Here is a 56,907-nt window from a genome sequence, read left to right on the forward strand (position 1 = left end):
GGACCGGCGCCGGACGCCGTCACCGCCACCGCGCTGGGGGCGGCTCTCGGCTCCGCGCTGGTCGACGTGGACGGCGACGTGGTCCGCGTCCTCGTCCCCGGTGACCGCGCGCCCGCCGAGCAGCCCGGCTGGACCTGCGGGGTCAGCGCCCCCGCCGGCCCGGACGCCTGGACGGCGGCCGACACCCAGGCCGCCCGCGCACTGGCCCGCGCCCGAGCGACCCGCACCGCCCTGGTCCGGCACGGCGAGCGCCCCTCGCTCGCCGATCTCCTCCCGGCGGGCGACACCGAGGCCCACGCCCTCGCGCTTCTCGCTCCCGTCGCCGGGACGCCCGCGCTGACCGAGACCCTGCGCGCCTGGCTCTCCCTGCACGGCAGTTGGGACCGGACGGCGGTGGCCCTCTCCGTCCACCGCAACACCGTCCGCCAGCGCATCGCCCGCTGCTCGGCGTTGCTGGAGGCGGACCTCGACGATCCGGACGTACGGATGGAGTTGTGGTTCGCGCTCCGATCCGGGTGACGAACGGGCCGTCGGGGGTCCGGCGTCCGCCCCCGCCAACTCACCAGTCCCGGGGGGCGATCAGCTCCTCCACGTCCGCGGCGCCGAACCCGTACGCCGAGGCCACGAACCAGAAGTCCTCCGCTATCTCCTCGCGGGCGACCGTCTCGATGTCGCTGTCCGCCTCCCAGAAGGCGTCCTGGAGCGCGTTGAACTCCTCGGTCGCGGCGTGCGTGAGCACGTACAGCGCGGTGAGGTCCGCGGGCCGCTCCGCCTCGATCCGCTCGCACAGGCCGAGCAGGATCACCCGGCCGCGGTCGACGACATGGTCCGGGTAGTACCCGTCGGCGTACATCCCGCGCAGGAACGCGTGCTCCCCCACCTGACCATTGGTGACCGCCACTGCTTCCCCCGTCCGTCGGACATCTCCCGGGGTCCCTCGACCCGTGAGAGCGATCCTGCACCACGCCACTGACAGCGGGCCCTGCCCGGCCGCGGACCACCGGGCCCCGGCACCGCACCCCGCCGGCACACCCGAGTGACGCGCGTCCCAGCGACCGGGACAGCCGCGCCCCCGACCGGAACCCACCGGCACAATGGGGGTATGCCGATACCCGGGACTCCCAGCCGCGCCGAACTTGTCGACCACCTCGTGAAGACCCGCATCGCGGGCGATGTCGCCACCCCCCGCGAGAACAACCTCTCCCACTACCGCAAGCTGGCCAACGGCGAGCGCAACTGGTGGCTCGGCCTGGAGCTCGGCGACCGCTGGACCGACGAGCAGGACGTGCTCGCGGTGATGGCGGAGCGGGTCGGTGTCAACGACGACCCGGAGTTCCGGTACGGGCAGGACACCATCGATCCCGAGCTGACCGTGGACGGTCTGGACCGCCTCGCGGCCCGGCTGCGCAAGGCGGCCGAGGGGCGCCAGCGGGTGCTGTTCGCGACCGGCCACCCCGGCGGTCTGCTCGACGTGCACCGCGCCACGGCCGCGGCGCTGCGCGCCGCCGGCTGCGAGATCGTGGTGATCCCGGAAGGCCTCCAGACGGACGAGGGCTACGTCGTGCAGTTCGCGGACGTCGCCGTGCTGGAGCACGGGGCCACGCTGTGGCACACCCACTCCGGCGAGCCGATGCGCGCGATCCTCGACGGCCTGGCGCGCGAGGGCCGCCCGCTGCCCGACCTGGTCGTCGCCGACCACGGCTGGGCGGGCCGCGCGGGCCAGCAGGGCGTGGACTCCGTCGGCTACGCCGACTGCAACGACCCGGCCCTGTTCCTCGCCGAGGCGGAGGGCACCGTCCAGGTCGTGGTCCCGCTGGACGACCATGTCGTCAGCCCGCGCCACTACGACCCGATGACGGCGTATCTGCTGAAGGAAGCCGGCTTGGCGTGACGCCCGGCACGCCGTACGGCACCCGTGCGTGGCCCGGATCCCAGGGTGAGCGGTCCGCGTCCCGTCACGGCCAGGGGTTCAGGCCCTCCGCCCGGCGCTGGGCGTACCCCGGCGTCGGGTCGAGGTAGACCCGGATCACCGAGGGGAACACCGTCCGGAGCCGGTCCTCCGCCTGTTCGCAGGCCCACTCGATCTGGGCCGCCGTCGACACGTCCCGGAAGTCGACCTTGGCGGCCACGAGTGCCTCGCGCGGGCCCTGCACGAGCGTGGTCAGCTCCAGGACGGCCTCCACGTGCTCGACCGCCAGCAGCTCCGCCCGGATCCGCTCGCGCATCGCCTTGGGCAGTGGCCGTCCGATGAGCAGTTCCGCGTTGGACCGGCCGAGCACCCAGGCGACGTAGAGCAGCAGCACGCCGATGAGGAGCGAGGCGACGCCGTCCCAGACGCCCGAGCCGGTGAGCTGGCCGCCCAGCAGGCCGCCCGCGGCGAGCACCAGGCCGACCAGGGCCGCCGAGTCCTCCAGCACGACGGCCTTCACGGCGGTGTCCGGCGTGTGCCGCAGGTAGTGCTTGAACGTGGTGTCGACGCGGGCGGCCTCACCACGGGCCTGCCGCAGTCCCGTCCGCAGGGAGAAGCCCTCCAGCAGGAAGGCGACGCCGAGCACGATGTACGAGACGAGGGGATTGCCCAGCTCCTCCCCCGCGACCAGGGTGTGCACGCCGTCGTAGATCGAGAAGACGGCGCCGCCGACGAAGGTGGCGACGGCGGCGAGCAGCGCCCAGATGTAGCGCTCGGGGCCGTAGCCCAGCGGATGCTCCTCGTCGGCCGGTTTCTCACTGCGTTTCAGGGCCGTCAGCAGCAGGATCTCCGTGACGGTGTCGGCGACGGAGTGCGCGGCCTCCGACAGCATCGCGCTGGATCCGCTGATGATGCCGGCGACCGCCTTGGCGAGGGCGATCCCGAGATTGGCGACGGCGGCGACGATCACCGTGGTGACGCTCTCGCCCCCGCCGTCAGGACCGGCCGCTTCGTCCCGCGCTGCTTCAGTCATGCCCCAGTCTTACCGGCGGACGGCCTACCGGGGGACGCGGACCACGCCTTCCTGGATCACCGAGATGGCGAGGCGGCCGTCGCGGGTGTAGATGCGGGCCTGGCCGAGGCCCCGGCCGCCGGACGCGGACGGCGACTCCTGGTCGTACAGGAGCCATTCGTCGGCGCGGAACGGGCGGTGGAACCACATGGCGTGGTCCAGGGACGCCCCGACGACGTCCCCGGTGACCCAGCCGCCGCGCCCGTGGGCGAGGAGGACCGAGTCGAGGAGGGTCATGTCGGAGACGTAGGTGGCGAGGACGACGTGCAGCAGCGGCTGGTCGACGGCGCCGTCGAGCTTGCCGTTGGTGCGGAACCACACCTGGGAGCGCGGTTCCCGGGCCTCGCCGACGGTGCCGTACGGCGGCGGGTCGACATAGCGCAGGTCGACGGACTCGCGGGTCTCCAGGAGGCGCTCCAGGACGTCGGAGCCGGAGAAGCGGTCGGCGTACCGGGGCAGCAGCTCGGCGGCCGTGGGCAGCGTCTCGGGGTCGGGCGCCGGCGGCATCGCCGCCTGGTGCTCCAGGCCCTCCTCGTACGTCTGGAAGGACGCGGAGAGGTGGAAGATCGGCTGTCCGTGCTGGACGGCGACCACCCGGCGGGTGGTGAAGGACCGGCCGTCCCGGATGCGGTCCACGGTGTAGACGATGGGGGCTCCCGGATCGCCCGCCCGCAGGAAGTAGGCGTGCAGGGAGTGGGCGTGCCGGTCGTCGGGGACCGTGCGCCCGGCGGCGACCAGTGCCTGCGCCGCCACCTGCCCGCCGAAGACACGGGGGACGACGGCCGAACGGGACCGGCCGCGGAAGATGTCCTCCTCGATCCGCTCGAGGTCGAGCAGATCGAGGAGGGACTGAAGTGCCTCGCTCATGGGGCAGTTGTACCGTGCAGTCGTTTCGCGGTCCTTACAGGCCCATGTTCTTGGCGATGATCGTCTTCATGATCTCGCTGGTGCCGCCGTAGATGCGGTTGACGCGGTTGTCCGCGTACAGGCGGGCGATCGGGTACTCGTTCATGAAGCCGTAGCCGCCGTGCAGCTGGAGGCAGCGGTCGATGACGCGGTGCGCGACCTCGGTGCAGAACAGCTTGGCGCTGGCGGCCTCGGCGGGGGTCAGCTCGCCCGCGTCGAGGGCCTCCAGGGCGCGGTCGGCGACGGCCTCGGCCGCGTCCACCTCGGCCTGGCAGGCGGCCAGCTCGAACTTGGTGTTCTGGAAGGAGGCGACGGGCTTGCCGAAGACCGTGCGCTCCTGGACGTACTCCTTGGCGAACCGGACGGCGGCCTTGGCCTGCGCGTAGGCGCCGAAGGCGATGCCCCAGCGCTCGGAGGCGAGGTTGTGGCCGAGGTAGTGGAAGCCCTTGTTCTCCTCGCCCAGCAGGTCCTCGACGGGCACCTTCACGTCGACGAACGCCAGCTCGGCGGTGTCGGAGGTCTTCAGGCCGAGCTTGTCGAGCTTGCGGCCGATGGAGTAGCCCTCGGACTTGGTGTCCACGGCGAACAGCGAGATGCCGAAGCGGCGGTCGTCGGCCGTGGGCGCGGAGGTGCGCGCGCAGACGATCACGCGGTCGGCGTGCACACCGCCGGTGATGAAGGTCTTGGAGCCGTTGAGGACGTAGTGCGTGCCGTCCTCGGAGAGCTTGGCGGTGGTCTTCATGCCCGCGAGGTCGGAGCCGGTGCCCGGCTCGGTCATCGCGAGGGCCCACATCTCCTCGCCGGTGACGAACTTCGGCAGGAAGCGCTTCTTCTGCTCGTCGGTGGCGAGCATCTTGATGTAGGGCAGACCGAGCAGCACGTGCACGCCCGAGCCGCCGAACTGGACGCCGGCGCGCGCGGTCTCCTCGTACATCACGGCTTCGAACTTGTACGAGTCGATGCCGGCGCCGCCGAACTCCTCGTCGACACGGATGCCGAAGATGCCGAGCTCGGCGAGCTTGAGGTAGAAGTCGCGCGGCGCCTGGCCGGCGGCGAACCACTCGTCGTAGACCGGGACGACCTCGGCCTCGATGAAGGCGCGCAGGGTCTCCCGGAACGCCTCGTGGTCCTCGTTGAACACAGTACGGCGCACCGCCGCCACCTCCACCTGAATACCTGGGTCATGTCTAAGCGCTTGCTCAGATACCACGTTACCCGCCGGTCACGACAGACGTCCAGGGGCCACCACCCGAGACGCTCGTCACGCGCCGGGGGCCGCCGCGGCCGCCCCGAAGGCGCCCCGGGCCATCCGGTGCAGCAGCTCCGCCGTCACGGCACGCCCGGGCAGGGCGCCGGGGCGCCCGAGGTGCGGGGTGGAGTTCAGCAGACCGAAGACCGAGTGCACGGCCGACCGGGCGGCGGGCTCGGCCAGCTCCGGGTACACCTCGCGGACCACCTCCACCCACAGCTCGACGTACTGCCGCTGGAGCTGGCGCACGAGCTTGCGGTCACTGTCCCGCAGGCGGTCCAGCTCACGGTCGTGCAGGGTGATCAGGGGGCGGTCGTCGAGCGCGAAGTCGATGTGGCCCTCGATGAGCGAGTCGAGCAGCGCCCCGGCGCCCCCCTCCGCCTCGGCCACCCGGCGTTTGCCGCCCGTGAGGAGCTGGCCGCTGATCCCCACCAGCAGTTCGGCGAGCATCGCGTCCTTGCCCGGGAAATGCCGGTACAGCCCGGGGCCGCTGATGCCGACCGCCGCCCCTATCTCGTCCACACCCACGCCGTGGAAGCCGCGCTCGGCGAAGAGCCGGGCCGCCTCCTTGAGAATCTGCTCGCGGCGGGTGGGGGCGTCGGTTCTCGTGGCCATACAAGTGATTCTAGACAGGGAGGTTAGCGCTCGTTAACCTGAAGGAAATGCGTTAACGCTCATTAACTGGTCGACCACCTGGTGAGGGGACCGCAGGATGCACGAGGCACCGGAGCTGACGAGCGCGGCCGATCCCGCGTCGGAGGCCTGGCGGGCCAACGAGGCCGCGCACCGCGCGCTGGGCGAGGAGCTGCGCCACAAGCTGGCCGCGGCGCGGCTCGGCGGCGGCGAGAAGGCGCGCGCCCGGCACACCGCGCGCGGAAAGCTGCTGCCCCGCGACCGCGTGGACACCCTCCTCGACCCCGGCTCGCCCTTCCTGGAGCTGGCGCCGCTCGCCGCCGACGGGATGTACGACGGGGCGGCCCCGGCCGCCGGCGTCGTCGCGGGGATCGGCCGCGTCAGCGGCCGGGAGTGCGTGATCGTCGCCAACGACGCCACGGTCAAGGGCGGCACGTACTACCCGATGACGGTCAAGAAGCACCTGCGCGCCCAGGAGGTCGCGCTGGAGAACCGCCTGCCGTGCATCTACCTCGTGGACTCCGGGGGCGCCTTCCTGCCGATGCAGGACGATGTGTTCCCCGACCGCGACCACTTCGGGCGGATCTTCTACAACCAGGCCCGGATGTCCGGCGCGGGCATCCCGCAGATCGCCGCCGTCCTCGGCTCCTGCACGGCGGGCGGGGCGTACGTGCCGGCGATGAGCGACGAGGCGGTGATCGTCCGCGGTCAGGGCACGATCTTCCTCGGGGGGCCGCCGCTGGTGAAGGCCGCCACCGGCGAGGTCGTCACGGCCGAGGAGCTGGGCGGCGGCGAGGTCCACTCCCGTGTGTCGGGCGTCACCGACCACCTCGCGGAGGACGACGCGCACGCCCTGCGGATCGTCCGGAACATCGCGGCCACCCTCCCCGCGCGCGGGGAGCTGCCCTGGTCGGTGGAGCAGCCGGTCGAGCCCAAGGTGGACCCGTCCGGCCTGTACGGCGCGGTGCCGGTCGACTCCCGCACCCCGTACGACGTGCGCGAGGTCATCGCGCGCGTGGTGGACGGTTCCCGCTTCGCCGAGTTCAAGGCCGAGTTCGGGCAGACCCTGGTCACCGGGTTCGCCCGGATCCACGGCCACCCGGTCGGCATCGTCGCGAACAACGGCATCCTCTTCTCCGAGTCGGCCCAGAAGGGCGCGCACTTCATCGAGCTGTGCGACCAGCGCGGCATCCCGCTGGTGTTCCTCCAGAACATCTCGGGCTTCATGGTCGGCCGGCAGTACGAGGCCGGTGGCATCGCCAAGCACGGCGCCAAGATGGTGACGGCCGTCGCCTGCACACGCGTACCGAAGCTGACCGTCGTGATCGGCGGGTCGTACGGAGCGGGCAACTACTCGATGTGCGGCCGGGCGTACTCGCCGCGCTTCCTGTGGATGTGGCCCGGCGCGAAGATCTCCGTGATGGGCGGCGAGCAGGCCGCCTCGGTCCTCGCGACGGTCAAGCGCGACCAGTTGGAGGGACGCGGCGAGTCGTGGCCGGCCGCGGACGAGGAGGACTTCAAGGCGCCGATCCGCCGGCAGTACGAGCAGCAGGGGAACGCCTACTACGCCACGGCCCGCCTCTGGGACGACGGAGTGATCGACCCGATGGAGACCCGGCAGGTCCTGGGACTCGCCCTGACCGCCTGTGCCAACGCGCCCCTGGGTGACCCCCAGTTCGGCGTCTTCCGGATGTGAGGGGACCCATGTTCGACACGGTACTTGTGGCCAACCGGGGCGAGATCGCCGTACGGGTCATCCGCACGCTGCGCGCGCTCGGCGTGCGCTCGGTGGCCGTCTTCTCGGACGCCGACGCCGACGCGCGGCACGTCCGGGAGGCCGACACGGCCGTACGGATCGGGCCCGCGCCCGCGTCCGAGAGCTATCTGTCGGTGGAGCGGCTGCTGGAGGCGGCGGCCCGGACCGGCGCCCAGGCCGTCCACCCGGGGTACGGCTTCCTCGCCGAGAACGCCGCCTTCGCGCAGGCCTGCGCGGACGCCGGACTCGTGTTCATCGGGCCGTCCCCCGAGGCGATCTCGCTCATGGGCGACAAGATCCGCGCCAAGGAGACCGTGAAGAAGGCCGGGGTCCCGGTCGTCCCCGGCTCCTCCGGCAGCGGTCTGACCGACGACGAACTGATCGAGGCGGCCCGCGAGATCGGCGTGCCGGTGCTCCTGAAGCCGAGCGCGGGCGGTGGTGGCAAGGGCATGCGCCTGGTCCGTGACGCCGCCGTCCTCGCCGAGGAGATCGCCGCCGCCCGGCGCGAGGCACGCGCCTCCTTCGGCGACGACACCCTCCTCGTGGAGCGGTGGGTCGACCGCCCCCGGCACATCGAGATCCAGGTCCTCGCCGACGGACACGGCCATGTGGTGCACCTGGGCGAGCGGGAGTGCTCGCTGCAGCGCCGCCACCAGAAGATCATCGAGGAGGCGCCCAGCGTGTTCCTCGACCCCGCCACCCGGGCCGCGATGGGCGAGGCGGCCGTCCAGGCGGCCCGCTCCTGCGGCTACCGCGGCGCGGGCACGGTCGAGTTCATCGTCCCGGGCGGCGACGCCTCGTCGTACTACTTCATGGAGATGAACACCCGCCTCCAGGTGGAGCACCCGGTCACCGAGCTGGTCACCGGCCTCGACCTCGTCGAGTGGCAGCTGCGGGTCGCCGCCGGTGAGCCGCTTCCCTACGGACAGGACGACATCACCCTCACCGGGCACGCCGTGGAGGCGCGGATCTGCGCCGAGGACCCCGCGCGCGGCTTCCTCCCCTCCGGCGGCACGGTGCTCGCGCTGCGCGAGCCCCAGGGCGACGGGGTGCGCACCGACTCGGGCCTGTCGGAGGGCACCGAGGTGGGCAGCCTCTACGACCCGATGCTCTCGAAGGTCATCGCGTACGGCCCCGACCGGCCGACGGCGCTGCGCCGCCTGCGGGCCGCTCTCGCCGACACGGTCACCCTCGGCGTCCAGACCAACGCGGGCTTCCTGCGCCGACTGCTGGCCCACCCGGACGTGGTGGCCGGCGACCTCGACACCGGGCTGGTCGAGCGCGAGGCGGCCGGCCTGGTCCCGGACGGAGTGCCGGAGGAGGTGTACGAGGCGGCCGCCGCCGTGCGGCTCGACGGGCTGACGCCGGCGGGCGACGGCTGGACCGACCCGTTCTCCGTGCCGACCGGCTGGCGGCTGGGCGGCACGCCGAAGCCGGCCACGTTCTCGCTGCGGGTCCTCGACCCCGTCGTCCACACCCCGCGCGGCACCCACACGGTCGGTGCGGGACAGGTGGCGGTGACCCTCGACGGGGTGCGCCACACCTTCCACCGCGCCGGCGACTGGATCGGCCGTGACGGCGACGCCTGGCACGTCCGCGACCACGACCCGGTGGCCGCGTCGCTGACCGGCGCCGCGCACGCCGGGGCCGACTCGCTGACCGCCCCGATGCCGGGCACGGTGACCGTCGTGAAGGTCGCCGTCGGCGACGAGGTGACCGCCGGACAGAGCCTGCTGGTCGTCGAGGCGATGAAGATGGAGCACGTCATCTCCGCCCCGCACGCCGGCACGGTCAGCGAGCTGGACGTCACGCCGGGCACCACCGTCGCGATGGACCAGGTCCTCGCGGTCGTCACCCCGGCCGAGGAGACGGAGACAGCATGAGCACGTCCGAACGGGGCCTGCCGATGACCGTACCGGCCGAGGACCTGCCCGCCCGGGTGCGGATCTACGAGGTCGGCGCGCGCGACGGTCTGCAGAACGAGAAGGCGACCGTGCCCACGGAGGTCAAGGCGGAGTTCATCCGCCGCCTCGCCGGCGCGGGACTGACCACCATCGAGGCGACCAGCTTCGTGCACCCCAAGTGGGTTCCCCAACTGGCCGACGCCGAGCAGCTGTTCCCGCAGGTGTCCGACCTGCCGGTGGCACTCCCCGTCCTCGTGCCGAACGAACGCGGACTGGACCGGGCGCTCGCGCTCGGCGCCCGGCACGTCGCCGTCTTCGCCAGTGCGACGGAGTCCTTCGCCCGGGCCAATCTGAACCGCGGCCTCGACGAGGCGCTCGCCATGTTCGAGCCCGTGGTGCGCCGCGCGAAGGACGGCCGGCTCACGGTCCGCGCCTACGTCTCGATGTGCTTCGGCGATCCGTGGGAGGGCCCGGTCCCGGTCCATCAGGTCGTCCGGGTCTGCAAGGCGCTCATGGACATGGGCGCCGACGAGCTGAGCCTCGGCGACACGATCGGCGTGGCCACCCCCGGCCATGTGGGGTCGCTGCTGGCCGGGTTGAACGCGGCGGGCGTGCCGACCAGCGCGATCGGCGTGCACTTCCACGACACCTACGGCCAGGCACTGTCCAACACCCTGGCCGCCCTCCAGCACGGCGTCAGCACCGTGGACGCCTCCGCGGGCGGCCTCGGCGGCTGCCCGTACGCGAAGTCCGCGACCGGCAACCTCGCCACCGAGGACCTCGTGTGGATGCTCCAGGGCCTCGGTATCGACACCGGGGTCGACCTCGGCCGCCTCACCGCCACCAGCGTGTGGATGGCCGGACGACTGGGCCGACCCAGCCCGTCCCGCACCGTCAAAGCGCTCGGTAACTCGACTCAGTCCCACCAGGAGTGATCCCCATGTCGCTGGACCACCGCCTCTCCCCCGAACTCGAGGAGCTCCGCCGCACGGTGGAGGAGTTCGCGCACGACGTCGTCGCCCCCAAGATCGGCGACTTCTACGAGCGGCACGAGTTCCCGTACGAGATCGTGCGGGAGATGGGCCGCATGGGCCTGTTCGGCCTGCCGTTCCCCGAGGAGTACGGCGGCATGGGCGGCGACTACCTCGCCCTCGGTGTCGCCCTGGAGGAGCTGGCCCGGGTCGACTCGTCCGTGGCCATCACCCTGGAGGCGGGCGTCTCGCTGGGCGCCATGCCGATCCACCTGTTCGGCACGGAGGCCCAGAAGGCCGAGTGGCTGCCCCGGCTCTGCTCCGGCGAGATCCTCGGCGCGTTCGGCCTGACGGAGCCCGACGGCGGCTCGGACGCGGGCGCGACCCGGACGACGGCCCGGCTCGACCCCGACACCGACGAGTGGGTCATCAACGGCAGCAAGTGCTTCATCACCAACTCCGGTACGGACATCACCGGCCTGGTGACGGTCACCGCGGTCACCGGCCGCAAGCCCGACGGGAAGCCGCTGATCTCCGCGATCATCGTCCCCTCGGGCACCCCGGGCTTCACGGTCGCCGCCCCGTACTCGAAGGTCGGCTGGAACGCCTCGGACACCCGCGAGCTGTCCTTCGCCGACGTGCGCGTCCCCGCGGCGAACCTGCTCGGTGAGGCGGGCCGCGGCTACGCCCAGTTCCTTCGCATCCTGGACGAGGGCCGGATCGCCATCGCCGCGCTGGCCACCGGGCTCGCGCAGGGCTGTGTGGACGAGTCGGTGCGCTACGCCAAGGAGCGGCACGCGTTCGGGCGGCCGATCGGCGCCAACCAGGCGATCCAGTTCAAGATCGCCGACATGGAGATGAAGGCCCACATGGCCCGCGTGGGATGGCGCGACGCCGCGTCCCGCCTCGTCGCGGGCGAGCCGTTCAAGAAGGAGGCGGCGATCGCCAAGCTGTACTCCTCCACGATCGCCGTCGACAACGCCCGGGACGCCACCCAGGTCCACGGCGGCTACGGCTTCATGAACGAGTACCCGGTGGCCCGTATGTGGCGCGACTCCAAGATCCTGGAGATCGGCGAGGGCACCAGCGAGGTCCAGCGCATGCTGATCGCCCGGGAGTTGGGGCTCACGGGCTGACCCCCGGACCTCCGGGGCTCGGCAGCCCCGCGAGCCGGGCGGTCCGTGACGTTCCGCCCGTTGCGTCCCGCCACGAGGTACCCCGCCCGCTGGACAGTTGATGAGGTTAGGCTAACCTACCTTCGAACTTGTCCGGCGGGCGTTTCGCCGCCCCGTGCCGAAAGCAGTCACACTCATGTCCAACGCCCGTGCCACCCACCTCACCCGTCGCGGCATCCTCGCCGCGGGCGGCGCCCTCGGCCTCGGCGCCGTCCTCGCCGCCTGTGGCGACGACGACGCCTCGAAGAACGGTGGCTCGGACGCGGCGAAGGCCAGCGCCAAGTCCGGCCCGTGGACGTTCAAGGACGACCGCGGCACCACGGTGAAGCTGGACAAGGCCCCGGCGAACATCGTCGCGTTCACCGGTGTCGCCGCCGCCCTCTTCGACTACGGCATCGAGGTCAAGGGCGTCTTCGGCCCGACGACGACCAAGGACGGCAAGGCCGACGTCCAGGCCGGCGACATGGACGTCAGCAAGCTGACCGTGCTCGGCAACGAGTGGGGCCAGTTCAACATCGAGAAGTACGCGGGTCTGGCTCCCGACGTCCTGATCTCCACCATGTTCGACGCCGCGGGCACCCTCTGGTACGTCCCCGAGGAGTCCAAGGACAAGATCCTCAAGCTGGCCCCGAGCGTCGGCGTCTCCGTCTTCGACGTGCAGATGCCGCAGCCGCTCCAGCGGATGCTGGCGCTGGCCGAGTCACTCGGCGCCGACGTGAAGTCCGCGAAGATCGTCGAGGCGAAGAAGAAGTTCGAGACGGCCGCCGAGCGGCTGCGCAAGGCCGCCAAGGCCCGCCCGGAGATCAAGGTCCTCGCGGGCAGCGCGAGCCAGGACATCTTCTACGTCTCCGGCTCCAACCTCTCCATCGACCTGGAGTACTTCAAGGCCCTCGGCGTGAACATCGTCGAGCCCTCCGCCAAGGCCCTGAAGGCCAGCGGCGGCTGGTTCGAGAACCTGAGCTGGGAGAACGTCGACAAGTACCCGGCCGACGTCATCATCATGGACGACCGCACCTCGACCATCCAGCCGGCCGACATCACCGAGGCCACCTGGAAGAAGCTGCCCGCCGTCAAGGCCGGCCAGGTCATCGCGCGCACCCCCGAGCCGATCCTGTCGTACGACAAGTGCACCCCGATCCTCGACCGGCTCGCCGAGGCCATCGAGAACGCCAAGAAGGTCGCCTGACACCCCGGCGCCACCCGCCGACCGTGACCCCCTGACGATCACTCAGGAGCATGCATGACGACGGCCGTAGCCGCCCCGTTCCGTTTCTTCTCCCTCCGGGTCGTACGGACGAGGCGGCTCGGTCCGTCTCTGGTCCGGGTGACCTTCGGCGGGCCCGACCTGGAGGCGTTCCACTCCGACGGGCGCGACCAGTCCCTGTCCCTCTTCCTGCCGCACCCCGGCCAGAGCGAGCCGGCCGTGCCGGCCGAGCTCGGAGAGGGCTGGTGGCAGGGATGGCGTGAACTCCCCGACGACGTCCGGGCCGTGATGCGCTCGTACACCCTGCGCTCCCTGCGCCGCGAGCCCGGCGGGCCCACCGAGATCGACATCGACTTCGTGCTGCACGGCACGGAACCGGGTGCCGCCGTCCCCGCGGGGCCCGCCTCGCGCTGGGCGTCCGGCGCGCGCACCGGCGACCGGGTCGTCCTGCTCGGTCCCGCCCTCGCGGACAACCGGGCCATCCGCTTCCGGCCGCCGGCCGACACCGACCTGGTGGTCCTGTGGGGCGACGAGACGGCCCTGCCCGCCGCCTGCGCCATCCTCGAATCGCTCCCGGCGGGACTGCGCGTACGGGCCTGGCTGGAGGTCCAGCACGCCGAGGACATCCAGGAACCGGTGACGGCGGCCGACGCCGAGATCACCTGGCTCGTACGGGACGGACACGTCGGCGCGGAGGCCTCCATGGGCCTCGACGCGGTGCGGGCGGCCCCGCTCCCGGCCGCCGGGGCACCGTACGCCTGGATCGCCGGAGAGTCCGGCCGTGTGAAGGAACTGCGCAGACATCTCGTGCGCGAACGGGGCGTCGACCGCCGCCGGGTCACCTTCGTCGGCTACTGGCGACAGGGGCTGACGGAGGAACAACTGCGGGACAGCGGAGAGTAGTTGACCGCACGGCACACGCCTCTTCGGTGACTCGGACGAGGCGTATGTCACGCCGGGCGGGGGCAGGACCGGGCGGGACGCGTGATCGACTTAGGTTAGGCTAACCTAAGTCGAACGTCGCGACCCGCCCTTTCTCTGTCCCGCTCGGACTCTCCCCCGCACGGAGGACCCCCACATGCGCTCGCACCTGCTCAACGACACCACCGCGGACCGGTACCGCCGCTCCGTGACCGAAGGCGTCGAGCGGGTGGCGGCCAAACTCGCCACCACCACCCGCCCGTTCACGGGTGTCACGGTCGACGACCTCACTCCCCGCATCGAGGGGATCGACCTCGACAAGCCTCTCCACGACACGACGGCCGTCCTCGACGAACTGGAGGAGGTCTACCTCCAGGACGCGATCTACTTCCACCACCCCCGCTACCTCGCCCACCTCAACTGCCCGGTCGTCATCCCGGCCGTGCTCGGCGAAGCCGTGCTCTCCGCCGTCAACTCCTCCCTGGACACCTGGGACCAGTCGGCCGGCGGCACCCTCATCGAGCGCAAGCTCATCGACTGGACGAACGAGCGCATCGGCTTCGGCCCCTCCGCCGACGGCGTGTTCACCAGCGGCGGCAGCCAGTCCAACCTCCAGGCGCTCCTCCTGGCCCGCGAGGAGGCCAAGTCGGACCACCTCGCCGACCTGCGGATCTTCGCCTCCGAGGTGAGCCACTTCAGCGTCAGGAAGTCCGCCAAACTCCTCGGCCTCGGCCCCGACGCCGTCGTCTCGATCCCCGTCGACCACGACAAGCGCATGCAGACGCTCGCCCTCGCCCGGGAGCTGGAGCGCTGCAAGGAGAGCGGCCTCGTCCCCATGGCCGTCGTCGCCACCGCCGGCACCACCGACTTCGGCTCCATCGACCCCCTGCCCGAAGTCGCCGAACTCTGCTCGCAGTTCGGGACCTGGATGCATGTGGACGCGGCCTACGGCTGCGGCCTGCTCGCCTCGCTGAGGAACCGCGGCCGCATCGACGGCATCGAGCGCGCCGACTCCGTCACCGTCGACTACCACAAGTCCTTCTTCCAGCCCGTGAGTTCCTCGGCCCTGCTGGTCCGCGACGTGGCCACCCTGCGGCACGCGACCTACCACGCGGAGTACCTCAACCCGCGCCGGATGGTCGAGGAGCGCATCCCCAACCAGGTCGACAAGTCCCTCCAGACCACCCGCCGCTTCGACGCCCTCAAGCTGTGGATGACGCTGCGGGTGATGGGCGCCGACGGCATCGGCGAACTCTTCGACGAAGTGTGCGACCTGGCCGTGCGGGGCTGGGAACTGCTCGCCGCCGACCCGCGCTTCGACGTCGTGGTCGAACCCTCGCTCTCCACCCTCGTCTTCCGCGTCGTCCCGTCCGGCGTCACCGACCCGGCCGAGATCGACCGCGCCAACCTGTACGCCCGCAAGGCCCTGTTCGCCTCCGGTGACGCCGTCGTCGCGGGCACCAAGGTCGGCGGACGCCACTACCTGAAGTTCACGTTGCTCAACCCCGAGACGACGGTGGACGACATCGCCGCCGTCCTCGACCTGATCGCCGGCCACGCCGAGCAGTACCTGGGAGACTCCCTTGACCGCGCCTGCTGACACCACGGACAAGACCCACGACTTCGTGGGGATCGGGCTCGGGCCCTTCAACCTCGGCCTCGCCTGCCTGACCGAACCGATCGCCGGACTCGACGGCGTCTTCCTGGAGTCGAAGCCGAACTTCGAGTGGCACTCCGGGATGTTCCTGGAGGGCGCGCACCTCCAGACCCCGTTCATGTCGGACCTCGTCACCCTCGCCGACCCGACGTCCCCGTACTCCTTCCTCAGCTATCTGAAGGAATCCGGCCGCCTGTACTCGTTCTACATCCGCGAGAACTTCTACCCGCTGCGCGTCGAGTACGACGACTACTGCCGCTGGGCCGCGAACAAGCTGAGCAGCGTCCGCTTCGGGACGACGGTCGCCGAGGTGACGTACGAGGACGAGGTGTACGTCGTACGGACGGAGGCCGGCGAGGTGTACCGCGCCCGGCACCTGGTCCTCGGCACCGGCACCCAGCCCTACGTACCGGAGGCCTGCGCGGGCCTCGGCGGCGACTACATCCACAACTCCCGCTACCTCCAGAACAAGGCGGAGCTCCAGGCCAAGGAGTCCATCACCCTGGTCGGCAGCGGCCAGTCGGCCGCGGAGATCTTCCTCGACCTGCTGGGCGAGATCGACGTGCACGGCTACCGGCTGAACTGGGTGACCCGCTCGCCGCGCTTCTTCCCGCTCGAATACACCAAGCTCACCCTGGAGATGACCTCTCCGGAGTACATCGACTACTTCCACGCGCTGCCCGAGCCGACCCGCTACCGCCTCCAGGCCGAGCAGAAGGGCCTGTTCAAGGGCATCGACGGCGACCTGATCAACGAGATCTTCGACCTGCTCTACCAGAAGAACCTCGGCGGCCCGGTCCCCGCGCGGCTCCTCACCAACTCCGCGCTGGAGTCGGTGCGCCACGAGAACGGCACGTACACGCTGGGCCTGCGCCAGCAGGAGCAGGTCAAGGACTACGAGCTGCACTCCGAGGGCCTGATCCTCGCCACGGGCTACCGCTACACGGAGCCGGCGTTCCTCGCCCCGGTCCGCGACCGGCTGCGCTACGACAGCCAGGGCAACTTCGACGTGGCCCGCAACTACGCCATCGACACCACGGGACGCGGGATCTTCCTGCAGAACGCGGGCGCCCACACCCACTCCATCACCTCGCCCGACCTCGGCATGGGCGCGTACCGCAACGCGTACATCATCCGAGAACTGCTCGGCACCGAGTACTACCCGGTCGAGAAGACCATCGCGTTCCAGGAGTTCTCCGTTTGACGTCTGCCCCCACCCGGTGTGGTGGGGGCTCCCACAGCTCGCGCCATGGTCTTTCCTGCTTCATCGCCGACTGCCCGTCCGGAGGAACTCCGTTGAGGCCTTACACCAGCTCCACAGGCCGATACCGCCCGTCCGGCGGCCAGAATATTCTCAGCGGCATTGTGGTCGCGGTCGTGCAGGGTCCCGCAGCCCTCGCACACCCACCTCCGGACGCCAAGCGGCAGCACTCTTCGAATCAGGCCGCACTCGAAACACATCTTGCTCGACGGGAAGAAGCGGTCGATCACAACGAGTTCACGCCCGTACCAAGCACACTTGTACTCCAGCATCGTCCGCAATTCCGCCCACGAGGCATTGGCGATCGCCGCGGCCAGAGCTCTGTTGCTCATCAAGTTGCGAACGGGGAGATCCTCGATCACGACCAGTTGGTTCTCCTGGACGAGTCGAGTGGACAGCTTGTGCAGGAAGTCCCGTCGCCGGCTTGCGATCCTCGCATTGATTCTCGCCGCCTTCACACGAGCCTTCCCGTAGTTTCTGGAGCCCTTCTCTTTACGGGCAAGGCCTCTATGAGCGGCGGCCAGGCGAGCCCCCTCCCTCCGGTGAAAGGCCGGGTTGGGAATCTTCTCCCCCGTGGAGAGGGTCGCGAGGGAGCTGATTCCGAGATCGATACCGATCGCACTGTTCGAGGAGGGAAGAGCCCGAACTCCGGGGTCGTCCACCAGAATGGACACAAACCATCGCCCGGCCGCGTCCAGGGACACAGTGACCGTACTGGGCGCAGCGCCCTCAGGCAGGGGTCGAGACCAGCGGATGGCGAGCGGGGCACTCATTTTGGCAAGCGTCAATTGATCATTGCGCCAGGTGAAAGCCGACCTGGTGTATTCAGCTGCCGCCCGCGACTTATTTCTGGATTTGAATCGTGGATACTTGGCACGTTTGCTGAAGAACCCGGAAAAAGCCGCCTGCAAGTGTCTCAAAGACTGCTGCAGTGGGACCGACGAAACCTCGGCCAGGAACGCGAGCCCCTCCGTTTTCTTCCACCCCGTAAGCATCGAAGAGGTTTCCCCATAGGAAATCCGCCGTTGCTCGTCCATCCAGGCCCGACTACGGGCCTCCAACGCCATGTTGTAGACCTTGCGGACACACCCGAACGTACGAAGCAGCTCACAAGCCTGCTCCGTCGTTGGATAGAAGCGGTACTTGAATGCCCGCTTCGCGTGCGTTGCCTCCACTCTCTAAACGGTAGCCGCGTTGACATCGGCATGGTGTCGTTCTCACGAAAAAGCACAAGGAGTTCCCGATGACCGCCGTCGCTCAGGTCGGCACGTTCGACATCCGTCCCCTCGACCCCGTCGAGGACGCCCCGCTGCTGCACCGCTGGGTGACGCATCCGAAGGCCGCCTTCTGGATGATGCAGGAGGCGAAACTGCACGACGTGGAGCGCGAGTACATGGCCATAGCGGCCAGCGAGCACCACCACGCGTACCTCGGCCTGCTGGACGGCGAGCCCGTCTTCCTGATGGAGCGCTACGACCCCCGCCACATCGAACTCGTCGGCCTGTACGAGCCCGAGCCCGGTGACGTCGGCATGCACTTCCTGGTCGCGCCGAGCGACACCCCCGTGCACGGCTTCACCCGTGCCGTCATCACCGCGGTGATGGAGGACCTGTTCGCCGACCCGGCCACCCGCCGGGTCGTCGTGGAGCCCGACGTGGACAACAAGGCGGTGCACGCGCTGAACGAGGCCGTCGGCTTCGTGCCGGAGCGGGAGATCCAGAAGCCGGAGAAGCGGGCGCTGCTGAGTTTCTGCACCCGGGAGCGGTTCGAGAAGGCGGTGGCGGCATGACCCTCGCCGACAGCGTCGCCCACCTCTCCCCCGAGCGCTGGGCCACCGCCAACCGCCTCCTCGTCCGCAAGGCGCTGGCCGAGTTCGCCCACGAGCGGCTGATCACCCCGGAGCTGCTGCCGGACGGCCGCTACGAGGTCCGCGGCGACGACGGACAGACCCGCTACCGCTACGCCGCCGTCCGGCGCGCGCTGGACCACTGGCAGGTGGACGCCGAGTCCATCACCCGGCACCGCGACGGCGTCGAACTCCCCCTGGCCGCGCTGGACTTCTTCATCGAGCTGAAGGCGTCGCTGGGGCTGAGCGACGAGATCCTGCCGGTCTACCTGGAGGAGATCTCCTCCACGCTCTCCGGTACCTGCTTCAAGCTCACCAAGCCGCAGATCCCCGTCCGTGAGCTGGCGGGCGCCGGCTTCCAGGCCATCGAGACCGGCATGACCGAGGGCCACCCCTGCTTCGTCGCCAACAACGGGCGGCTCGGCTTCGGGGTGCACGAGTACCTCGCCTACGCCCCCGAGACCGCGAGCCCGGTCCGGCTGGTGTGGCTGGCCGCGCACCGCTCGCGGGCCGCGTTCACGGCCGGTGTCGGCATCGCGTACGAGTCGTTCGTGCGCGACGAGCTGGGCGCGGAGACGGTCGAGCGGTTCGCCGGCACGCTGTCCGGACAGGGTCTCGACCCGGAGGACTACCTGCTCATCCCCGTCCACCCCTGGCAGTGGTGGAACAAGCTGTCCGTGACCTTCGCCGCCGAGGTCGCCCAGCGGCACCTGGTCTGCCTCGGCGAGGGCGACGACGAGTACCTCGCGCAGCAGTCGATCCGGACGTTCTTCAACACGTCGCACCCCGAGAAGCACTATGTGAAGACGGCGCTGAGCGTCATCAACATGGGCTTCATGCGCGGTCTGTCCGCGGCGTACATGGAGGCGACCCCGGCCATCAACGACTGGCTGGCGCAGCTGATCGAGAACGACCCGGTGCTGAAGTCGACGGGTCTGTCGATCATCCGCGAGCGGGCCGCCGTCGGCTACCGGCATCTGGAGTACGAGGCCGCCACCGACCGGTACTCCCCGTACCGCAAGATGCTGGCCGCGCTGTGGCGCGAGAGCCCGGTGTCCTCGCTCCAGGAGGGCGAGAGCCTCGCCACGATGGCGTCCCTCGTGCACGTCGACCACGAGGGCGCGTCCTTCGCGGGCGCGCTGATCGAGCGGTCGGGGCAGACGCCGGTGGAGTGGCTGCGCGACTACCTGCGCGCCTACCTCACTCCGCTGCTGCACAGCTTCTACGCGTACGACCTCGTCTACATGCCGCACGGCGAGAACGTCATCCTGGTGCTGGAGGACGGGGCGGTGCGGCGGGCGGTCTACAAGGACATCGCCGAGGAGATCGCGGTGCTGGACCCGCAGGCGGTGCTGCCGCCCGCGGTCGAGCGCATCCGCGTCGAGGTCCCCGAGGACCAGAAGCTGCTGTCCGTCTTCACGGACGTCTTCGACTGCTACTTCCGCTTCCTGGCGGCGCAGTTGGCGGCCGAGGGCATCCTCGACGAGGACGACTTCTGGCGCACGGTCGCCGAGTCGGTGCGTGCCTATCAGGAGGCGACGCCGGAACTGGAGGACAGGTTCCGGCAGTACGACCTGTTCGCCCCCGAGTTCGCGCTGTCCTGTCTCAACCGGCTCCAGCTGCGGGACAACCGGCAGATGGTGGACCTGGCGGACCCGTCGGGCGCGCTCCAGCTGATCGGCACCCTGAGGAACCCGATCGCCGGGTTCTGAGCGCCGGGCTCCCAGGAGCCCCGCACACGGGCGGGCGCCCCGGAGACGGTCCTCCGGGGCGCCCGTCGGCACGTCGGGCCGGGTGGGGCTAGCTCGCGGGCCAGGGGACCTGGGGCGAGCGGTAGTAGCCGATCCCGAGCGCGTCCCAGCGCGGGGCCTGCGCGGCGAGGCGCACCTTGTAGGTGTCCCAGTCGTGTGTCGACGCTGGCGACCAGCCGAGTTCGGCGGCGCCGGGCAGCCTCGGGAAGGCCATGACGTCGATGTCGGCGGAGGTCGCGAGGGTCTCCGTCCACAGCGGCGCCTCGACGCCCCTGACGGCCGAGGCGGGCACGCCGGCGAGGTAGCCGCCCGGGTCCCAGTCGTACGCCCTGCGCACCTCGACGAGTCCGGCCCAGTCCTGGCCGAGCGGGGTGTCGGCGGTGTACTTCATGTCGAGGTACAGCCGGTCGGCGGGTGACAGGACGATGCCGGTGCCGTTCTGCGCGGCGCGGGCGACCTGCGCCTTCTCGGCGTCGTCGGTGTCGTCGAGCCCCCAGTACTGGGCGATGGCGCCCTTCGCCGGAGTGGCTCCGGTCAGCTGGTGCCAGCCGATCACCTTCTTGCCGTACTTGGCGACGAGCGGCTGCACCTTGTCCATGAAGGTCACGTAGTCGGCGTGGCTGGTGGAGTGGGCCTCGTCGCCGCCGATGTGGAGGTATTTCCCCGGGGTGAGGGCGGCCAGTTCGCGGAGGACGTCGTCCACGAAGTCGTACGTCACTGGCTTGTTCACGCACAGCGAGCTGAAGCCGACCTCGGTGCCGGTGTAGAGCGGTGGCGCGACCCCGTCGCAGTTCAGCCGCGCGTACGAGGCGAGCGCGGCGTTGGTGTGCCCGGGCATGTCGATCTCCGGGACGACGTCCAGGTAGCGGGAGGCGGCGTAGCGGACGATCCGGCGGTAGTCGGCCTTGGTGTAGAAGCCGCCGGGTCCGCCGCCGACCTGGGTGGAGCCGCCGTGGGTGGCGAGGCGCGGCCAGGAGTCGAGGGCGATGCGCCAGCCCTGGTCGTCGCTGAGGTGCAGATGCAGCGTGTTGACCTTGTAGAGGGCGAGTTCGTCGATGTAGCGCTCGACCTGGGCGACGGTGAAGAAGTGGCGGGAGACGTCGAGCATGGCGCCGCGGTAGCCGTAGCGCGGGGTGTCCGTGACGGTGCCGCCGGCGATCGGCCAGGGTCCGGGCTGGACGGTGCTCTTCTCGACGGAGGCGGGCAGCAGCTGGCGCAGGGTCTGGACACCGTGGAAGAGGCCGGCGGGGCGGCCGGCCGTGATGGTGACGCCCGACCTGCCGCTGACGAGGCGGTAGCCCTCCTCGCCGAGGCCCTTGCCGCCGAGTCGCAGCCGGATCTGCCCGTCGCCGCGGGCCGTGACGGGCAGCGGGTAGCCGGTGGAGGGGCGCAGGACGTCCGCGAGGTAGGCGCCGACCGCGCGGACGGCGCGGGAGTCGTCGACGCGGATGCGGGTGTCCCTGGTGACGCGGTACGGGGATCCGCCCGGGTCGACGGAGGCGGGGGCGGGGACGACCCGGCCGAGGGGGGTGGGGGTGGAGGGGGTGGCCGGTGCGGTCGGGGCGGCTCCGGAGAGGGAGAGGCCGGCCGCGGCGACGAGCAGCAGTGTTCCGAGAAGGCGGGGCGTTCTGTGGTGCTGTCTCACATGCGCTCCCATCGATGCCCGGCACGGGCTCCGAACGGCCCTGGGGGCGGGCCGCTCACCGTGCCGTCGAATTGGTCGAGACCACTCTCCCGCAGTCGCGGTGGAACAATCCCCTGCATGGCGGAAATCATCCAGCGGGACGGCACCTGGGTCTTCGACGGCGACGCGCTGCGGCTGACCCCGGGACGGGACAGGAACGTCGGCCTGCTGCGCAAGGAGCTGGGCGAACTCACCGTCCCGCTGGGGGCGTTGGCGGGTGTGTCGCTGGAGCAGGGCAAGAAGGCGGGGCGGCTGAGGCTGCGGCTGCGGGACGGCGCGGACCCTCTGCTCCAGGCGACGGGCGGCAAGCTCGGCGAGCCGAACGACCCGTACCAGCTGACGGTCGAGGCGGACCGGTTCGGCGTCGCCGAGTACTTCGTGGACGAGGTGCGCAACGCGCTGCTGCTCGACGAGGTGCCGGCGGGGCCGGTCGACGGCTATCTGCTGCCCGGTCCCGCGGTCCCGCTGTCCGCCTCCGCCGGTGACGGCACGGCGACCTTCGACGGGGAGTCCGTACGCCTGGACTGGAACTGGAAGACGGAGGAGGCGAAGTCGGCGGCCGGTGCGCGCACGCTCGCCCTCGGCGACATCACGGCCGTCGAGTGGCATCCGGCGGTGGGTCTGGAGAACGGCTGTCTGCGCTTTTCCGTGCGGGGCGCGGAGACGAAGGCGCCGCCGAAGTACGACCCCAACTCCGTGGAGCTGTGGGGCTTCAAGAAGGATCCGCTGATGGCGCTGATCGCCGCGGCGGTGCAGGCGCGGCTGCCGCATCCGGCGGTGTCCGTGCCCGAGGAGCCCGCGCCGCCGGCCGCGGGAGCGGGCCGGGCGGCCATCCCCGCCCCCGCGTCCGAGGCCGATCACGACGCCCTGCTGCGCAGGCTCAGGGAACTGGGCGAGCTGCGCCGGGAGGGCGTCCTGACCGAGGAGGAGTTCGCGCTGGCCAAGCAGGCGGTCCTCAAGCGCCTGTGAGGACACGGACGCGTCGAGGACCGCCCGCTCGCGGGACCAGCGGCCCGTACCCCCGGCGCCCGGGGTGCACGGGGCCTTCGGGGGTGCCTACTTGGCCCGGCGGGCGACCGTGAAGTGGTCGACCTCGGCGCCGGTCTCGGCGATGCCGCGGACCTTCAGGGTGGCCAGGCGGCCCCGGGAGGCGGGCGTGACGTCGACGCGCAGGAACGAGTAGTTGAGGTAGCGCACGCGCGACCAGGTGACCGTCTCGTTCTGCTTGCCGTCCTTCAGGTTGACGAAGGAGGCGACGGACTCGACCTCGTTCTCCTTGCCCTCGTAGGACTCGGGGGCGGTGAAGGCGTAGAGGCTGCGGCCGGCCGCGCCCGCCGTGACATAGACGACGCCGTCGGTCTCCGGGTAGGCGGTGCCGCCGATCGGGAGCTTCTTGGTGACCGCGTTGTTCTTGATGACGTCGGTGCGCTCGTACTGGTGGTTGTGGCCGTTGATCACCAGGTCGACGGTGTACTTCTCGAACAGCGGCACCCACTCCTGTCGCACGCCCCCCTCCGAGGCGTGCGCCGTGGAGGTGCAGTACGCGCAGTGGTGGAAGAAGATCACGATGAAGTCGATGTCCCGGGCGGCCCGGTACTTCTTGAGCTGGGTCTCCAGCCACTTCGTCTGGGTGCCGCCGGAGATGCCGAGGTTGGCCGGGATCTCGAAGGAGATGTCGTTGGCGTCCAGCGAGATGATCGCCGTGTTGCCGTGGACGAAGGAGTAGACGCCCGGCAGGTTGGCCTTGTCGGGGCCGTTGTCGGGCAGCGTCCAGCGGGCCTCCTCGCCGCCGTAGCCGTTGGGCGAGTACCAGGCCTCCATGTCGTGGTTGCCGTAGGCGGGCATCCAGGGGACCTGCTTGGCGACGGTCTCGGTCTGGGCGAGGAACTGGTCCCAGATGCGCGAGTCGAAGCCGGTGTCCTCCTTCTTGCCCGCGCCGGACGGGTCCGCGTACGCGATGTCGCCGGCATGCAGGTGGAAGGACGGGTTCTGGGCGAGCAGCAGCGCGTCGTTGACGAGGCCGTGGTAGCCGACGCCCTCGTCGCCGAAGGCGGTGAAGGTGAAGGGCTCGGCGCGGTCGGGCGCGGTGGTGAAGGTGCCGAGCGTGCCGAGGAGGTGGGGCGCGGCGGGGTCGAAGCCGGCGTGGCCGACTCCGTAGTAGTACGTCTTCCCGGGGCGCAGACGGGTGAGCTTGGCGTGCAGGTAGTACTGGGTGTGGTCGCCGCTCGCGCCGACGCCGGCCGGGGTGTAGAGGGTGCGGACCTCGGCGTCGATCTTGCGGGAGAGGTCCCAGGGGTGGGCGCCGATGCGGATGTAGGGGCGGCTGACCGCGGTCGGTACCTGCCAGGAGACGGTCATCTCGGTACGCGGGTCGTTGCCGAAGGCGAGGTGACGTCCGAAGGGGGCGACGAGCGCGCCGTCCGCCTTCTCCGCCGCGGCGGGGGCGGAGGTCCGCCGCGCCGGGACCGCCGCCTGCGCGACGGCGGCGGGCACGAAGGCGCCGCCCGCGACGGCGCCGAGGGTCACGGCGCCGCCTCTGATCATGTTGCGCCGGGAGAACCTGGCGCGCAGGTACTCGTGCTGCTCGGCCATGCTCATGTTCTCGGCGAGCCGCTCGGGTACGCCCATGCGTGGAGTGTCCATGGCTCCAGAAGTTGCTCTCGGCAATCGACGGGGCGCAAGACGCCGGATGGACAGCGCGCAAACAGCGGTCCATAAGAGTTTCAACAACCGCTTGCCCGATATCGGGCAGAATTCTTGCGAATCGCCTTCCGGTACCCCAGGATCAACGGGTGCACGACGAACTTGTTGATCATCTGACGCGGTCCACGCCCCTGAGCCGGGGCGAGGCGCTGCGTGTGGTCCAGGACGTGCTCGCCTGGTTCGACGAGACGACCGAGGAGTACGTCCGTCGCCGCCACCGCGAACTCCAGGCACAGGGCCTGGTGAACGCGACGATCTTCGATCGGATCGAGGCGGACCTGAAGTACCGCGCGGTCGCGCCGCCCGAGCTCACCCTCCGGCAGCTGCGCCGCATCGTCTACGGCTGAGGAATACGTATATATGTGCGGAATCGTCGGATACATCGGCAGGCGTGACGTGGCGCCGCTGCTCCTGGAGGGCCTGCAGCGCCTGGAGTACCGCGGCTACGACTCGGCGGGCATCGTCGTGACCTCCCCGAAGGCCGCCGGCCTGAAGATGGTCAAGGCCAAGGGCCGGGTCCGTGACCTGGAGGCCAAGGTCCCCAAGCGGTTCGCCGGCACCACCGGTATCGCCCACACCCGCTGGGCCACGCACGGCGCCCCCTCCGACGTGAACGCGCACCCCCACATGTCGGCCGACAGCTCGGTCGCCGTCGTCCACAACGGCATCATCGACAACGCCTCCGACCTGCGCAAGAAGCTGGAGGCGGACGGCGTCGAGTTCCTCTCCGAGACCGACACCGAGGTCCTCACCCACCTCATCGCCCGGTCCCAGCAGGAGAAGCTGGAGGACAAGGTCCGCGAGACCCTGCGGGTCATCGAGGGCACCTACGGCATCGCCGTGATGCACGCCGACTTCCCCGACCGCATCGTGGTGGCGCGCAACGGCTCCCCCGTCGTGCTCGGCATCGGCGAGAAGGAGATGTTCGTCGCCTCGGACATCGCCGCGCTGGTCACCCACACCCGCCAGATCGTGACCCTCGACGACGGCGAGATGGCCACCCTCAAGGCCGACGACTTCCGGACCTACACCACGGAGGGCACCCGGACGACGTCCGAGCCGACCACCGTGGAGTGGGAGGCCGCGTCCTACGACATGGGCGGCCACGACACGTACATGCACAAGGAGATCCACGAGCAGGCCGAGGCCGTGGACCGGGTGCTGCGCGGCCGGATCGACGACCGGTTCTCGACGGTCCACCTCGGCGGCCTGAACCTGGACGCCCGCGAGGCGCGCCAGATCCGCCGGGTGAAGATCCTCGGCTGCGGCACCTCGTACCACGCGGGCATGATCGGCGCCCAGATGATCGAGGAGCTGGCCCGCATCCCCGCGGACGCCGAGCCGGCCTCCGAGTTCCGCTACCGCAACGCGGTCGTCGACCCCGACACCCTGTACGTCGCCGTCTCCCAGTCCGGTGAGACGTACGACGTGCTCGCCGCCGTGCAGGAACTGAAGCGCAAGGGCGCGCGGGTGCTCGGCGTCGTCAACGTCGTCGGCTCCGCGATCGCCCGCGAGGCGGACGGCGGCATGTACGTCCACGCGGGCCCCGAGGTCTGCGTCGTCTCGACGAAGTGCTTCACCAACACGACGGTGGCGTTCGCGCTGCTCGCCCTGCACCTCGGCCGCACCCGTGACCTGTCGGTCCGCGACGGCAAGCGGATCATCGAGGGCCTGCGGAAACTGCCCGCGCAGATCTCCGAGATCCTGGAGCGCGAGGACGAGATCAAGAAGCTGGCCGAGCAGTACGCCGAGGCCCGCTCGATGCTGTTCATCGGCCGCGTCCGGGGCTACCCGGTGGCCCGCGAGGCCTCTCTGAAGCTCAAGGAGGTCTCGTACATCCACGCCGAGGCCTACCCGGCCTCGGAGTTGAAGCACGGTCCCCTTGCCCTCATCGAGCCGGCGCTCCCCACGGTCGCGATCGTCCCGGACGACGACCTGCTGGAGAAGAACCGCGCCGCGCTGGAGGAGATCAAGGCCCGCAGCGGCAAGATCCTCGCGGTCGCGCACCAGGAGCAGGAGAAGGCCGACCAGACGATCGTCGTCCCGAAGAACGAGGACGAACTGGACCCGATCCTGATGGGCATCCCGCTCCAACTGCTCGCCTACCACACGGCGTTGGCGCTCGGCCGGGACATCGACAAGCCGCGCAACCTGGCCAAGTCGGTCACCGTCGAGTAGTCCGCTCCGCCAAGTCCCCCACGAAGAGCCGGACATGAACGGTCCCCGTGCGCGCCACCTGTGCACGGGGACCGTTCCCGAAGGGCCGGAGCCGCCCAATTGCCCCGGCCCGCGCCGATCCCAGCCGGTGGCCGTCACACCCCGGCCGCGGCGCGTCGCGGCAGTCCGGGGGCGGCGTCGGGTGTCCTGCTGTCCGGTGCGGAAGATGCGCGTCCCGGCGGTCGCCGCCACAAGGACCGGCGTCCGGTGTATTCCCCCCACCAGGGCACGAACACCCGCTACGCGCCGGTAGGTTGACCCGTCGCGCGCAGAAGCGCGCGGAGAAGGGGATGGCCGCTCCCCGAATCGGTGCGGCCAGCGTGACGCGACGTCAGGGAATGACGATCACGGGGCGCCTGGCGCGCTTGGCGAGCCGCCCCGCGACGGAGCCGAAGATGCGCCCGACGATGCCTTGCGTGGAGCCGACGACGATGGCGTCCGCCTCGTACTCCCGCCCCACCTCTTCGAGTTCGTGGCAGATGTCGCCGCCCCGCTCGACCAGGATCCACGGGACCTCGGAGAGGTACTCGGCGCAGGCCAGTTCCAGTCCCAGCACCTCGGTGCGGTGGTCGGGGACGTCGACGAAGACGGGTGGCTCGCAGCCCGCCCACACGGTGGTGGGCAGCCGGTTGGCCACGTGCACGATGATCAGGCCCGAGCCTGAGCGGTGAGCCATGCCGATCGCGTAGGCGAGGGCGCGCTCGCTGGACGTCGAGCCGTCGAAACCGACGACGACGCCGTGCTTGAAGGCGGGATCGCAGGACTGGCGCGGAGCTTCCGCCGCCAGGGGCTCGGCCGCCGTGGGATCGGCGAGCGGGCGCTTGCGGTCCGCGTGATCGAAGAATTCGTGACCGGCCATGATTGTCTCGGCGTCTGGATCCTCGTGGTGGGGACGACTGCGATCGGCAGAGCTGTGTCCGGGAAACATCTTCCCGACCCCATACCCCCAAGGGTACGGCGGCACGCCTCCTCTGCCCAGATCCCGCGCGCCTTACGCGGCGTTCCAGGGAGCATGCATGAGAGGCGCCCGTAACGCAATGGTTGCTGCCCCGTACAGGCGGTTTGCACGGGGTTCACCCGGGGACGGGCGCTTTCCTGACCGTCCGGGGCGGGTGCACGCGTCGTGTACCACCCTGCCGGACGGCGGAGTCGGGCGCCCGGGCAGTGACCGGCCGGTCGACCAGGCGTTGAACCCTGCGCAGCCACCGCCATGGAGAGCATGGAGAACAACAGGAGTACTAGGGAGCAGAACGTGCCCGGACCCGACACCGCCCCCCGCCCGTCCGCCCCGTCCTCTTCTTCCGCCGTGCCGCCGTCCGGATCGCGCCCCGCCGCACCCCCGTCCGGATCACGCCCCGCGGTGCACCCCGGTCCGCACGCGGCCCCCCGCCCCGCACCGGCGCCCGCGACCGACACGGTGAGCGACCTGGTCCGCTGGGCGGCCTTCAGCTGCGTCCTCGTCCCCGTGGTCCTCTTCTGGTACGGCACCTCACTGGCCGGCGCGACCGGAACCGCCCTCGGTCTCGCGGCCGTGACCGGAGCCTGCCTGGTGCTGCTGCGCCGGTCCGAGCGCGGCGCGGCGGTCCTGCGCGAGCAACAGCGGGACGCCGAACGGTCGTCGGCGCGGCAGCGCACACCGCAGCAGCGGGGCCGGCACGGGAGGACCGCACCGGGTCCGGCGGCGGGCGCGGGACGCGGGAACGGTACGGGGACGGGGAGCGGCCAACGCGGCGCGAGCGGCTCGGGAGCCCGTCGTGGCGGGCGTCACGGTGCGGGGAACCAGCCGGTCGACTGACCGGTTTGCGCGCACTCCTGCGCTTCTTTTCAGCCAACTTCTGGTTATGGCCCATCCCTTGGTCGAACGACCCCCCAACCCCCGTTCCACCTGCACCGAAAGGGGTACGGAGGGCGCGCGCACCCTACGTGGATTGGCCACGGCCACGAGGCGCACTTCCCTGCACGGCCCACGAGTGCAACGCTTCGTGATCGAATGCTTCACGCCAAGTTGCCATGTCGACATTCTGCGGAGTACCGATCTGGTCACCTTGGCGCCACGGGACACAGTAGATTCGATCTTGTCTTACGGCGGGGGACTCGTGCAGGACCGAGGGGAAATGTGTTGGAGCGACAAACCCGAAAGGTTGAGGGAGCCGCGACCACCGAGGGGGGCTTAGCAGGATGAGCCACGACTCCACTGCCGCGCCGGATGCCGCGGCCCGGAAGCTGTCCGGGCGACGCCGCAAGGAGATCGTCGCGGTGCTGCTGTTCAGCGGCGGCCCCATCTTCGAGAGTTCCATACCGTTGTCGGTGTTCGGGATTGACCGCCAGGACGCCGGCGTGCCGCGCTACCGCCTTCTGGTGTGTGCCGGCGAGGAAGGCCCGCTGCGGACCACAGGGGGCCTGGAACTCACCGCACCACATGGCCTGGAAGCGATCTCCAGGGCCGGCACGGTGGTCGTGCCCGCCTGGCGGTCGATCACCTCGCCACCACCCGAGGAGGCACTGGACGCACTGCGCCGCGCGCACGAGGAAGGTGCCCGCATCGTCGGACTGTGCACCGGCGCCTTCGTGCTGGCCGCGGCCGGTTTACTGGACGGCCGTCCGGCGACCACCCACTGGATGTACGCACCGACACTGGCCAAGCGCTATCCGTCGGTGCACGTCGACCCCCGCGAGCTCTTCGTGGACGACGGCGACGTGCTCACCTCGGCGGGGACGGCGGCCGGAATCGATCTCTGCCTCCACATCGTGCGCACGGACCACGGCAACGAAGCCGCCGGCGCGCTCGCCCGGCGTCTGGTGGTGCCGCCCCGGCGCAGTGGCGGCCAGGAACGCTATCTCGACCGGTCGCTGCCGGAGGAGATCGGCGCCGACCCGCTGGCCGAGGTCGTCGCCTGGGCGCTGGAGCACCTCCACGAACAGTTCGACGTGGAGACGCTGGCGGCGCGCGCCTACATGAGCCGCCGCACCTTCGACCGCCGGTTCCGTTCGCTGACCGGCAGTGCTCCGCTGCAGTGGCTGATCACGCAACGCGTGCTGCAGGCACAGCGGCTGCTGGAGACGTCCGACTACTCGGTCGACGAGGTGGCGGGCCGCTGCGGCTTCCGCTCACCGGTCGCGCTGCGGGGTCACTTCCGGCGCCAGCTGGGATCGTCCCCGGCCGCGTACCGGGCGGCGTACCGCGCCCGCCGGCCGCAGGCGGAACGTTCGCTGGACCCGGAGAGCGCGACGGGTCCGGTCGGCCCGCCGGCGTCGGTGCACCAGGAGCATCCGGGCCCGGTCCCGATGCAGACCCGCCGCACCGCGGCGGCCCTGGGCGCCTCGGCGCTCGCGCCCGACGCGCTGCGCGAACGGCCCGAGCTGTACGTCGCGGGCAGGGCCGGCCTGCCCGGGCAGCGCAGCGCGCCGTAGCCCGACCGCCCTGTCCGTGAGGGCCCGCGCCTTCGGGTGCGGGCCCTCACGCACGCCGTGCGCCGCGCGATCCGGCGCGGCGGCCCGGCGCACGGGCGGGTCCACCCGGCCGGGGCGGGCCGTAGGGTGAGACACATGAACGATCGCATGGTGTGGATCGACTGCGAGATGACCGGGCTCTCGCTGTCGGATGACGCGCTCATCGAGGTGGCCGCGCTGGTCACCGACTCGGAGCTGAACGTACTCGGCGACGGTGTGGACATCGTGATCCGCCCGCCGGACGCCGCCCTGGAGACGATGCCGGACGTGGTGCGCCAGATGCACACGAAGTCCGGTCTGCTGGAGGAGCTCGCCGGGGGCACGACCCTGGCGGACGCCGAGGCGCAGGTCCTCTCCTACGTACGGGAGCACGTGAAGGAGCCCGGCAAGGCGCCGCTGTGCGGGAACTCCGTCGGCACCGACCGCGGTTTCCTGCTGCGCGACATGGCGAGCCTGGAGGGCTACCTCCACTACCGCATCGTCGACGTCTCGTCGGTGAAGGAGCTGGCGCGCCGCTGGTACCCCCGGGCGTACTTCAACAGCCCCGACAAGAACGGCAACCACCGCGCGCTCGCCGACATCCGCGAGTCCATCGCCGAGCTCCGCTACTACCGCGAGGCGATCTTCGTCCCGCAGCCCGGACCCGACTCGGACACCGCCCGCACCATCGCCGCCAAGCACGTCGTACCCACCGAGTAGGCCCCTGCCGGGGCCCGTCCGGGCCCCGGAAAAAGCCGTGCGCGAGCACCCCTTCCGACCCTGTACACTTTTTCTCGGCCGGTCGGAGAAGCACGAAGACCGGACATGGTGGGTGTAGCTCAGTTGGTAGAGCACCTGGTTGTGGTCCAGGTGGCCGCGGGTTCAAGTCCCGTCACTCACCCTGAGCAGTCAGCCGGTGACCTGTTGAACAGGTCACCGGCTGACTGCGTTCCCGGGGTGCCCCGGCCCCCGAGCGGCCGCTTGAACGGAGACACCATGGACCCCGAGCCCGCCACCACCACCGCCCGGCTCGACCTGCTCCCCCTGCGCGCCGCGCACGCCGAGGAGATGGCCGCCGTGCTGTCCGATCCCGCGCTGCACGCGTTCATCGGAGGGGAGCCGCTCACCGCCGAGGCGCTGCGGACGCGGTACGAACGGCTCGTCGCGGGCTCCCCTGACCCCGCCGTCGTCTGGTGCAACTGGGTGCTCCGGGCGCGTCCGGAGGGGTGCCTGGTGGGGACCGTCCAGGCCACCGTCGAGGGGGAGGCCGCGGAGATCGCCTGGGTGGTGGGGACGCCCTGGCAGGGACGCGGGTACGCGGTGGAGGCGGCCCGGTCCCTGGTCCCGCTGCTGACGGGTGTGTTCGGCGTCCGTACGGTCGTCGCACATGTCCACCCCGCCCACCACGCCTCCGCCGCCGTCGCCGCGGCGGCGGGTCTTTCGCCGACCGGCACGTGGCAGGACGGCGAGGTCCGCTGGGAACGGACGGTGCGTGGCTGAGGTCAGCGCTGCCGGGCACCGCCGGCCGTGCGCCACGCCGCCGCGAAGTGGTGGACGTCGGGGAAGCGGTCGTCCGGAGCGGGGAACGTGGCGCGCTCGACGACCGCCAGCAGTTCCGGGGTGCCGCGCCAGGCCCGCTCCTCGTCGCCCGCGTCGAGCAGCAGACGGGCCGCCCGGCCGAGCGTGAAGACGGTCGTACGGGTGTCGATCACGGCCCCGCGCTCGAACTCCTCGGGCGCCATGAACCGTCGTGACCCCGGCAGCCGCTCCTCGTCGAGGACGAAGGGGCCGGGCCGGTACGCGTCGAGGTCGACGAGGTGGACCGTCCGGCCGGTGAAGTCGTAGAGCAGCGTGCCGTCGTAGAAGTCGACGGCGACATGACCGGCGGCCTCGACGGCGAGGTGGGCGTCGAGGACCCGGTCGTAGGCGCGCAGGATGTCGGCGACGGGCAGGGACCGGAAGCGGGCCATCGGGCTGCCCGGGGTCGTACGGTCCCGCGGGTTGCCCTCCGTGGGGTGGTACAGCACCTCGCCCTCGCGCCACGGCATGACCACCGCCCACCCGTCCCGGACGGCCATCCGGTGGACCTGCGGCACGATCGCGGTGTGCCGGACGGACCGGTGGAACGCCCATCCCCGGTCGAGCGAGCGGCGGCCCCGTTCGTCGGCGGCCTCCTTGACGAACCAGCGGGCGCCGTCGAGAAGGCGCACTCCGTAGGACACACACCCGGAGTCCTGCTCACGGAACACCGTGAACACTTCACCCACCCGGCCCAAGTACGTCTCCACGGCGGGCACTTCGTCGACTCCGAGCAAGGGATGCAGGACCATGCCCATCAGCCTGCCCTACCGAGCCCTCCGAAGGGACGGAAACCGCAGGCCAGGCATTCCGGGCGCGTCGAAACCACCCGAACCGCCCGTAGGGCGACGCCCGCACCGTCGGCGCCGCTCCAGGCTGCGGGAGGTGGCGGGGCGGTGGCCGCACGAAGAAGCGCCCTCCGCTCCGGGCGAGAGACCTGGGAGGTCCCGCGTCCCGGCTCGGAGGGCACTTCCGGACCGTCACCGCAGCTCACGGTCCGGACGCGGCCGCGAGAGGGAGGTGAGGGTCAGCAGGCCTTGTTCTTGATGCCCGAGCCCTTGGTCCAGGCGACCCCGCCGTAGGCGAAGGACTCCTTCTTGTTCTTGCCGATCGAGAAGTCCGGGTCCCGCCGTGCGGCCACCGTGACGCTGAAGCACGCCGTGCGGGCGCAGCTGTTCTTCACCTCGACCATGCGGTTGAAGCGCTTGTTGTACCAGCGGACGACCGTCACGCAACCGGCCGCCTGAGACGACGCCTGCGACACTCGTGGCGCCGTCCCGTTCGACACGGCCATCGCCTGGCCCCCGAAGCCGGCCAGCGATCCCGCGAGCGCGGTCGCGACGGTGGCAAGGGCTACAGTCCTGCGCATTGCTTCCCCCTGATCATCGATGTGGGGGGACACGAAAAGGTCCTGGTCAGGGACCGCTTCCCCCCGGTTCGACGGCAACGCTAGTCCAGGGGATCAGCGGTCTCCACAGGTATTCCCAGGCCCCGCCACCAGCGGGCGGGGGACGGCCGAAAGATCCCTTCCGTTTGCATCCGCCACGGGCGGGAATCTGCGCACACCGCCTCAGCACAAGGGTCGAAGCGCGACGTGCGAACGACACAGTTGCCACGTGTGACGCTCGACACGAGCACTTCCGGCCAGTGGTTCAACGCTGGACGGTATGCGCCCCCGGCCCGGGAGCACCCGGAGCACCGGGACTACGACGACGCCCGCACCACCAGCTCCGCGGGCAGCACCAGTTGACGCTGCTCCAGGGTGCGCGAGGTGGCGGGGCGACGGTCCGCTATCTCGCCGAGGAGGAGGTCGGTCATCGCGCGGCCCATGTCCTCGATGGGCTGGCGGACGCTGGTGAGGGGCGGTTCCATGTGGCGGGCTATGGCCGAGTCGTCGTAGCCGATCAGGGCCACGTCGTCCGGGATGCGACGGCCCGTCTCGCGCAGGACCTGGCGGGCACCCGCCGCCATGACGTCGGAGCCGGCGAAGACCGCGTCGAGGTCGGGACAGCGCTCCAGCAGCAGGGTCATGGCCCGGCGTCCGCCCTCCTCGGTGAAGTCGCCCGGCACGATCAGCCGGTCGTCCACCGGGCGGCCCGCGTCGAGCAGTCCCTGGCGGTACCCGGCGACGCGCTGCTGGGCTCCGTACACGTCCATGCGGCCGGCGAGATGGACGATGGAGCGCCGGCCGCGGGCGACCAGGTGCTGCACGGCGGCGCGGCCCCCGCCGTAGTTGTCGGAGTCCACCGACGGCAGCGTCTCCTCGGCCGAGCGCCGGCCGCTGATCACCGCCGGGATCTCCAGCTGGGAGAGCAGGTCGGGCAGCGGGTCGTCCGCGTGCACCGAGACGAGCAGCACCCCGTCCACGCGGTGCGCCGCCAGGTACTGGGCGAGGCGCTCCCGCTCCCGGTCGCTGCCCGCGAAGATCAGCAGCAACTGCATCTCGGTGTCGGAGAGTTCCGCCCCGACACCGCGCAGCATGTCCGAGAAGTACGGTTCCGCGAAGAACCGGGTCTCCGGCTCCGGGACCACCAGGGCGATGGCGTCGGTGCGGTTGGCGGCCAGGGCCCGGGCCGCCGTGTTGGGGACGTACCCGAGTTCGGCGACCGCCGCCTCGACCGCGGCGCGGGTCGCGTCACTGACGCGCGGGGAGCCGTTGATCACCCGGGAGACCGTGCCGCGGCCCACGCCGGCGCGCGCGGCCACCTCTTCGAGGGTGGGCCGCCCGCCGCTGCGGCCCCGCGCTCCGTGGACTGCCATGGGCTTCGCCCTCCCGTCGACACCAAGTGGCCTGGAATCTAACAGCCCCGTCCGCCGAGGTGAGCGCCGCTCACGTCCGCGTGGGGCCCTTCCCGCACCCCGGCGCTCGCCTTCGGGCTCCGAAGGGGCTATAAGACAACTCTGGCCATGTAGCGGAATGACATCTTCAGCTAACAGGCCGATAACTGAACGCATCTCTCCGCTCCCCCACCCTTGACACCCCCGCGGGAACCGACGACTCTTCAACACATCACTGGTGGGAGCGCTCCCACAGTACCTGACACATACACAACCCGCACGTTCCCCGCCCGAGCCGCAGCGAGTAACAACGGGCGCCACCAATGCAGTTGGCCGGGGGGTCGGCACGTCAGGCAACAGGAGGACGCAATGCGCACGAGTACCCGCCGATCCCGCAGGCTGGGGGCCATCGCGGCCGTCGCCGCGCTCGCCACGGGGCTGCTGGCCGGCTGTTCCAGCGACCCGGACAGCGGCTCGTCGGACGCGAACAACGGGGGCGACGGCAAGGGCAAGACGACCCTGTCCATCGGCACCTTCGGCGTCTTCGGCTACAAGCAGGCCGGTCTCTACGACGAGTACATGAAGCTGCACCCGAACATCTCGATCAAGGAGAACGTCACCACCCGCACCGACGTCTACTGGCCCAAGACGCTCACCCGCCTCCAGGCCGGCTCCGGCACCGACGACATCCAGGCGATCGAGGTCGGCAACATAACGGAGGCCGTCCAGACCCAGGCCGACAAGTTCGTCGACCTCGGCAAGGAGGTCGACAAGTCGCAGTGGCTGGACTGGAAGCTCGCCCAGGCCACCGACAAGACCGGCAAGACCATCGCGCTCGGTACGGACATCGGCCCGATGGCGATCTGCTACCGCAAGGACCTGTTCAAGAAGGCCGGTCTGGAGACGGACCGCACCAAGCTCGCCGCGCAGTGGCAGGGCGACTGGGCCAAGTACGTCGACCTGGGCAAGCAGTACATGAAGAAGGCGCCGAGCGGCACCAAGTTCGTGGACTCCGCCTCCTCGGTCTACAACGCGGCCCTCGGTGGCGAGAGCCAGCGGTACTACGACAAGGACGGCAACGTCATCTGGGACAAGTCCACGGGCGTGAAGAAGTCCTGGAACGCCGCGATGACGGTGGCGACCAGCGACATGTCGGCGAAGCTGAAGCAGTTCGACCCGACGTGGGACCAGGGCTTCGCCAAGGGTTCCTTCGCCACGGTGGCCTGCCCCGCCTGGATGATGGGCTACATCCAGGAGAAGTCCGGTGACGCCGGCAAGGGCAAGTGGGACGTGGCGGCCGCGCCGACCGCGGCCAACTGGGGCGGTTCGTTCATCGGCGTGCCGACGGCGGGCAAGCACCAGAAGGAGGCCATCGCCCTGGCCAAGTGGCTGACCGCGCCCGAGCAGCAGGCGAAGGTCTTCGCCAAGCAGGCCAGCTTCCCGTCGACGCCCGCGGCGTACGACACCCTGAAGCCGGCGGCCGCGACGACGTCGTACTTCTCGGACGCGCCGATCACGCAGATCTTCGCCGACTCGGCGAAGACCATCCCGGTCCAGAGCTTCGGCACCAAGGACCAGCCGATCGGCACCGCGATCACCGACGTGGGCATCCTCCAGGTCGAGCAGAAGGGCAAGTCCCCCTCGCAGGGCTGGAACGCGGCCAAGGCGGAGATCAAGGACGTGCTCGGCCAGTGACCAGCTCCAAGCAGGCTCTCGCGCACCCCGCGACGAGCGCCGACGCCGCGCCCGGCTCCCAGCCGGGCGCGGCCCGGGGCGCTCAGGGTCGCGGTACGCCACCGCCGGGCCCGGACTCCTGGCGCAGCCGGCTGTACCGCTGGGACATGAAGGCGTCGCCTTACGCGTTCATCGCCCCCTTCTTCATCTTCTTCGGGGCCTTCGGGCTCGTGCCGCTGCTCTACACGGCCTGGTACTCGCTGCACAACGTGCAGCTCTCCGGCCTGGACCACCAGACCTGGGCCGGTCTCGACAACTACAAGAACCTGCTGTCCTCGGAGTTCTTCTGGAACGCCCTGGAGAACACCTTCACCATCGGCGTGATCTCCACGGTGCCGCAGCTGGTCATGGCCCTCGGCATCGCCCACCTGCTCAACTACCGGCTGCGCGGCTCGACCGTGTGGCGGGTCGTGATGCTCACCCCGTACGCCACCTCGGTGGCGGCGGCGACGCTCGTCTTCACGCTGCTGTACTCGTGGGACGGCGGCATGATCAACTGGCTGCTCCACTTCGTCGGGGTCGACCCGATCAACTGGCGCGAGTCCGACTGGGGCGGCCAGTTCGCCGTCTCCTCGATCGTGATCTGGCGGTGGACCGGCTACAACGCGCTGATCTACCTGGCGGCGATGCAGGCGATCCCCGCCGACCTGTACGAGTCGGCGGCGCTGGACGGCGCGGGCCGCTGGCAGCAGTTCCGCCACGTGACGGTCCCCATGCTGCGGCCGACGATCCTGTTCACCGTGGTCGTCTCCACCATCGGCGCGACGCAGGTGTTCGGTGAGCCTCTGCTGTTCGGCGGGGTCAGCGGGTCGAAGGGCGGCTCCGCGCACCAGTACCAGACGCTCGGCCTCTACATGTACGACCAGGGCTGGACCATCGGCAACCTCGGCAAGGCGTCGGCGATCGCGTGGACCATGTTCCTGATCCTGCTGATCATCGCCGTGATCAACCTGCTGGTCACCCGACGGCTGAGGAAATCCCAATGACCACCACTGAACTGACTGCACCTCAGGCAGGGGCGAAGGAGCCGGAGGACCGGGTCCCCGGGCGCCGTCGGATGCTGGGCGCGGGCAAGCAGCTCCACGCGGGCCCGGTCACCTATCTCGTCCTGACCGTCCTCGCGCTGGTCTCGCTCGCTCCGCTGGTCTGGACGGCCGTCGCGGCCTCCCGCAACAACGAGCGGCTGGCACAGTCGCCGCCCCCGCTGTGGTTCGGCGGGAACCTGTTCAAGAACCTCCAGGCCGCGTGGGAGCAGGCCGGGCTCGGCACCGCGATGGTCAACTCCACGATCGTCGCCGGGACCATCACCGTCGGTACGGTCGTGTTCTCCACGCTCGCCGGATTCGCCTTCGCCAAACTGCGGTTCAGGTTCTCCGGCCTGCTGCTGGTGCTCACCATCGGCACGATGATGATCCCGCCGCAGCTCGCGGTCGTCCCGCTGTACCTGTGGATGAGCGACCTCGGCTGGTCCAACCAGCTGCAGACGGTCATCCTGCCCACCCTGGTGAGCGCCTTCGGCACGTTCTTCATGCGGCAGTACCTCGTGCAGGCGCTGCCCACCGAGCTGATCGAGGCGGCGCGGGTCGACGGCGCCAGCAGTCTGCGGGTCGTCTGGCACGTCGTCTTCCCGGCGGCGCGGCCGGCCATGGCGGTGCTCGGCCTGCTGACGTTCGTGATGGCCTGGAACGACTTCCTGTGGCCGATCATCGCGCTCAACCAGCAGAACCCGACCGTGCAGGTCGCCCTGAACTCGCTGGGCACCGGATACATCCCCGACCAGGCCGTCATCATGGCGGGCGCGCTGCTCGGCACCCTGCCGCTGCTCATCGCCTTCCTGCTGTTCGGCAAGCAGATCGTGGGCGGGATCATGCAGGGCGCGATCAAGGGCTGACCGCTCGCCCGGGGGCCGGGCCACCGCTGCCCCGGCCCCCGTACTCCCGCCTCTCCCCTCCTCCAACCCGTCGGTCTTCACGACCCCCTTGGGAGCGCTTCCATGCCTGAGTCCGTATCGCCCCTGACCTTCCCTCCGGCCTTTCTCTGGGGTGCGGCGACCTCCGCGTACCAGATCGAGGGGGCGGTGCGGGAGGACGGCCGCACCCCCTCGATCTGGGACACCTTCAGCCATACGCCGGGCAGGACGGCCGGCGGCGAGCACGGTGACATCGCTGTCGACCACTACCACCGCTACCGCGACGACGTGGCCCTGATGGCCGACCTCGGTCTGAGCGCGTACCGCTTCTCCGTCTCCTGGTCGCGGGTGCAGCCGACCGGCCGGGGTCCCGCCGTGCAGCGCGGCCTCGACTTCTACCGCCGGCTGGTGGACGAGCTGCTCGCGCACGGCATCAAGCCCGCCGTCACCCTCTACCACTGGGACCTGCCGCAGGAGCTGGAGGACGCGGGCGGCTGGCCCGAGCGGGAGACGGCGCTGCGGTTCGCGGAGTACGCGCAGATCGTGGGGGAGGCGCTCGGCGACCGCGTCGAGCAGTGGATCACCCTCAACGAGCCCTGGTGCAGCGCGTTCCTCGGCTACGGCTCCGGCGTGCACGCTCCCGGCCGGACGGACCCGGTGGCCGCCCTGCGCGCGGCCCACCACCTCAATCTGGCCCACGGGCTCGGCACGTCGGCGCTGCGTTCCGTGATGCCGTCCCGCAACTCGGTCGCGGTGAGCCTCAACTCCTCGGTGGTCAGGCCCGTTTCGCAGGACCCGGCGGACCTGGACGCCGTGCAGCGCATCGACGATCTCGCCAACGGCATCTTCCACGGACCGATGCTGCACGGCGCGTACCCGCAGACGCTCCTCGCGGCGACCCGGTCGGTCACCGACTGGTCGTTCGTCCAGGAGGGCGACCTCAAGACGATCAAGCAGCCGCTGGACGCGCTCGGTCTCAACTACTACACGCCGACGCTGGTCTCGGCCGCCGAGGCGCCCGCGGACGGTCCGCGCGCGGACGGCCACGGTGCCAGCTCGCACTCCCCCTGGCCCGGGGCCGACGACGTCGCGTTCCACCAGACGCCGGGCGAGCGCACGGAGATGGGCTGGACGATCGACCCGTCGGGTCTGCACGACCTGATCATGCGCTACACCCGCGAGGTGCCGGGCCTGCCGCTGTACGTGACGGAGAACGGCGCCGCCTACGACGACAAGCCGGACCCGGACGGCCGCGTCCACGACCCCGAGCGCATCGCCTACCTGAACGGCCACCTGTCCGCCGTGCACCGGGCGATCGCCGACGGCGCGGACGTCCGCGGCTACTACCTCTGGTCCCTGCTGGACAACTTCGAGTGGGCGTACGGCTACGGCAAGCGGTTCGGCGCGGTGTACGTCGACTACGCGACCCAGGTCCGCACCCCGAAGTCGAGCGCCCACTGGTACGGCCGGGCCGCGCGCACCGGGACGCTCGCGCCGGTCGCGCCCGCCGAGTAGGCCGGGCGCGCGGGCCCGCGCGGAGGAACAAGGGGCGGGGACACGGGAACGGGGCGCGGCACCGAGGGGGGTGCCGCGCCCCGATGTGTCTCCGGGCGGGGAGGAACGCTACGACGCCCCGGCCGGGTGGGGGGTGCGGAGTCCGGCCGGGGCACGCAACCCCCGTTTTCGGATGGCTACTTGTAGGCCCCGAAGGCCTTCGAGAAGGCGCCGTCGCTCTGCGTGATGGAGCTGCAGACCGGGTCGGCGGAGTTCTTGGCGCCGCCGGCGCACTGCTTGTCGCGGGTCGCGGACCACATGGAGAGCCAGCCGAGGCCCTTCGACTGCGCGAACGTCACCAGCTGCGCGGCGTCGTCGACCTTGAAGACCTCGGAGGAGACGTCGTTGACGCCGATCATCGGGGTGATGGCGACGGCCTTCCACGCGGCGCTGTCGGAGAGGCCGAGGACCCCCTTGATCTGCGCCTGGGTGGCGGTGGCCGCCTGCTCGGCGTAGGTGCCCATGTCACCGCTGTACGCGGGGCCGTAGTCCATCGCCATGATGTTCACGGTGTTGATCTGCACGCCGTTCGACTTGGCGTCGGAGAGGAGGTTCACGCCGTCCTGGGTGAGGCCCTCGGGCATGACCGGCAGCGTGAACGAGACGTCCAGGCCGGGGTGCTGCTGCTGGAGCTTGGCGACGGCCTTCGCGCGGGTGGTGTTCGCGGCCGTGTTCGGCAGCGCCCCGCCCTCGATGTCGAAGTCGACCTTCGTGAGCTTGTACGCGTCGACGGCCTTGCCGTACGCCGCCGCGAGCGCGTCCGCCGAGGAGCAGGTGGTGGCCAGCTCGGAGCCCGAGGCGCCGCCGAAGGAGACCCGGACGTCGCCGCCCTTGGCGCGCAGGGCGCCGATCTGGGAGGCCACCGCGTCACTCGCGAGATCGCTGACGCCGCCCCACTTGGGGGTGCAGCCGCCGCCGTCGGTGATGAAGGCGAGGTTGTAGTTCTTCACGCCGGTGGCCTCGGCCGCCTTGACGAGGTCGAAGGCCGGGTAGAGCGAGGTGTCGACGTAGGGCGCGAAGCCCGCCGTCGTGGCGCTGCCGCTGCCCGAACTCTGGGTGGGGGTCGCGGTGGTGGCCGTCGCGGTCGGCTTCGGGCTCTCGCTCTGCGAGGCGGTGGCGGTCGGCTCGGGGCTCGCCGTGGGGCTCGCGGACCCGCTCGGGCGGCCGCTCGGTTCGGGCGTGGCGCCGCCGTCCACCGAGCACTTGGCGTCGTCGATGAGGCAACCGGTCGGGTCGGCGGTGCCGTTCACCACGAATCCAACGGTGACGGTCGCGCCGGGCGCCAGCCCGTCCTTGTCCCAGGACGGGGGGCTCACGGTCACGTGCTGACCGCTCACTTTCGACGTGGCGTTCCAGAGCGAGCCGAGCGTGTTGCCGGAGGGCAGGTCGAACTCCAGCTTCCAGTCCTTCTTCGCCTGGGCCGTGTCGTTGGTGACGACGTACTGGGCGGTGTATCCGGTCGACCAGTCGCTGGTCTTCGTGTACGCCGCGCCGACGCTCGCCGCCTGCGCGCTGCCGGTGAACAGGAGGGCGCCGCCGCCTACCACGGCCGCGGCGACCACGCCGCCTATCGCCTTGTTCCTGCCACTGACCTTGCGCCGGTGCGTACTGCTCATCGCGTGCCTGCCTTCGCGGTTTCACGGGGTTCTCAGGGGGGTGTCCCATGGGGGTGCGGCACACGCTAGCGATCCGGAATCGGTCATACCGGCCCATCCGGGCGGCGGTTGCGGATCTTAGGGTCCGCTTAAGGAAGGCATCGGGGACGGTTAAAGGTCGAGACCAATATGGGCGGTTCGGCGAGGTCGGCGCGGGAGCGGGGAAGGGCCCGCACAGAGACGGAACGGCCCGGCGCGGGGCGGATCGTCCTGGCGCGAGGGCGGATCGTCCTGGCGCGGGAGCGGATCGCCCTGGAGCGGGGGCGCCGCCGGACGGCCGGTCCCTCGTGGTCACCCGCGGCCGGAGCTCCGTACCGCGGCCTGGCTCAGCTCACGCCGGCGCCGCGCCTGCGGCGGCGGACCGTCCCCCGGTGACCGCGGCGGACCGGCGCCCGGCCGTCGAGCTGGATCCAGATGCGCACCTCGGTCCCGCCCAGCACGGAGGAACCGATCCGTACGTCACCGCCGGTCGACTCCGCGAGCCGGCGCACGATGTCCAGGCCGAGCCCGGTCGAGCCGTCGTTGCCCGAGCCCCGGCCGCGTGCCATGGCGGCCTCGGGGTCCACGATGCCGGGGCCCGCGTCCGACACCAGCACGATCACCGCGTCCTCGCCGTTGTGCACGTCGACCGCGAACGCCGTGCCCTCGGCGGTGTGCCGGAAGACGTTGCCGAGGAGGGCGTCGAGCGCGGCCGCGAGATCGGCGCGGGCCACGGGGATGCGGACCGGCCGGTCCACCCCGGCCACGCGCACCTTGCGGCCCTCGTCCTCGGCGAGCGCCGACCAGAAGTCCATCCGCTCGCGGACCACTTCGGCCGCGTCGCAGCCGGCGCCGACTCCGATCGCCGCGGTCTGCGGCTTGGCGTCCCGGGCCGTCCGGATGATCGTGTCCACCTCGCGCTCCAGCTGCTCGACGGCGGCCCGGGTCTGCTCGGCCGCCGGACCGTCGCCGAGCGAGGCGGTGTTGAGGCGGAGCACGGTCAGCGGGGTGCGCAGCCGGTGCGAGAGGTCGGCGGCCAGCTCCCGTTCGTTGGCGAGGAGTTGGACGACCTGGTCGGCCATCGCGTTGAACGCGACGGCGGCCAGCCGCAGTTCGGTGGGGCCCTCCTCGGGCACCCGGGAGCCGAGCTTCCCCTCGCCCAGCTCGTGCGCGCTCTCGACCAGGCGCTGCGCGGGCTGGACCATACGGATGCCGAGCCGGTCGGCGACCGCGACGGAGCCGATGATGAGCGCGACGCCGACCGCGGCGAGGACCGCCCAGGCGGTGCCCACGCCGTTGCTGACCTCGGCCTCGGGGACGTACACCTCGACGACCGCGATCTCGCCCGAGCTGATGGCGATGGGCTGGAGCAGGGTCGATCCACCGGCCACCTCCGTGGTGGAGGCCCGGCCGAGCTTGCGGGTCATGGCGATGTCCTTGGCTGCGGCACGCCGCTTGCCGATCTCGACCGCCGGTTCCCGGTCGGCGGCGGGTATGTGCACGCCGATGCCCGCGTCCGAGCCGGCCGAGGCGACGACGCGCTCCAGCTCGTCCCGGTCGGTGGTGATGGAGAGGGCGGGCGCGATGGCGGCGGCCTCCCGCTCGGCGTTCGAGAACGCCCGGTCGCGTGCCATCTCCTTGATGACCAGGCCGAGCGGCACCGCGAAGGCGACGACGACCATCGTGGTCACCGCCACGCAGACCTTGACCAGGGCCCACCTCACAGCGGTCGCTCCGCCCTCGGCGGCTCCAGCTTCACGCCGACGCCGCGCAGGGTGTGCAGATAGCGCGGCCGGGCCGCCGTCTCGCCCAGCTTGCGGCGGAGCCAGGACAGATGGACGTCGATGGTCTGGTCGTCGCCGTACGCCTGCTGCCACACCTCGGCGAGCAGCTCCTTGCGCGGGACGACGACGCCGGGGCGCCCGGCGAGGAAGGCGAGCAGGTCGAACTCGCGCCGGGTGAGGTCGAGTCGTACGCCGTCCAGCTCGGCCTGGCGGCGCAGCGGGTCGATGGCGAGGCCGCCGACGCGGATGACCGTGGACGGCGGGGCGTCGGCCGTGCTCGTGCGGGAACGGCGCAGCACGGCGGCCATCCGCGCCGACAGGTGCTCGACCGAGAACGGCTTGGTCAGGTAGTCGTCCGCGCCGTCGTTCAGCAGGCGCACGATCTCCGTCTCGTCGTCCCGCGCGGTGGCGATGATGACCGGCACGTCGGTGATGCCGCGCAGCATCTTCAGCGCCTCGGACCCGTCCAGATCGGGCAGTCCGAGGTCGAGGATCACGACGTCGAAGGAGAAATGGGCGACCTCGCGCAGCGCCTCCAGGGCCGTACCGACGCTGCGCACGGTGTGTGCGGCCTCGGTCAGATGCCGGATGAGGGCCGAGCGCACGAACTGGTCGTCCTCGACCACGAGCACACTTGCCATGGGCGGCACCGTAGCCCATCCGGGCGATGCCCCAGGGTGCCTGTGGACAACCTGTTCCGGGCACCTGTGGACAATCCCGGCCGGACGTCCGCGGCGCCTCCCGGCGGTGCCGGGTCCCTGAGACACCCGTGGGGCGCGTGGTGCAGTATGGCCGCGATGCGCAGAGGATTCGTACACGTACTCGCGTGGTCGCTCGCCACGGGCGCGGCGGTCACGCTGTCGTGGTGGGGCGTGCACACGGTGATGACGGGGACGGCCTACGACCCGCCGCGCGCCCTGCCCATCACGGCGGCCGGCGCGACGACGCAGGAGTCGAAGCCACTGGCCTCCTCCACCCATCGGGCCGAGCCGTCGAAGAAGGCGTCGGGCAGGCCGTCGGCGACGCCCCGGCCGAGCGCGACACCGTCGCCGTCCGCGACACCGGACGGCAGCGCCCCGCCCGCCTCCCCCAGCGCCTCCGGCCAGGTCAAGAGCTACGACACCGATGGCGGCCGGGCGGTCTTCGACATCGGTCCCGCCTACGCGACGCTGGTCTCGGCGACGCCGAAGGCCGGCTGGTCGATGCAGGTGTGGAAGACCGAGTCGTGGATCCGCGTGGAGTACTCCGCGGGCGCGGACCGGGTGTCGGTGTTCTGCACCTGGCACGACGGGCCGCCCCGCGTGGAGATCGGGACGTACTGACGTCCCGCCGGGCCAGGTCCTGCCGTGGGCCGGGCTCCGGTTCAGCGGAAGACCGAGGGCGGCGGGGCCGGTGACGCCACGGCCACCGCGTCGGTGACCGGTACGGCGCCGCCCGTGAAGTCGGCGAGCTGCCTGCCGTGTTCGACCCGCGCGGGGTGCGGATCGGAGGCCGCACGGCGGGTGAGTTCCGCGACCGGGAGCGGCAGCCCGGAGGCGACGAGGACGGCGTTGCCGAAGCGTTTGCCGCGCAGTACCGCCGGGTCGGCGATCAGGGCGAGTTCGGGGAAGACGGCGGCCACGGTGGCGATCTGGCCGCGGAGATGGGCGAGCGGCGGTCCGTCGGCGAGGTTCGCGGCGTAGACCCCGGAAGCCTTCAGAGCACGGCGGACCTCGGTGACGAACTCGACGGACGTGAGGTGGGCCGGGGTGCGCGCGCCGCTGAAGACGTCCGCTATGACCAGGTCGGCCCAGCCGTCGGGCACCTTGGCGAGACCTTCGCGGGCGTCCGTGGACCGCACCCTGATCCGGGCGTTCGGGTCCAACGGCAGCTCGCGGCGGACCAGTTGGACGAGTGCGGCGTCCCGCTCGACTACCTGCTGGGTGGACCGGGGGCGGGTCCCGGCGGTGTAGCGGGCGAGACTGAGTGCGCCGCCGCCGAGGTGCACGGCCTGCACGGGCTTGCCGGTCGGTGCGACGAGGTCGATGACGTGGCCGAGGCGGCGCTGGTACTCGAAGCTCAGGTAGGACGGGTCGTCGAGGTCCACGTGGGACTGCGGGGCGCCGTCGATGAGCAGCGTCCAGGCGCGCGCCCGGTCCCGGTCGGGCAGCAGCTCGGCGAGCCCGCCGTCGACGGTCTCGACGACCGCCTCGGCCGCCTGACCGCGCCGCGCGGCCCGTCCCGTGTCGCGGCGCTCGTCCGACCGCTGGTTCTTCGCCCGTGCCATCCCGCCATTATCGGGGGGCGCGGACGGCTCGGCTCAGCGGCGGGTCACCGGGGACGGACGGCGGGCGGCCGGCGCCGTCACCGGCAGCCGTCCGCGGCCTCGATGAGCCGGGCCGCCTCGCCCAGTGCGGCCCGCAGCACCGCCGGGTCGGTGGCGAGGTCGGCCTCGCCGGGCGGCAGGAGCCAGTCCGAACCCTCCACCGGGGGCTCGGGCGCCAGCCGCAGGCCGCGGCCCTCCGTCTGGGTGCAGGTGCTGCCCGGCACGTCCCAGGCGTCCGCGGTGCCCGGCGGCACCAGGAAGCCGAGGGTGTCGCAGTCGTCGTCGTGCAGCACGGGCCCCACGGCGTCTCCTGCGCCGCGGCGCAGGATGTCGACCGCCTCCAGCCCCTGACGTGCCGGAACGGTCACGAGGTCGCACTCGGCGACCGGGCGCCGGGGGGCGCCGTAGTCCGGGGACGGTCCGTACTGTGCCGTCGACAGCGGTGTACGTGCCTCGGTGCTCTGCCTGATCTGCATCCCGGCCTCCAACGGAACCCCTCCTCATGACGAGTGGGTCGGGAGTTCGGGCGGCTCCCGGTCCATCGGGTTCAACGCGCCAGGACGTCAACGGCTACGGCGAAACTGCGCCGCAAAGGATGGCAGTTCATGGCAGATCGTGGATGAGATATCCGGTTTGTAGCCAAACCCAGCGTGGTGGCGTCGTCACAGCAGGTACGTTCTTGCCCCGCCGGAAGCAGGCATCTACTGGGCACAACCCGGGCAACTCGCCCCGCCTCCGGCATGGTTCGACGGTTCGCAAGAGAGGGCCCGGCCATGGCGTCGTCAACGGTGACCTCGTCCCCGTCCCCCAGGCCACCCCGGCCGAATCTCGCCTTCAGGCGGTTGCGCGGCCCGCGCTCCCCCGGCGAGTTCGCCGCGCTGGTCCGGCGGGCCGCGCGCGACATCGGCGAGCGGGTGAGCTGCGACGCGCGCTACATCGGGCGCGTCGAGGCGGGCGAGATCCGCTGTCCCAACTACGCGTACGAGCGGGTGTTCCTGCACATGTTCCCCGGCCGCACGCTGACCGACCTGGGTTTCGCACCCCGCTCATGGGTACGCGGACGCGGGGCGCGGGGCACGGACGAGGCGCCCCCCGAGCACCCCACGAGCCCTTCGTCCGCCTCGTACGAGACGGACGAGGCGCGAGGGACGTACGAGACGCCGAACCCGTATCACCCCACCCCCTACGAGCCGCAGACCCCGTACGCCGCGCACGATCCGCACGCCCCGTACGACCCGCATCCCGGATGCGATCCGTACGCCCCGTACGAGGAACACGGTCAGAACCACGAGGAGAGCGACGTGCAGCGTCGCGCATTCATGACGGGAGGCACCGCCACCGTGGCGGCGGCCTCACTCGGACCCTTCGCGGTGGCCTTCGGCAACAGCGCCGCGGCCGCCGAACGGCGGGTCCACCGCGCGGGAACCTCCGAGGCCGGCGCCCTGGAGGAGGCGGTCCGCAAGATCCGGCTGCTGGACGACCGGCACGGGGCCGACGGCCTGTACCGGCGCGCGGCGGCCCCGCTGCGCACCGCCTACGAGCTGCTCGACGCCGGCACCACCCGGCGGGCGACCGCCGACCGGCTGTACTCCGGCGCGGGAGAACTGGCCATCTCGGTGGGCTGGCTCGCCCACGACTCCGGGCGCTTCGACGACGCCCGCTCGCACTACGCGGAGGCGCTCGCGACCGCGCGGATGGCCGACGACGGGGGCCTCGAAGCGCACGCCTTCTGCAACACCGCGTTCCTCGCCCGTGACGCCGGCCGCCCGCGCGAGGCGGTGCGCGCGGCCCAGGCGGCCCAGCGCGCGGCCCGCCCCCTCGGCTCCCCCCGCCTGCTCTCGCTGCTCGCGCTGCGCGAGGCGGGCGGCTGGGCGGGACTCGCCGACCGCAGGAGCTGCGAGCAGGCGATGGCCCGTGCGCACGCCCTCTACGCGCGCGGCCCCGCCGAGACGGACCCCGAGTGGATGACGTTCTACGGGGAGGCCGAACTGGAGGGTCTGGAGGCGCAGTGCTGGTCGATGCTGGGCGACTGGCCCCGGGCGGCCCGGCACGCCCGCCGCGCGGCCGATCTCCAGGACCCGCACTTCACCCGCAACATCGCCCTCTACACCGCCGAGCTGGCCGACGACCTGGCGCGCGGCGGGCGGCCGGACGAGGCCGCCGTCGCCGGGCTGCGCGTCCTGGAGCTGCTGAGCGAGGTCCAGTCCTCCCGCATCCAGACCATGCTGGCGGGCACGGCCCGGGTCCTGCTCCCGCACCGCAGGGCCTCGGGCGTCTCGGCGTTCCTGGACCGCCACGCGAGCCTGCCGCGCACGGCATGACAGCCGCCGGAGCCGCCGCTCAGACGCTCAGGTGTCCGCAGTCGTTCCACGTCTCGATGGCCGGCTCGCCGTAGGCCCAGCCGAGCACCGACAGCGACGTCGGGTTCAGGCGGACGCGGGCCGCGAAGTCCAGCGGGAGCCCGAGCCAGCGCGCGCCTATCGACCGCAGGATGTGGCCGTGGGCGAAGACCAGCACGTCACGGTCGGCGGAGCGGGCCCAGGAGACGACCTCGTCCGCGCGCGCGGTGACCTGTTCCAGGGTCTCGCCCCCGGGGACGCCGTCGCGCCAGATGAACCAGCCGGGCCGGACCGCCTGGATCTCGGCCGGGGTCATCCCCTCGTAGGCGCCGTAGTCCCACTCCATGAGCGCGTCCCAGGTGTCGGCGCGGTCCCCGAAACCGGCGAGTTCGCAGGTCTCCCGCGCGCGGACCAGCGGGCTGGTGCGCACCTCGACACCGCGGAGCCCGTCCAGGGGTGGCCGGTGCAGCCGCTCGCCCAGCAGCTTGGCGCCGCGCCGCCCCTCGTCGAGGAGGGGGATGTCGGTCCTGCCGGTGTGCTTTCCGGACAGCGACCATTCGGTCTGTCCGTGCCGGGCCAGCAGGATGCGCGGTGCCATGGAGAAGAGCCTTTCCGGGACGGGCGGCGCGAGGGGGACGGGCACTCGGAACCGCTGACAGGTCGGTCACTCCATCATCGCGCACCGGCGCGCGAGGCAACCCGGGGGGCGATCTCCGCGTCTTTGAGGACCGGGGGCGCCCCTTCGGCGCGGCCGCACGCACCGTAAAATCCCATGTGGCCACACACCGCCGTCAGCAGACTGCAGACTGTCGGGTCACGACAGACGAGACGAAGGGCCACGAGCAGATGGGGGAGGGCGATCGGATGCCGCAGACCGATGCACCGCGTACGGAGGCGGCACCACGCGCCCGTCTGCGCCGGTGGACCGAGCTGCGCAGGTCCGCGGCCGCGCAGGGCCGGCTCCGCTGGTGGACCGAGCTCCCGCTGATAGTCCTCGTGTACGCCTGCTACTCGGCGGGCCGGCTGCTCGCCCGGGGCGACACCGCCGGCGCGGTCGACCACGGCCTGCAGATCCTGCGGATCGAGAAGGTCCTCCGCCTCAACGCCGAGCACCCGCTGAACCGGCTGTTCACGCGCGAGGCATGGCTGGGCGTACCCGCCGACTTCTGGTACGCGTCACTGCACTACCTGGTGACGCCCGCCATCCTCGTCTGGCTGTTCCGCTCCCGGGCCGTCCGCTACCGCGCGGCCCGCACCTGGCTGATGACCTCCACGTTCATCGGTCTGATCGGCTTCACCCTGCTGCCGACCTGCCCGCCCCGCCTGCTGTCGCCGGGGCACGGCTTCGTCGACACGATGGCCCAGTACAGCGACTACGGCTGGTGGGGCGGCGAGGCGAGCGCCCCGCGCGGCATGGGCGGGATGACGAACCAGTACGCGGCGATGCCGAGCCTGCACGTCGGCTGGGCACTGTGGTGCGGCGTGATGCTGTGGCGACACGGCCGGACGCCCGCCGCGAAGGTCGCCGGTGTCGTCTATCCGCTGTTCACCACGATCGTCGTGATGGGCACCGCCAACCACTACTTCCTGGACGCCGTCGCGGGCGCCGCCGTGATGGGCGTCGGCCTGCTGCTGACCCCGTTCGTGATGCGCACGGCGAACCGTCTGTGGTCGCTCTTCGAGGGCCGTGTCCCCTGGGTCGCGGGTGTCGCGCGGGGCGAGGGTTCCGCGATTGTCAGTGCGGGGTGCCAGACTTCCCCGGGTGAACGCATCCCCCGACAGCGCGAGTCCCGATCCGGACCGGGAGCCGAGCCGGGTGCCTCTCCCGCGGACGCGGGGGACGGCGCTGCGGCAGCAGCTCGCTGAGCTGCGCGGTCCGGACGTCCCACCGAAGGCACTGGACGCGCGCGCCCTCGCGGCGCTCGCGGCCAACCCGGGCTGCGACCGCCGGGCCCTGCTGGACGGCGCGGGGGTCGACAAGGCGAAGCTGGCGGGCGCCCTCGGTGCGCCGTCCGCGTTCGGCCAGTCGCAGTTCGCCTTCATGCGGGGCAACGCGTTCGAGGCACGCGTCAAGGCCGACGGCGGCGCCGAGCTGCTGCGGCTGGTCCACGAGAAGCTCGACCCCGGCGCCGAGGCACCGGGCTCCGGTGCCGTGCCCGACCTGAGCGCGGTCGGTCCCGAAGGGCGTGCCGCGCGTACGGCCCTCGCCCTGCGCGAGGCCACCGGCACCGGCGGCTGGACGCTGCTGGACCATCCGATGCTCGCCCTGGACGTCGCGGGTTCCGCCGCGTTCCTGGAGCCGGACGCGGTGGTCGTGCACCCCGACGGCGGCTGGACGGTCGTCGAGATCAAGTCGTTCCCGATGCTGGACGGTTCGGCCGACCCGGCGAAGGTGGGCGCCGCCGCCCGGCAGTCCGCGGTGTACGTCCTCGCGCTGGAGGAGGTCGCGGCCCGCATCGAGCCCGCTCCCGAGGTCCGCCACCGCGTCCTGCTGGTGTGCCCGAAGGACTTCTCCAACCTCCCCACCGCCTCGGCCGTCGACGTGCGCAAGCAGCGTGCCGTCACCCGCCGGCAGCTCGCGCGCCTCACCCGGGTCGAGGACATCGCGGCGGCCCTGCCCGAGGGCAGCTGCTTCTCCCCCGACCTCCCGGCCGAGGAGCTGATCACGGCCGTCGAGGCGGTTCCCGCGACGTACGCGCCCGAATGCCTGTCCGCCTGCGAGCTGGCCTTCCACTGCCGGGCCCGCTCGCGCGCGGCGGGCGCCGTGACCTCCCTGGGCCGCTCCCTGCGGGCCGAACTGGGCGGTCTGACGACGGTGACCGACGTCCTCGCGGCGGCGCACGGGGAGGCCGGCGATCCGGACGACCCGGCCGTCGCCGCGCTCCGCAGAGCGGCGTACCTGAGGGCGGAGGCGCTGGGCTCCCGCGCCCCCGTCCCGGCGCAGGTCCCGGCGCGCGCCACCACGGGCGAGGGTCTGGAGGCGACCGCATGCCGCTGACCTCGACACTCGCCCCGCCGGAAGCGGCCGGGAGCGGTCCGGCCCCGCACCTGGGAGCGGAGGCGTCCGTCACCCCGGCCGCCGTGCCCACGGCCGCCGCCACCCTGGGCAGGGTGCGGGAGGCACGCACATGTCGCTGATCTCCACACTCGCCCCGCCGGAAGCGGCCGGGAGCGGTCCGGCCCCGCACCTGGGAGCGGAGGCGTCCGTCACCCCGGCCGCCGTGCCCACGGCCGGCGCCACCCTGGGCAGGGTGCGGGAGGCACGCACATGTCGCTGATCTCCACGCTCGCCCGGCTGGAGGCCGTCGAGAGCGGCCGGGCGCAGCCCACCGCCACCGTGCTGCACCGCCATCTCGTCGAGCGGCCGCTGGTGTTCGTGCCGTTGACCACCGCGGGCGAGGCGGGAGCGCCGCTGGGCGCGCTCGTCGGCACCGACCGCGACGCGCCGCGCCTGCTGGTCGTGCCACAGCCCCGCGACCGTGACCTGCGGTTCGCGTTCCTCGCCGAGCTGGCGGACGTCGTCCTGCCGTACATCGACACGTTCGCGGACGTGGTCGAGGCGGCCGAGCGCAGCGACACCGACCCGGAGACCGGCAAGCGCGTCAAGGTCGAGGTCGAACTGTGCTCGGACGCGCCGCAGTTGATCGTGCCGGGCCGCGCGGGCATCGAGTTCGTGCGGCTCCTCGGGCGCTCCACCCGGTTCCGCCGGACCGCCGAGCAGGATCCCGAGGCACCGCATCCGGCGCCGCCGCGGGTGCCGCTGTCCGGGCGCTGGCTCACCCACTTCGGGGAGCGGGCCCGGGTGCCCGGCTCCGCCCTGCTGCTCGCTCTCACCGACGTGCTCTCGCGGCACTGGGCGACCGGCCAGAGCAGCCTGGAGGACCAGCACCTCGGAGCGCTGCTGGCCTGGATCGACCCTCCGGAGGGCGAGCCGGGTGCCGAGGCCGCGGTGCGGGCCGAGCTGCAGCGGGACACCCGGGGCCAGTTGGTGTGGCCGCCCGCCGGCCCCGCCACCGACCCCGCCTTCGACAACCAGCTGCTCGCCCCCGCCATCGAGGCGTACGACCGCGCGCGGACGGCGTTCGCCGCCGCCGAGGACGGCGTCGAGGCGGACGACCGGCTCGGTGAGCTGACCGCGGCCGAGCGGCGGATCCGTGATCTCGTCGCGAGCGTCACCCGGCCCACCTGGGACGCGGTCTGGCAAGGGCTCGACCTGCTGCGCGCCCTGCCGGAGGGACCGCGCGCGGCCGACCGGTGGACCCGGGACCGCTGGTCGTTCACCGGTCACCGCGACCGGGTGGTGGCGGGCGAACCGCCGCAGCCGCGCCGGGACGACGCGGTCACCGCGGCGAACAAGCTGGCCACGCGCGAGCGGGAACAGGCGCGCCTGGAAGCGCAGGAGGCACTGGACGACCCGCTGGTGATGGCGGGACGGCGGCTCTCCGGAGAGGCGTTCGCGGGCGTGGTCACCGACGTCGTCATGGCGTACAGCGAGGGCAAGCGGCCGAGTCCGCGTCCGCTGGTCACCGTCCGCACCGACGACCGCCCGCACCTCGGCGAGCGGGCCAAGGTGTACCGCTCGCTCGGCGGGAAGCCGCAGTCCGCGGAGTTCGTGGGGTACGAGGACGGGGGTGCCGCCGTGGTGCTGCGGATCACCGACAAGATGGGCCGGGGCAAGGAGCCGGAGGCCGGGTCCGTGCCGGAGAAGGGGGACCTCCTCTGCTTCACCCTCTTCGAGCACGAGCAGCGCGGCGGCGCCAAGCTGCCCGAGCCGGAGGACACGCCGTGGACGCACGGGGGGCCGCCGGGTGAGCCGGACGCGCTGCCGGACCCGGTGACCGAGGAGGACGTCCTGTGACCGCCGTCTTCGATCCGGGTGCCGAGGCCGCCCGCGCCACCGACGCGATCCTGCGCGACACCCTGCACGGCACCGACCGCGGCGTCGTCGTCGACTCGCCTCCCGGCGCCGGGAAGTCGACGCTCGTGGTCCGCGCGGCTCTCGAACTGGCCGCGGCCGGACGCCCGTTGATGGTCATCGCGCAGACCAACGCGCAGGTCGACGACCTGGTGCTGCGGATCGCCGAGAAGGCCCCCGAGGTGCCGGTGGGGCGGCTGCACAGCAGCGACTCCGACCCGTACGACAAGGCGCTCGACGGCCTGGACCAGGTCCGCAAGTCGACGAAGGCGGCCGACCTGGCGGGCCTGGACGTCGTCATCTCCACCGCTGCGAAGTGGGCCCACGTCAAGGGGGTCGAGCCCTGGCGGCACGCGATCGTGGACGAGGCGTACCAGATGCGCTCGGACGCGCTGCTCGCCGTCGCGGGACTCTTCGAGCAGGCGCTGTTCGTCGGTGACCCGGGCCAGTTGGACCCGTTCGCCATCGTCGGCTCGGAACAGTGGGCCGGCCTGTCGTACGACCCGTCCGCGTCCGCGGTGACGACGCTGCTCGCCCACAATCCGCACCTGCCGCAGCACCGGCTGCCGGTGTCCTGGAGGCTGCCCGCGTCGGCGGCCCCGCTCGTCTCCGACGCCTTCTATCCGTACACCCCGTTCCGCAGCGGCACCGGTCACGCCGACCGGCGGCTGAACTTCGGCGTCCCGTCGGACCGTTCGGGGACCGACCGGGTCATCGACGAGGCGGCGGAGTCCGGTTGGGGGCTGCTCCAGCTCCCCGCCCGGCACACGCCGCGCACGGACCCGGAGGCCGTACGGGCGGTGGCCGAGGTCGTCCGGCGGCTGCTCGACCGGGGCGGCGCGGCCACCTCGGAGCGGGCGCCGGATCCGGTGCCGCTGACCGCCGACCGGATCGCGGTCGGCACCGCGCACCGGGACCAGGCCGCGGCCGTGCGCGCGGCGCTGTCGGGCCTCGGCGTCACGGACGTCACCGTCGACACGGCGAACCGGCTCCAGGGGCGGGAGTTCGACGTCACGGTCGTCCTGCACCCGCTGTCGGGACGGCCCGACGCCACGGCGTTCCATCTGGAGACCGGGCGGCTGTGCGTGCTCGCCTCCCGGCACCGGCACGCCTGCATCGTGGTGTGCCGCGAGGGCGTGGGCGACCTGCTGGACGACCATCCCTCGACCGAGCCGGTCCAGCTGGGCGTCACGGTGAAGTTCCCGGACGGTTGGGAGGCCAACCACTCCGTGTTGTCCCATCTGGAGGAACATCGGGTGGCGTGGCGCCCCTGAGCCCCGGCCCAGGGACCGTCCCGGCGCCTGACCGAGCCGCCAGCGACCGGCCCGGCGCGAGCCGGCGGACCGGGCCTCCGCGCAGGGGGCGCACCCGGCCCCCGGGGCCCACTTGCGCCGCCGGGGGACAATGGACGGTGGCCCTCTTCCGAGAGGGGCACCTGAACCGTACGAGGAGGAGAAGACATGGCGGAGCCCACGCCGCGTCGGAACGAACCGCGGCTTCGCCCCGCGCCCCTGCTCTTCGAGCCCGCGGAGGCCGCCGGGGACCCGGAGCACTTCTTCGACCTGGAGTCGATAGACGATCCCCACGCGCTGCTGGACCGGGCCACGGAGCTGACGCAGGCGTTCCGCGCCGCTGCCGACCGGGCGCTCGAGTTCCAGGCCATCGCGGCCGCGCAGCTCGCCGATCCGCGCCGCTTCGACCGGCTGACCACGGCGGCGATCGCCGAGCGGGCCGAGTGGACCGAGGACTACGCGAAGAAGATGGTCGAGTACGGCCGCGACCTGCTCTCCGGCGCCGAGGGCGGCGGCCACGGCCACGGAGTGTCGGACACCCTCTGACCGGGGCCCGCGCCCACCCGTGCACCGGGAGCCGTGCGACCACCGGACCCCGGCACGGCACGGCTTCGGCCACATCCGCGCGCGCCCTCCGCCGGCCCCGGTCCGGGCCATCCGGCCCGCGGCCTGCTGCGGGCCGTCCCGCCGACCGGCGCAGCAGCCACCGGCGCCGGTGGACCGCCGCAGCCTCCGCCCGTTCCCCGACCTCCGGCGGTGCCGCGGCCGGCCCTCCGGCACGACACGGCCACCCGCTGACCGGGAGCCGTACGGCCCGGCGCTCGGGCGGCGCGATCCCCGCCCGAGTCACCGCACACCGCCGCCGACCCCGGCGCCCCCCGGCCTCCGCCCGGCGCGGCGTACCCCGCGGCCCCTCCGCCCCTCCGCCCCTCCGCCCCTCCGCCTCGACCGGCGGTCCGACCTCGTGCCCCGGCACCCGGCCCGGAACCGGCTCGCCCCACCTGAGCCCGGCTCCGCGACGTGCGGAGCCGGAGTCGCGCAGCCTCCCCGGTGGGTCCGGTCCCGGGACAGCGCGGCACGTCGCGGTCCTGCCGTCCGGAACCTCGCCGGGGCACCCGCGGGCCGCCGGGAAGCGGGTGACGGTCAGGTCCTCCCTGCCAAACGCAAGATCGCTGGCATATGCCAGGCGGGCAAGATACTCCCCTCCACCCGCTCCTGTCCCGGTTTTTCGCAACCCTCCGGAACGGCCCGCTCACCGCCGGTAGACGTATACGTCATGAGCAGCACACGGAACCCGGCCAGCAGCACCCCGCACAGCCCCGGAACACCGTTGCCCGAGTGGCGGGACGCCTCGGGGGTCACCTCCGAGGGAGCCGCCTGGCTCGCCTCGGCAGGAACGTATCCCCGAAGCATGCTCGCCCTCTGGGCGGAGCGGCCGGACGCGCCGGTCGTGCTGCCGTGCGGCAGCGCCTTCGACGTCGTCAGCGCACCGTCGCTCTTCGGTCGCCGCATGCTCGACCGGCTCTGGGACGATGGCCCGGGCTCGGGCCCGGTGGCCGCGTACCGCGGGCGGATGCTGCTGTTCGCCGCGCCCGGCACCGCCCAGCGGCTGCCGTCCCTGATGCGCTGGGAGGAGTGGGGGTCCGAGGGGCGGGACTCCACAGGGCACGGAGCCGCGGGCGGGCACGTGGGCCGCTGCCGCGAGGTGCCGCCCCTGCTCTGTCACGGCAGCGGGGACGCGGTGACCGTTCCGGCGCTCGCCGCGCCCGGTGTCACGGCGGATCCCGGCCGACACGACGCGCGCTGGCTGGTCGCCCCCGACACCCGTCAGCCATGGCTCCCCGGACCCGAGATCCTGCTCTGGGCGGCCGTGCGGGCGGCCCGTGCGGCGGTGTCGGCGGCGGTGCGGATATCGATTTTTCCTCGCGCCGATCAGGATGCTAAGGTCTACGACGTCAGCAGGCGCCGCTAGCTCAGTTGGTTAGAGCAGCTGACTCTTAATCAGCGGGTCCGGGGTTCGAGTCCCTGGCGGCGCACGCCAACGAGAGCGGGATGATCGCGGAAACGCGAGCGTCCCGCTCTCGTCGTTTCCCCCCTCTCCCGACCTCGCCGCGTCCGCTCAGCCCGTCGTGATCCTGACCGTCCAGGAGCCCGACGCCGTCCGGTCCTCCACCGCCACCCGGACGTTCTCGCCCGGCACCGTGAAGCTCTCGCCGACGCTCACCGGGGCATCCGCCAGGGGCGGGTACACCGAGTCCTCCCAGCAGGCCTCGGTGTGCGGGTGGGCGTCGAGGACCTGGACGGGGCCGCCGCCCGACTCGGTGTCGCTGCTCACCCGGTAGACGAGCACCCCCTGCGTGCAGGTCGAGCCGTCGTTGCCCACCGAGCCGCGCGCCTCGAAGGCGAGGGCACTGCCGGGGCCCGTCGGGACGACCGCCAGCTTGGTGCCCCGCCCGACACCGAACGTCCGCGTGCCCGGGAGGGCGGCGACCCCCAGCGCCCCGGGCTCGGCCGCCCCACCGGCGCTGCCCGGCGCCCCGCCCGAGGCGCCGGCCGCGCCGACGGGACCCGTGCCGCCCACCGGCCGCACCGCCGCACCCGCCGCACCCGCGGATCCGGCCGGCGGCCCGGCGCCGAGCGGTTCCAGCGTCAGACGGGTGGTGCCCGAACCCCGTACGCACGCCACCTGGTTCGGTTCCAGCCAGCCCAGCCGCCACTTGTGCCACCCGAAGAGGTCGGGCGCGAGGCCGAACTGGCTGCCCATGAGGTCCCAGTCGCCGACGTACGTGTCCCAGTCGCCCTTGCCGTCCTCGGGGCGGTGGTACAGGTCGGGCAGG

At 71.8% G+C, this 56,907-nt stretch carries 50 protein-coding genes and 2 tRNA genes (2 of these 52 running past the window's edge); 33 read left to right on the top strand and 19 right to left on the bottom strand.

Going from position 1 to position 56,907, the window contains the following annotated elements:
* Positions 1-519: the end of a PucR family transcriptional regulator gene (locus B0675_RS04285; RefSeq protein WP_081221577.1), read on the top strand. It extends 1,275 nt beyond the left edge of the window; only the last 519 of its 1,794 coding nucleotides appear in the window; the start codon falls outside the window, past its left edge; its stop codon occupies positions 517-519.
* Between the two features lie 40 nt (positions 520-559).
* Here B0675_RS04285 and B0675_RS04290 read toward each other — a convergent pair whose 3' ends face one another.
* Positions 560-901, bottom strand: a complete 342-nt coding sequence (locus tag B0675_RS04290; RefSeq protein WP_081217397.1) for a DUF5713 family protein — start codon at positions 899-901, stop codon at positions 560-562.
* A 201-nt stretch (positions 902-1,102) separates the two neighbouring features.
* Here B0675_RS04290 and B0675_RS04295 point away from each other — a divergent pair, with 201 nt between their 5' ends.
* Positions 1,103-1,891, top strand: a complete 789-nt coding sequence (locus B0675_RS04295; protein WP_081217398.1) for a phosphatase — start codon at positions 1,103-1,105, stop codon at positions 1,889-1,891.
* Positions 1,892-1,955: 64 nt separating this feature from the next.
* Here the strand turns inward: B0675_RS04295 and B0675_RS04300 are convergent, their stop codons facing one another.
* The 4 genes from B0675_RS04300 to B0675_RS04315 form a co-directional block, all read right to left on the bottom strand.
* Positions 1,956-2,942: a cation diffusion facilitator family transporter gene (locus B0675_RS04300; protein WP_081217399.1), complete on the bottom strand. Its 987-nt coding sequence runs from the start codon at positions 2,940-2,942 to the stop codon at positions 1,956-1,958.
* Positions 2,943-2,966: 24 nt separating this feature from the next.
* On the bottom strand, positions 2,967-3,848 hold the full coding sequence (locus B0675_RS04305) for an acyl-CoA thioesterase II (RefSeq protein ID WP_081217400.1): 882 nt from the start codon (positions 3,846-3,848) through the stop codon (positions 2,967-2,969).
* A 34-nt stretch (positions 3,849-3,882) separates the two neighbouring features.
* Complete coding sequence (locus B0675_RS04310) at positions 3,883-5,040, bottom strand: acyl-CoA dehydrogenase family protein (RefSeq protein ID WP_081221578.1); 1,158 nt, start codon at positions 5,038-5,040, stop codon at positions 3,883-3,885.
* Positions 5,041-5,148: 108 nt separating this feature from the next.
* Entirely contained in the window at positions 5,149-5,751 is a 603-nt protein-coding gene (locus tag B0675_RS04315) for a TetR/AcrR family transcriptional regulator (protein WP_081217401.1), read from the bottom strand.
* 97 nt (positions 5,752-5,848) lie between these two features.
* On the opposite strand from B0675_RS04315, the gene B0675_RS04320 reads away from it, so the two are divergent.
* The 8 genes from B0675_RS04320 to B0675_RS04355 all read left to right on the top strand — a co-directional run bounded on the left by B0675_RS04320 (position 5,849) and on the right by B0675_RS04355 (position 16,561).
* On the top strand, positions 5,849-7,465 hold the full coding sequence (locus B0675_RS04320) for a carboxyl transferase domain-containing protein (protein WP_081217402.1): 1,617 nt from the start codon (positions 5,849-5,851) through the stop codon (positions 7,463-7,465).
* A gap of 8 nt (positions 7,466-7,473) precedes the next feature.
* Positions 7,474-9,408 (top strand): acetyl-CoA carboxylase biotin carboxylase subunit, encoded by a 1,935-nt coding sequence (locus B0675_RS04325; RefSeq protein WP_081217403.1) that lies wholly within the window; start codon positions 7,474-7,476, stop codon positions 9,406-9,408.
* Positions 9,405-10,364, top strand: a complete 960-nt coding sequence (locus B0675_RS04330) for a hydroxymethylglutaryl-CoA lyase (RefSeq protein ID WP_081217404.1) — start codon at positions 9,405-9,407, stop codon at positions 10,362-10,364. Before B0675_RS04325 ends, B0675_RS04330 begins: the two co-directional genes overlap by 4 nt.
* An 11-nt stretch (positions 10,365-10,375) precedes the next feature.
* Positions 10,376-11,536 (top strand): acyl-CoA dehydrogenase family protein, encoded by a 1,161-nt coding sequence (locus tag B0675_RS04335; protein ID WP_081221579.1) that lies wholly within the window; start codon positions 10,376-10,378, stop codon positions 11,534-11,536.
* Between the two features lie 175 nt (positions 11,537-11,711).
* The gene (locus tag B0675_RS04340; RefSeq protein ID WP_081217405.1) at positions 11,712-12,761 is read left to right on the top strand and encodes an ABC transporter substrate-binding protein; all 1,050 of its coding nucleotides are present in this window, start codon (positions 11,712-11,714) and stop codon (positions 12,759-12,761) included.
* Positions 12,762-12,815: 54 nt separating this feature from the next.
* Positions 12,816-13,682: a siderophore-interacting protein gene (locus B0675_RS04345; RefSeq protein ID WP_081217406.1), complete on the top strand. Its 867-nt coding sequence runs from the start codon at positions 12,816-12,818 to the stop codon at positions 13,680-13,682.
* Between the two features lie 175 nt (positions 13,683-13,857).
* Complete coding sequence (gene desA / locus B0675_RS04350) at positions 13,858-15,300, top strand: lysine decarboxylase DesA (protein ID WP_081217407.1); 1,443 nt, start codon at positions 13,858-13,860, stop codon at positions 15,298-15,300.
* Entirely contained in the window at positions 15,284-16,561 is a 1,278-nt protein-coding gene (locus tag B0675_RS04355) for a lysine N(6)-hydroxylase/L-ornithine N(5)-oxygenase family protein (RefSeq protein WP_241539693.1), read from the top strand. The genes desA and B0675_RS04355 overlap by 17 nt, the downstream gene beginning before the upstream one ends.
* On the opposite strand, the gene B0675_RS04360 is transcribed toward B0675_RS04355, so the two are convergent.
* Positions 16,516-17,793, bottom strand: a complete 1,278-nt coding sequence (locus B0675_RS04360) for a transposase (protein WP_241539694.1) — start codon at positions 17,791-17,793, stop codon at positions 16,516-16,518. The genes B0675_RS04355 and B0675_RS04360 overlap by 46 nt on opposite strands.
* A 68-nt stretch (positions 17,794-17,861) precedes the next feature.
* On the opposite strand from B0675_RS04360, the gene B0675_RS04365 reads away from it, so the two are divergent.
* Positions 17,862-18,407, top strand: coding sequence for a GNAT family N-acetyltransferase (locus B0675_RS04365; protein ID WP_081217408.1), 546 nt, complete (start codon positions 17,862-17,864; stop codon positions 18,405-18,407).
* Positions 18,404-20,176, top strand: a complete 1,773-nt coding sequence (locus B0675_RS04370; RefSeq protein WP_081217409.1) for an IucA/IucC family siderophore biosynthesis protein — start codon at positions 18,404-18,406, stop codon at positions 20,174-20,176. The genes B0675_RS04365 and B0675_RS04370 overlap by 4 nt, the downstream gene beginning before the upstream one ends.
* A gap of 88 nt (positions 20,177-20,264) precedes the next feature.
* Here the strand turns inward: B0675_RS04370 and B0675_RS04375 are convergent, their stop codons facing one another.
* Positions 20,265-21,860 carry a beta-N-acetylhexosaminidase gene (locus tag B0675_RS04375; RefSeq protein ID WP_277624389.1) on the bottom strand — a complete coding sequence of 532 codons (1,596 nt, stop codon included), beginning with the start codon at positions 21,858-21,860 and terminating at the stop codon, positions 20,265-20,267.
* 117 nt (positions 21,861-21,977) lie between these two features.
* Here B0675_RS04375 and B0675_RS04380 point away from each other — a divergent pair, with 117 nt between their 5' ends.
* Positions 21,978-22,868 (top strand): DUF4429 domain-containing protein, encoded by an 891-nt coding sequence (locus B0675_RS04380; protein WP_081217411.1) that lies wholly within the window; start codon positions 21,978-21,980, stop codon positions 22,866-22,868.
* 87 nt (positions 22,869-22,955) lie between these two features.
* On the opposite strand, the gene B0675_RS04385 is transcribed toward B0675_RS04380, so the two are convergent.
* Positions 22,956-24,527 carry a metallophosphoesterase family protein gene (locus B0675_RS04385; RefSeq protein ID WP_179165241.1) on the bottom strand — a complete coding sequence of 524 codons (1,572 nt, stop codon included), beginning with the start codon at positions 24,525-24,527 and terminating at the stop codon, positions 22,956-22,958.
* A gap of 164 nt (positions 24,528-24,691) precedes the next feature.
* Here B0675_RS04385 and B0675_RS04390 point away from each other — a divergent pair, with 164 nt between their 5' ends.
* Together B0675_RS04390 and glmS are read left to right on the top strand one after the other, a co-directional pair.
* Entirely contained in the window at positions 24,692-24,949 is a 258-nt protein-coding gene (locus tag B0675_RS04390) for a hypothetical protein (protein ID WP_081217413.1), read from the top strand.
* A 13-nt stretch (positions 24,950-24,962) separates the two neighbouring features.
* A complete protein-coding gene (gene glmS / locus B0675_RS04395; RefSeq protein ID WP_081217414.1) occupies positions 24,963-26,780 on the top strand; it encodes a glutamine--fructose-6-phosphate transaminase (isomerizing) in 1,818 nt (605 codons plus the stop codon).
* A gap of 370 nt (positions 26,781-27,150) precedes the next feature.
* On the opposite strand, the gene B0675_RS04400 is transcribed toward glmS, so the two are convergent.
* Positions 27,151-27,678 (bottom strand): universal stress protein, encoded by a 528-nt coding sequence (locus tag B0675_RS04400; protein ID WP_081217415.1) that lies wholly within the window; start codon positions 27,676-27,678, stop codon positions 27,151-27,153.
* A gap of 501 nt (positions 27,679-28,179) precedes the next feature.
* Between B0675_RS04400 and B0675_RS04405 the strand changes: the two genes are divergently transcribed.
* The 5 genes from B0675_RS04405 (at position 28,180) to B0675_RS04425 (ending at position 31,748) form a co-directional block, all read left to right on the top strand.
* On the top strand, positions 28,180-28,614 hold the full coding sequence (locus tag B0675_RS04405) for a hypothetical protein (RefSeq protein ID WP_081217416.1): 435 nt from the start codon (positions 28,180-28,182) through the stop codon (positions 28,612-28,614).
* Between the two features lie 383 nt (positions 28,615-28,997).
* Positions 28,998-30,230 (top strand): helix-turn-helix domain-containing protein, encoded by a 1,233-nt coding sequence (locus tag B0675_RS04410; RefSeq protein ID WP_081217417.1) that lies wholly within the window; start codon positions 28,998-29,000, stop codon positions 30,228-30,230.
* Positions 30,231-30,365: 135 nt separating this feature from the next.
* Positions 30,366-30,968, top strand: coding sequence for an oligoribonuclease (gene orn / locus B0675_RS04415; RefSeq protein ID WP_081217418.1), 603 nt, complete (start codon positions 30,366-30,368; stop codon positions 30,966-30,968).
* Between the two features lie 108 nt (positions 30,969-31,076).
* A tRNA-His gene (locus tag B0675_RS04420) sits at positions 31,077-31,149 on the top strand.
* 95 nt (positions 31,150-31,244) lie between these two features.
* Positions 31,245-31,748 carry a GNAT family N-acetyltransferase gene (locus tag B0675_RS04425; RefSeq protein ID WP_081217419.1) on the top strand — a complete coding sequence of 168 codons (504 nt, stop codon included), beginning with the start codon at positions 31,245-31,247 and terminating at the stop codon, positions 31,746-31,748.
* A 2-nt stretch (positions 31,749-31,750) separates the two neighbouring features.
* Here the strand turns inward: B0675_RS04425 and B0675_RS04430 are convergent, their stop codons facing one another.
* The 3 genes from B0675_RS04430 to B0675_RS04440 all read right to left on the bottom strand — a co-directional run bounded on the left by B0675_RS04430 (position 31,751) and on the right by B0675_RS04440 (position 34,586).
* Entirely contained in the window at positions 31,751-32,578 is an 828-nt protein-coding gene (locus tag B0675_RS04430) for a serine/threonine protein kinase (RefSeq protein ID WP_081221581.1), read from the bottom strand.
* A gap of 275 nt (positions 32,579-32,853) precedes the next feature.
* Positions 32,854-33,195 (bottom strand): hypothetical protein, encoded by a 342-nt coding sequence (locus B0675_RS04435; RefSeq protein WP_081217420.1) that lies wholly within the window; start codon positions 33,193-33,195, stop codon positions 32,854-32,856.
* 335 nt (positions 33,196-33,530) lie between these two features.
* Complete coding sequence (locus B0675_RS04440) at positions 33,531-34,586, bottom strand: LacI family DNA-binding transcriptional regulator (RefSeq protein WP_081217421.1); 1,056 nt, start codon at positions 34,584-34,586, stop codon at positions 33,531-33,533.
* A 387-nt stretch (positions 34,587-34,973) separates the two neighbouring features.
* Between B0675_RS04440 and B0675_RS04445 the strand changes: the two genes are divergently transcribed.
* The 4 genes from B0675_RS04445 (at position 34,974) to B0675_RS04460 (ending at position 39,762) form a co-directional block, all read left to right on the top strand.
* A complete protein-coding gene (locus B0675_RS04445) occupies positions 34,974-36,299 on the top strand; it encodes an ABC transporter substrate-binding protein (RefSeq protein WP_081217422.1) in 1,326 nt (441 codons plus the stop codon).
* The gene (locus B0675_RS04450) at positions 36,296-37,324 is read left to right on the top strand and encodes a sugar ABC transporter permease (RefSeq protein WP_081217423.1); all 1,029 of its coding nucleotides are present in this window, start codon (positions 36,296-36,298) and stop codon (positions 37,322-37,324) included. Before B0675_RS04445 ends, B0675_RS04450 begins: the two co-directional genes overlap by 4 nt.
* Entirely contained in the window at positions 37,321-38,229 is a 909-nt protein-coding gene (locus tag B0675_RS04455; protein WP_179165242.1) for a carbohydrate ABC transporter permease, read from the top strand. The genes B0675_RS04450 and B0675_RS04455 overlap by 4 nt, the downstream gene beginning before the upstream one ends.
* Positions 38,230-38,331: 102 nt before the next feature.
* Complete coding sequence (locus tag B0675_RS04460; RefSeq protein WP_081217424.1) at positions 38,332-39,762, top strand: GH1 family beta-glucosidase; 1,431 nt, start codon at positions 38,332-38,334, stop codon at positions 39,760-39,762.
* Between the two features lie 176 nt (positions 39,763-39,938).
* Here B0675_RS04460 and B0675_RS04465 read toward each other — a convergent pair whose 3' ends face one another.
* The 3 genes from B0675_RS04465 to B0675_RS04475 form a co-directional block, all read right to left on the bottom strand.
* The gene (locus B0675_RS04465) at positions 39,939-41,417 is read right to left on the bottom strand and encodes a cellulose binding domain-containing protein (protein WP_081217425.1); all 1,479 of its coding nucleotides are present in this window, start codon (positions 41,415-41,417) and stop codon (positions 39,939-39,941) included.
* A gap of 365 nt (positions 41,418-41,782) precedes the next feature.
* On the bottom strand, positions 41,783-43,159 hold the full coding sequence (locus B0675_RS04470; RefSeq protein WP_081217426.1) for a HAMP domain-containing sensor histidine kinase: 1,377 nt from the start codon (positions 43,157-43,159) through the stop codon (positions 41,783-41,785).
* A complete protein-coding gene (locus B0675_RS04475; protein WP_081217427.1) occupies positions 43,156-43,860 on the bottom strand; it encodes a response regulator transcription factor in 705 nt (234 codons plus the stop codon). The genes B0675_RS04470 and B0675_RS04475 overlap by 4 nt, the downstream gene beginning before the upstream one ends.
* A 156-nt stretch (positions 43,861-44,016) precedes the next feature.
* Here B0675_RS04475 and B0675_RS04480 point away from each other — a divergent pair, with 156 nt between their 5' ends.
* Positions 44,017-44,541, top strand: coding sequence for a hypothetical protein (locus B0675_RS04480; protein WP_081221583.1), 525 nt, complete (start codon positions 44,017-44,019; stop codon positions 44,539-44,541).
* 41 nt (positions 44,542-44,582) lie between these two features.
* Here the strand turns inward: B0675_RS04480 and B0675_RS04485 are convergent, their stop codons facing one another.
* Positions 44,583-45,485: a fused MFS/spermidine synthase gene (locus B0675_RS04485; RefSeq protein ID WP_081217428.1), complete on the bottom strand. Its 903-nt coding sequence runs from the start codon at positions 45,483-45,485 to the stop codon at positions 44,583-44,585.
* Between the two features lie 77 nt (positions 45,486-45,562).
* Entirely contained in the window at positions 45,563-46,000 is a 438-nt protein-coding gene (locus B0675_RS04490; protein ID WP_081221584.1) for a hypothetical protein, read from the bottom strand.
* Between the two features lie 297 nt (positions 46,001-46,297).
* On the opposite strand from B0675_RS04490, the gene B0675_RS04495 reads away from it, so the two are divergent.
* The gene (locus B0675_RS04495; protein ID WP_081217429.1) at positions 46,298-47,845 is read left to right on the top strand and encodes a DUF3824 domain-containing protein; all 1,548 of its coding nucleotides are present in this window, start codon (positions 46,298-46,300) and stop codon (positions 47,843-47,845) included.
* Between the two features lie 19 nt (positions 47,846-47,864).
* Here the strand turns inward: B0675_RS04495 and B0675_RS04500 are convergent, their stop codons facing one another.
* Positions 47,865-48,461 (bottom strand): histidine phosphatase family protein, encoded by a 597-nt coding sequence (locus tag B0675_RS04500; RefSeq protein ID WP_081217430.1) that lies wholly within the window; start codon positions 48,459-48,461, stop codon positions 47,865-47,867.
* A gap of 266 nt (positions 48,462-48,727) precedes the next feature.
* Here B0675_RS04500 and B0675_RS04505 point away from each other — a divergent pair, with 266 nt between their 5' ends.
* From B0675_RS04505 to B0675_RS04535, 7 genes are all read left to right on the top strand, one after another.
* Positions 48,728-49,729 (top strand): phosphatase PAP2 family protein, encoded by a 1,002-nt coding sequence (locus tag B0675_RS04505; RefSeq protein ID WP_081217431.1) that lies wholly within the window; start codon positions 48,728-48,730, stop codon positions 49,727-49,729.
* Positions 49,680-50,861 carry a hypothetical protein gene (locus B0675_RS04510; protein ID WP_081217432.1) on the top strand — a complete coding sequence of 394 codons (1,182 nt, stop codon included), beginning with the start codon at positions 49,680-49,682 and terminating at the stop codon, positions 50,859-50,861. The genes B0675_RS04505 and B0675_RS04510 overlap by 50 nt, the downstream gene beginning before the upstream one ends.
* Positions 50,862-51,131: 270 nt before the next feature.
* On the top strand, positions 51,132-52,721 hold the full coding sequence (locus B0675_RS04515) for a hypothetical protein (protein ID WP_081217433.1): 1,590 nt from the start codon (positions 51,132-51,134) through the stop codon (positions 52,719-52,721).
* Positions 52,718-54,052 (top strand): AAA domain-containing protein, encoded by a 1,335-nt coding sequence (locus tag B0675_RS04520; RefSeq protein WP_081217434.1) that lies wholly within the window; start codon positions 52,718-52,720, stop codon positions 54,050-54,052. Before B0675_RS04515 ends, B0675_RS04520 begins: the two co-directional genes overlap by 4 nt.
* 186 nt (positions 54,053-54,238) lie before the next feature.
* Positions 54,239-54,616: a hypothetical protein gene (locus B0675_RS04525; protein ID WP_081217435.1), complete on the top strand. Its 378-nt coding sequence runs from the start codon at positions 54,239-54,241 to the stop codon at positions 54,614-54,616.
* A 730-nt stretch (positions 54,617-55,346) separates the two neighbouring features.
* Positions 55,347-56,042 carry a bifunctional DNA primase/polymerase gene (locus B0675_RS04530; RefSeq protein WP_081217436.1) on the top strand — a complete coding sequence of 232 codons (696 nt, stop codon included), beginning with the start codon at positions 55,347-55,349 and terminating at the stop codon, positions 56,040-56,042.
* Positions 56,033-56,106, top strand: a tRNA-Lys gene (locus B0675_RS04535). Before B0675_RS04530 ends, B0675_RS04535 begins: the two co-directional genes overlap by 10 nt.
* 83 nt (positions 56,107-56,189) lie before the next feature.
* Here B0675_RS04535 and B0675_RS04540 read toward each other — a convergent pair.
* Positions 56,190-56,907: the 3' portion of a M6 family metalloprotease domain-containing protein gene (locus B0675_RS04540; RefSeq protein ID WP_107482558.1), read on the bottom strand. 743 nt of this gene lie beyond the right edge of the window; the window shows 718 of its 1,461 coding nt (coding positions 744-1,461); its start codon lies beyond the right edge, outside the window; the stop codon is at positions 56,190-56,192.

Origin of the sequence: Streptomyces sp. M41(2017) (assembly GCF_002078175.1) — a bacterium.
Taxonomy (GTDB): Bacteria; Actinomycetota; Actinomycetes; order Streptomycetales; family Streptomycetaceae; genus Streptomyces.

What these genes read in the sequence shown, in the direction of transcription:
- B0675_RS04295 (WP_081217398.1), top strand. Translation starts at nt 1,103, where the DNA reads ATGCCGATACCCGGGACTCCCAGCCGCGCCGAACTTGTCGACCACCTC.
- B0675_RS04300 (WP_081217399.1), bottom strand. Translation starts at nt 2,942, where the DNA reads ATGACTGAAGCAGCGCGGGACGAAGCGGCCGGTCCTGACGGCGGGGGC.
- B0675_RS04305 (WP_081217400.1), bottom strand. Translation starts at nt 3,848, where the DNA reads ATGAGCGAGGCACTTCAGTCCCTCCTCGATCTGCTCGACCTCGAGCGG.
- B0675_RS04315 (WP_081217401.1), bottom strand. Translation starts at nt 5,751, where the DNA reads ATGGCCACGAGAACCGACGCCCCCACCCGCCGCGAGCAGATTCTCAAG.
- B0675_RS04320 (WP_081217402.1), top strand. Translation starts at nt 5,849, where the DNA reads ATGCACGAGGCACCGGAGCTGACGAGCGCGGCCGATCCCGCGTCGGAG.
- B0675_RS04325 (WP_081217403.1), top strand. Translation starts at nt 7,474, where the DNA reads ATGTTCGACACGGTACTTGTGGCCAACCGGGGCGAGATCGCCGTACGG.
- B0675_RS04330 (WP_081217404.1), top strand. Translation starts at nt 9,405, where the DNA reads ATGAGCACGTCCGAACGGGGCCTGCCGATGACCGTACCGGCCGAGGAC.
- B0675_RS04340 (WP_081217405.1), top strand. Translation starts at nt 11,712, where the DNA reads ATGTCCAACGCCCGTGCCACCCACCTCACCCGTCGCGGCATCCTCGCC.
- B0675_RS04345 (WP_081217406.1), top strand. Translation starts at nt 12,816, where the DNA reads ATGACGACGGCCGTAGCCGCCCCGTTCCGTTTCTTCTCCCTCCGGGTC.
- desA (WP_081217407.1), top strand. Translation starts at nt 13,858, where the DNA reads ATGCGCTCGCACCTGCTCAACGACACCACCGCGGACCGGTACCGCCGC.
- B0675_RS04365 (WP_081217408.1), top strand. Translation starts at nt 17,862, where the DNA reads ATGACCGCCGTCGCTCAGGTCGGCACGTTCGACATCCGTCCCCTCGAC.
- B0675_RS04370 (WP_081217409.1), top strand. Translation starts at nt 18,404, where the DNA reads ATGACCCTCGCCGACAGCGTCGCCCACCTCTCCCCCGAGCGCTGGGCC.
- B0675_RS04380 (WP_081217411.1), top strand. Translation starts at nt 21,978, where the DNA reads ATGGCGGAAATCATCCAGCGGGACGGCACCTGGGTCTTCGACGGCGAC.
- B0675_RS04385 (WP_179165241.1), bottom strand. Translation starts at nt 24,527, where the DNA reads ATGGGCGTACCCGAGCGGCTCGCCGAGAACATGAGCATGGCCGAGCAG.
- glmS (WP_081217414.1), top strand. Translation starts at nt 24,963, where the DNA reads ATGTGCGGAATCGTCGGATACATCGGCAGGCGTGACGTGGCGCCGCTG.
- B0675_RS04400 (WP_081217415.1), bottom strand. Translation starts at nt 27,678, where the DNA reads ATGGCCGGTCACGAATTCTTCGATCACGCGGACCGCAAGCGCCCGCTC.
- B0675_RS04410 (WP_081217417.1), top strand. Translation starts at nt 28,998, where the DNA reads ATGAGCCACGACTCCACTGCCGCGCCGGATGCCGCGGCCCGGAAGCTG.
- orn (WP_081217418.1), top strand. Translation starts at nt 30,366, where the DNA reads ATGAACGATCGCATGGTGTGGATCGACTGCGAGATGACCGGGCTCTCG.
- B0675_RS04425 (WP_081217419.1), top strand. Translation starts at nt 31,245, where the DNA reads ATGGACCCCGAGCCCGCCACCACCACCGCCCGGCTCGACCTGCTCCCC.
- B0675_RS04430 (WP_081221581.1), bottom strand. Translation starts at nt 32,578, where the DNA reads ATGGTCCTGCATCCCTTGCTCGGAGTCGACGAAGTGCCCGCCGTGGAG.
- B0675_RS04435 (WP_081217420.1), bottom strand. Translation starts at nt 33,195, where the DNA reads ATGCGCAGGACTGTAGCCCTTGCCACCGTCGCGACCGCGCTCGCGGGA.
- B0675_RS04440 (WP_081217421.1), bottom strand. Translation starts at nt 34,586, where the DNA reads ATGGCAGTCCACGGAGCGCGGGGCCGCAGCGGCGGGCGGCCCACCCTC.
- B0675_RS04445 (WP_081217422.1), top strand. Translation starts at nt 34,974, where the DNA reads ATGCGCACGAGTACCCGCCGATCCCGCAGGCTGGGGGCCATCGCGGCC.
- B0675_RS04455 (WP_179165242.1), top strand. Translation starts at nt 37,321, where the DNA reads ATGACCACCACTGAACTGACTGCACCTCAGGCAGGGGCGAAGGAGCCG.
- B0675_RS04460 (WP_081217424.1), top strand. Translation starts at nt 38,332, where the DNA reads ATGCCTGAGTCCGTATCGCCCCTGACCTTCCCTCCGGCCTTTCTCTGG.
- B0675_RS04465 (WP_081217425.1), bottom strand. Translation starts at nt 41,417, where the DNA reads ATGAGCAGTACGCACCGGCGCAAGGTCAGTGGCAGGAACAAGGCGATA.
- B0675_RS04475 (WP_081217427.1), bottom strand. Translation starts at nt 43,860, where the DNA reads ATGGCAAGTGTGCTCGTGGTCGAGGACGACCAGTTCGTGCGCTCGGCC.
- B0675_RS04480 (WP_081221583.1), top strand. Translation starts at nt 44,017, where the DNA reads ATGCGCAGAGGATTCGTACACGTACTCGCGTGGTCGCTCGCCACGGGC.
- B0675_RS04485 (WP_081217428.1), bottom strand. Translation starts at nt 45,485, where the DNA reads ATGGCACGGGCGAAGAACCAGCGGTCGGACGAGCGCCGCGACACGGGA.
- B0675_RS04490 (WP_081221584.1), bottom strand. Translation starts at nt 46,000, where the DNA reads ATGCAGATCAGGCAGAGCACCGAGGCACGTACACCGCTGTCGACGGCA.
- B0675_RS04495 (WP_081217429.1), top strand. Translation starts at nt 46,298, where the DNA reads ATGGCGTCGTCAACGGTGACCTCGTCCCCGTCCCCCAGGCCACCCCGG.
- B0675_RS04500 (WP_081217430.1), bottom strand. Translation starts at nt 48,461, where the DNA reads ATGGCACCGCGCATCCTGCTGGCCCGGCACGGACAGACCGAATGGTCG.
- B0675_RS04505 (WP_081217431.1), top strand. Translation starts at nt 48,728, where the DNA reads ATGCCGCAGACCGATGCACCGCGTACGGAGGCGGCACCACGCGCCCGT.
- B0675_RS04515 (WP_081217433.1), top strand. Translation starts at nt 51,132, where the DNA reads ATGTCGCTGATCTCCACGCTCGCCCGGCTGGAGGCCGTCGAGAGCGGC.
- B0675_RS04525 (WP_081217435.1), top strand. Translation starts at nt 54,239, where the DNA reads ATGGCGGAGCCCACGCCGCGTCGGAACGAACCGCGGCTTCGCCCCGCG.
- B0675_RS04530 (WP_081217436.1), top strand. Translation starts at nt 55,347, where the DNA reads ATGAGCAGCACACGGAACCCGGCCAGCAGCACCCCGCACAGCCCCGGA.